This is a genomic window from Jiella endophytica, from assembly GCF_004519335.1.
Classification (GTDB): Bacteria; Pseudomonadota; Alphaproteobacteria; order Rhizobiales; family Rhizobiaceae; genus Jiella; species Jiella endophytica.
In genome coordinates, this window is sequence record NZ_SOZD01000003.1 from 280519 (window position 1) to 337440 (window position 56922).

The window sequence follows — 56922 nt, forward strand, 5'->3', positions numbered from 1 at the left end:
CCGCTTGCGCACCGCTCCGGCTGACATCTGCGCGGCTTGCGGCAGAGCTTCGCGGCACCGGCTGCATGCTCGCGACGGCGATCGCCTGCGGCCTTGCGAAGGGCCTTGCGCTGGAAGACGCCTGCGCTGCCGGCAAGGACCATGTGCGTGGTCTGCTGGCGCGTGTAAGAAAGGTATTCTGAAGTCCCGTGGAGGCGACTTCAATCATATCGACTACGCCAAGGCTTCGTCATCCCGGGCTTGACCCGGGATCCATTCCAAACCGGACGGACTGCCAAGGCTTTCGACCTCATTCGCATTGGGTGGTCCGCAGCGAATTTGCAGTTTTCACCGTAGAGGAATGGATCCCGGGTCAAGCCCGGGATGACGAGGCTTAAATGCCTCGCCCACATTCTGTAGCTCGCGGATCGGGCCGTGCCGATCCAGTCGAAGCAAGTTCTCGAAAGCCGGCGCGTCGACCGCTGACGTGGCTGGCGGTCGATCGCGACCGCCGCGGCGCCTCACACCGCCATCGCCTGCTTGATGGCAGGATAAAGCGCCTTGTAGCGGCGGTGGCCATCGCGATAGGCCTCGATCTTCTCCGTCACCGGCGCGAAGCTCCGCGCCACCGGCGGCAGAGTGATGACGCTTTTCGGGTCGGCTCCGGTCGCCGCGGTGATGCCGAGCCGGGCCGCACCGAAGGCGGCACCGAAATCGCCGGCCGCCGGCAGCGCGATCTCGGTCTCGAGCACGGTTGCCATCAGTTGCAGCCAGTAGGCCGAACGCGACCCCGCGCCGACGGCGATCAGCCGCTCGGGCTTCGGCGTATCGCCGGCGGCGTCCAGGCAGTCGCGCATCGAATAGGCGACGCCCTCGAGCACCGCGCGGGTCATCGCCTCGCGCGACGTGTCGCTCTCGATACCGGCCAGCACGCCGCGGATGTCGGCGTCATTGTGCGGCGTGCGCTCGCCGGAGAGATAGGGCAGGAACAGGAGCCGGCCGGGCTCGGCGATGGTCTCGCCCAGCGCCCCGGTGAGAGTGCCGGGCTCTTCCTTCAACAGCTTCGACAGCCAGTCCATGCAGCCGGCGGCCGAGAGCGTCACGCCCATCTGGTGCCAGAGGCCGGGGATCGCGTGGCAGAAGGTATGGAGCGCGGTCTCGGGCACCGGCGCGTATCCTGCGGTCGCGGTGAAGAGGACGCCGGAGGTGCCGAGGGACAGGAAGCCGGTGCCCGGCTGCGCGACGCCGACGCCGCAGGCGGAAGCCGCATTGTCGCCGCCGCCGCCGGCAACGACGACGCCGGGCTTCAGGCCGAATTTTTCGGCAAGGATCGGCCGCACTTCGCCCGAGGCCTGCGTGCCCTCGACGAGGCTCGGCATGTGGTCGCGCGAAAGCCCGGTGCGCTCCAGCATCCGGTCCGACCAGTCGCGCTTACCGGTATCCAGCCAGGAGGTGCCGGCGGCGTCCGACATCTCGGAGACGGCGTCGCCTGTCAGCCAGAGGCGCAGATAGTCCTTCGGCAGGAGCACGTGGCGCGTCTCGGCGAAGAGCTCGGGCTCGTTCTTCTGCATCCACAGGAGCTTCGGCGCGGTGAAGCCCGGAAAGACGATGTTGCCGGTGATCGCCCGCGATTCCGCGTCGTCCAGCGCCTTCGCCTCGGCATGGCTGCGGGTGTCGTTCCACAGGATGCAGGGCCGCAGCACGTGGCCGTCCTCGCCGAGCACCGTCGCGCCGTGCATGTGGCCGGAAAGGCCGATACCGGCGATGTCGCCGAAGGCTTCTGGCTGTTCGGTGCTCAGCTGCTGCAGCGCCACCTCGCAGGCGACGATCCAGCTCTGCGGGTTCTGCTCCGACCAGCCGAAATGCGGCCGCTCGACGGTGAGCGGCACCGAGACCGATGCGATCACCGCCTGATCCTCGGCGATCAGGAGCGCCTTGAGCGAGGAGGTGCCGAGGTCGAGGCCGAGATAGGTTGCCATTGTCGTGTTCGGTCCCTTCTGGGGCGGCGCACTGGCGTGCGGGCGCCGGAATTGCCTTCGCGCAAACGCATAGCACCGTTATGGCCGGCGCAAGAGCCGGGACACCTTCGAATGGTGTCCCCCGCCGCGCGGAGCAGGCCCTTATCGCACGCGGTCAACGTCAGTCTAGCGAATGACAGCGGGCTAGGATTATCCGGGAAACAGGCGGTTATAGGCCGGTGGCGACGCCTTCAGACGCCTTGCGACGCGTCGGGCGCCATGCTGCCTCGCTGGCCGGCGTTTCGAAAAAGCCGGCCAGCCGTGGCAAAGCTGCGACGGTCAGACGTAGCGGTTGACGACGCCTTCCAGCATCTCCTGCCTGCCGGACCTCGGCTGCGGGCTGAGCGAGAGCGCCTTGTCGGCGATCTGTTCAAGGGTCATTTCGCCGCCGAGCATCGCCTTGTTCTCGGCCTTGTCCCAGCCGGCATAGCGCGCTTCCAACGGCCCGGTCAGCGCCTTGTCGGCGAGCATCGCCTCAGCGGCGAGGAGACCCCTCGCACAGGCGTCCATCGAGGCGACATGGGCGATCAAAAGGTCGTCCGGGTCGATCGACTGGCGGCGGATCTTGGCGTCGAAATTCAGACCGCCCGTCGTGAAGCCGCCAGCCTTGAGCATCTCATGGAAGACCAGCGCCATTTCCTTCACGTCCATCGCAAACTGGTCGGTATCCCAGCCGAGCAGGTCGTCGCCCCGATTGATGTCGAGGGAGCCGAAGATATCGTTGGCGAAAGCGAGCTTCACCTCGTGCTCGAAGGAATGGCCGGCGAGGATCGCGTGGTTCTGCTCGATGTTGAGCTTCACGTCCTTCGTCAGATCGTATTTCTGCAGGAAGGCGTAGACCGTCGCGACGTCGTAGTCGTACTGGTGCTTGGTCGGCTCCTTCGGCTTCGGCTCGATCAGGATCGGGCCCGAGAAACCGATCTTGTGCTTGTAGTCGACGAGCATCGACATGAAGCGGCCGAGCTGGTCGATCTCGCGCTTCAGGTCGGTGTTGAGCAGTGTCTCGTAGCCCTCGCGACCGCCCCAGCAGACATAGTTGGCGCCGCCGAGACGATGGGTGGCGTCGATCGCCGCCTTCACCTGGCCGACCGCGTAGGTGAAGACGTCCGGATCCGGATTGGTCGCGGCGCCGGCCATGTAGCGGCGGTTGGAGAAGAGGTTGGCGGTGCCCCAGAGAAGGCGCACCTTGGCGCTTTCCATCTTCTCGGCGAAGATGTCGGTGATCACCTTCAGATTGTCGTTGGATTCCTGCAGCGACGCCCCTTCCGGCGCCACGTCGACGTCGTGGAAGGCGAAGAACGGCACGTCGAGGAGCCGGAACATCTCGAAGGCGACCTCGGCCTTCTGTTTGGCGAGTTCGAGGGCGTCGCCGCCATGCATCCACGGTCGGTTGAAGGTCTCGCCGCCGAACGGGTCGCCGCCCGGCCAGGTGAAGGAATGCCAATAGGCGACGGAGAAGCGGAGGTGATCCTCCATCCGCTTGCCCATCACCTTCCGGTCCTTGTCGTAGAAGCGGAAAGCCAGCGGATCGCGGCTTTCGGTGCCTTCGTAGACGACGGGGTTCTTGCGGTCGAAAAAGTCTGTCGCCGGCATCGGGCGGCCTCCCTCATTGCCTGAGACGGGGTCTCGTTGTCGGGCTCTGGCCTAGGCGAGCGCCGATGCAAAGGCAAGCGGGCAGTTCGGCCGGCGATGCGACGATCGTCGCATGCGCCGCGCCATCAGACCCGGCGCCGCGCGGGGAGCGCGGCGCCGGGTTATCCAGGCGCAATCTGCGCCTTCAGATCGGACGGGGACGCGGCCACCGGCCCCGAGCCCGGACGCCTGACGACGGCCGGGAACCCGTGCCTGCGGCCGGCCGTCAGCCTGGCTCGACGATCCGCCTCAGAACGGCGAATCGGGGAAATAATGCTCCTTGGCGTTCTCCGGGGTCACCAGCACCGAGTCGATGACGAAGCGGCCGGCCATCGGCGCCTTGGAGACGAAGCGATCGGCGGTCAGCCGGATCGCCGTCGCGATCATCGAGGGCGGATAGGTGACGTCGGCCGGCACCATTTTGTCGCCGGCCTGCACCTTCTCGATCATCTGCTTCATGCCGGCGCCGCCGAGCACCCACATATCGCCCTCGCGGCCGGCCTGCTTGATCGCCTCGATGACGCCGAGGGCCATGTCGTCGTCGGAGGCCCAGACGGCGTCGATCTCGGCGTATTTCGACAGGAAGTCCTGCATCACCTCGAAGGCCTTGTCGCGGTTCCAGTCGCCGTGCTCCATGCCCTCGATCTCGATATTCGAGCCCTCGATCGCCTTCTGGAAGGCCTCGACCCGCTCGTTGTCGATGGTCGTCGGGATGCCGCGCAGGACGACGATCTTGCCGCCGTCCGGCATCTTTTCCTTGAAATAGTCGCCGGCGACGCGGCCGAAGGCGGTGTTGTCGCCGGCAACGTAGAGATCCTGGATTCCCGGCTGCGACAGGCCGCGATCGACCACGGTGACGAATTTGCCGGCATCGGCGACGCGCTTGACCGGCCCGGTCAGCGGATCGGATTCGAAGGGCAGGACCACCAGGGCGTCGATGTTGCGGGTCGCCATCATGTCCTCGATGTCGGAAACCTGCTTGCCGGGATCGCCGGCCGTCGCCAGGACGAAGGTCAGGTCCGGATAGGCGGCCTTCAATTCGTCGATCGCCTGCTGGGCGTGGAAGTTGACACCGCCGGTCCAGCCGTGGGTCGCAGACGGGATCGACACGCCGATCGTCGCCTTGCCTTCCTGCGCAAGGGCGCCGCCCGGCAGCGCCAGCGCGGCGGCAAAGAGCGCCCCCGCCGCGATATTCATCAGTCTTTTCATTGCCTTCCTCCCGAAGTTGGCGCTTGTCATGCGCCTTTGCGGCCGCGCTGCAGAACGACGGCCAGAATGATGATGACGCCCTGGATCGCCCCGTTGAGATAGGGGCTGACGAGGTCGGTCAGATTGAGGATGTTGTCGATCAGGCTGAGGATGACGACGCCGACGACGGTGCCCCAGACACGGCCGAAGCCGCCCTTCAAGACGGTACCGCCGATGATCACCGCGGCGATCGCCTCGAGCTCCCAGAGGAGGCCCGTCGTCGAGGAGGCCGAGCCGAGGCGCGGCACATACATGATGGTGGCGACGCCCACCAGCATGCCCTGCAGCATGTAGGTGGCGAGCCGGACGCGATCGACGTGGATCGCCGAATAGCGCGCAACCTGCTCGTTGGAGCCGATCGCCGCGCAGTGCCGGCCGTAGGCGGTCTTGCGCATGACGATCTCGCCGGCGACGGCAACGAGGGCGAAGACGACGATCGGCCAGGCGATGCCGGCAACGCCGCCGTAATAGACCGGCCGGTAGACCTCGCGGAGATTGAAGTCGAGGGACAGCGTGCCGCCATTGGCGAGCCACACCACCAGCGAGCGGAAGATGCCGAGCGTGCCGAGGGTGACGATGAAGGCCTCGATACGCCCCTTGGTGATCAGGATGCCGTTGAGGAATCCGGCTCCAAGGCCCATGGCGAGGCAGGCGAGCATGCCGACGAGGATCGTCGCCCAGCCGCCGCCGAGCTGCGGGATCAGGGCGTTGAGGATGATGATCGTGACGCCGGCGAGGAAGGCCGACATCGACCCGACCGAGAGATCGAGCCCGCCGATGGTGATGACGAAGGTCGCGCCAACCGCGATGATGCCGATGAAGGCCGAGCGGGCAAGGACGTTGGTGACGTTGCCCGCCGACAGGAACTGATCGTTCAGCGACATGCCGAGAATGACGAGGGCGACCAGCGCCACCAGCGGCCCCAGCACATGAAAATCCACCCGGAGGCGCCGCCGTGCCGGCTGTTCTCTCGCCTCAACTGCCATGGGCCGCCTCCCTCGCCTCGCCATCCAGCCCCATCGCCCGACGGACGATCGCCTCTTCGGTGACCGCCTCCCCGGACACCTCGCCGGCGATGCGGCCCGATCGCATCACGATCACCCGGTGGCAGAGGCCGATCACCTCGGACATTTCCGACGAGATGACGATCACCGCCTGCCCCTCGCGCGCCAGCTGATGGACGAAGGCATAGATCTGCTGCTTGGTGCCGATGTCGATGCCGCGGGTCGGCTCGTCGAGGATGACGATCTCCGGTTCGACCAGCATGGTCTTGGCGAGGAGCAGCTTCTGCTGGTTGCCGCCGGAGAGGTTGCCGACCGGCATGGTCTTCGAGGCGGCGCGGATGTCGAAACGCCGGATCGCCGCATCGAGCGCCGCCTCCTCGGCCTTTTCGTCGACGAAGATGCCGGAAAACCGGTCGAGACCGAGCAGCGTCAGGTTCTCCCGAAGGCCGTATTTCAGCAGCAGCCCGCGTCCCTTGCGGTCCTCGGTGAGATAGGCAAGGCCATGGCGGACGGCTTCCTTGGGCGAGGCGATGCGCACCACCTTGCCGGAGCGGCGGATCGTGCCCCGGGCACTGCGCAGCCCCATGATGCCTTCCATCAATTCCGTACGCCCCGCCCCGACGAGACCGGCAAAGCCGAGGATCTCGCCGCGCCTCAGCTTGAAGGATGCGCTCTCGACATGACCCGGCACCTCGAAGTCCTCGACCGAGAGGACGACGTCGGCTGCGGTCTCCCCGGCCTTGGCCGGGAACAGATCGGAGAGTTCGCGTCCGACCATCAGCTCGGCCATGCGGTCCGGCGACATTTCATCGACCCCGGCATGGGCGACAAGCGAGCCGTCGCGCAGCACCGTCACCTCGTCGGCCACACGGGCGATCTCGTCCAGCTTGTGGGAGGTGTAGAGGATGGCGACACCGGCCGCCTTCAGCCGCTCGATCTGGGCAAACAGCACCTCGGCCTCGCGGCCGGTCAGGACCGCCGTCGGCTCGTCCATGATCAGGACGCGGGCGTTGCGGGCGAGCGCCTTGGCGATCTCCACCATCTGCTTCTGCGAAACCGAGAGGCGCGAGACCTCGAGACGCGTGTCGATCGGCGTCGCGAGCTCCTCGAGCAGGTTTCGCGCTCTTTCGCGCATGGCCTTGCGGTCGAGGAAAAAGCCGCGCCGCATCTCGCGGCCGAGAAAGATGTTGGCTTCGGCCGAGAGCTGCTCGGCGAGGTTGAATTCCTGATGGATGAGGACGATGCCGGCGCTTTCCGCAGCCTCGGAGTCGGCAAAATGCACCGGCTCGCCGAAGAACCGGATCTCGCCGCCGGAGACCGGCTGATAGCCGGCGAGGCACTTCATCAGGGTGGACTTGCCGGCGCCGTTCTCGCCGACGAGGGCGTGGACCCGGCCCGGCGTCAGCGTGAAGTCGGCGCCATGCAGCACCTCGACCGGCCCGAAGGATTTTCGCACCCCGCGCGCTTCGAGGATGGGGCCCGGCCCGCTCATGCAGGGCACTTCCTGGAGGCCTTTGAAGCGCTCGGTCGAAGGGCTGCTGAAGCGCTCGGTCGGAGACCATCGGAAGCGCTCGTGTCAAAAGCCGCAGAGGAAGAGTTCGGTCCCAAATCGGCTGGGGAAGCGCTCTTTTCACGAGTTACTGGGGAAGCGCTCGTTCCAGGAGCGGCAGAGGAAGAGAGCCGCACGTCCCTCCCACACGCGGCCGTCATTCTCGGGCCCCGTCCCGAGAATCCAGAGATCGTCGGACGCCGTCTTTCGCCAGCCCCCACGCCGCAGAAGGCCATCGCTCCGGCAGCCGCCCCTGGATTCTCGGGACGGGGCCCGAGAATGACGAAGCGGTGGCTTTCGCGGGTCGTCGTCAGGCTTCGTCGCAAGCTGCGGCACACCCCCCTCTGCCCTGCCGGGCATCTCCCCCTCAAGGGGGGAGATTGTTCGGCGTCTCTCCTAAACGTCGGACGCGAATCTTGCGAGACCAGTTCTTTCGCCGCAGCTGTCGGAGCCGCCGATCTCCCAGGCGACAGGCACGGTTCCTTCGACACCAGCTTGTTTGCCGCAGCCATCGAAGCTGCCGATCTCCCCCCTTGAGGGGGAGATCGGTGGGCGTCCATCCCCGACGACGGGTGCCATCTCGATGACGGCAGCTCTATACCTCCCTCACGCGAGCGGAAAGCGGAGATCAAAGCGTCACCCAAGCGCCGTCCTTTTTCGACGAGGCGACGCAGGCCTCGATGAAGGCGAGGCCGTCGACGCCGTCCTCAATGGTCGGCAGGGCGATGCCGTCCGGCGGCGGGCGCCCATCGGAGGCGGCGCGGATCAACTCGGCCGCCTCGGCATAGATCGTCGCAAAGCCTTCCAGATAGCCTTCCGGATGGCCGGGTGGAATGCGGCTGACCGCCGCCGCCGCGGCATTGGCGCCGGCGCCGCCGCGGGTGAGAAGGCGCTTGGCCTGCCCAAGCGGCGTGTACCAGAGCCGGTTCGGCTCTTCCTGCGCCCATTCGAGCCCGCCGCTCTCGCCATAGACCCGCAATGTCAGGCCGTTCTCGTTGCCGACGGCGACCTGGCTCGCCCAGAGCATGCCCTTCGCCCCGCCGGAAAAACGCAGCAGCATCGAGGCGTTGTCGTCGAGCTTGCGGCCGGAAACGAAGCTCGAAAGATCCGCCGAAAGTTTTTCGACCCTCAACCCGGTCACGTAGCAGGCGAGATTGTGGGCATGGGTGCCGATGTCGCCGATCGCCCCGCCCGCACCGGCCTTTGCCGGATCGACCCGCCAGCCGGCCTGTTTCGAGCCGGTGTCCTCGGCGCGCTCCGCCAGCCAGTCCTGGGCATATTCGGCGACGACGACGCGGATCTTGCCGAGATCGCCATTCGCCACCATCGCCCGCGCCTGGCGGATCATCGGATAGCCGGTATAGTTGTGGGTGAGGATGAAGACCTTGCCCGAGCGCTTCGCGATCTCGGCAAGCTCCTTCGCCTCGGCCAGCGTCGTCGTCATCGGCTTGTCGCAGATGACGTGGAAGCCGGCCTGAAGGAAGGTCTTCGCCACCGGAAAATGCATGTGGTTCGGCGTGACGATCGCCACAGCCTCGATGCCGTCGTCCCTTGCCTTTTCCTTCTCGGCCATCGCCTCGTAGGAGCCGTAGCTGCGCTCAGGATCGAGCCCGATCTCGCGCGCCGAGGCCAGCGCCTTTTCCGGCGTCGAGGAGAGTGCGCCGGCGACGAGCTCGAACTTGTCGTCGATGCGGCTGGCGATCCGATGAACCCCGCCGATGAAGGCGCCCTGCCCGCCGCCGACCATGCCGAGGCGAATGCGCCCGGAAAATCCCTCGCCGCGTCCTTCGATGGCCATCGCCGTCTCCCTTCAGTCCGAAATGCCAAGCATGCGCTTGTTCGCCGCCTCATCAGTTCCACCAGAGGCGAAATCGTCGAAGGCCTTTTCGGTGACGGTGATGATGTGATTGGCGATGAAGGGCGCGCCCTCGGCGGCGCCCTGCTCGGCGTCCTTGATGGCGCATTCCCATTCGAGGACCGCCCAGGAGTCGTAGTCGTATTCGGCAAGCTTCGAAAAGATCGCGGCGAAATCCACTTGCCCGTCGCCGAGGGATCGGAACCGCCCGGCCCGTTTCAGCCAGGGCTGGTAGCCGGAATAGACGCCCTGCCGGCCGGTCGGGTTGAACTCCGCGTCCTTGACGTGAAAGGCGCAGATCCGCTCGTGATAGATGTCGATGAAGTCGACATAGTCGAGCATCTGCAGGACGAAATGCGACGGGTCGTAGTTGATCTGGCAGCGTGGATGGTCGTCGCAGGCTTCGAGGAACATCTCGAAGGTCGCGCCGTCGAAGACGTCCTCGCCGGGATGGATCTCGTAGCCGACGTCGCAGCCGACTTCATCGAAGGCGTTCAGGATCGGCACCCAGCGCCTGGCGAGTTCTTCAAAAGCGGTGTCGATCAGGCCCGCCGGGCGCTGCGGCCAGGGATAGAGAAACGGCCAGGCGAGCGCGCCCGGGAAGGTCACATGGCTCGAAAAGCCGAAATGGCCCGACGCCTTCGCCGCCATCTTCAGCTGCCCCACCGCCCATTCCTGCCGGGCCTTCGGATTGCCGCGCACCTCGGGGGCCGCAAAGCCGTCGAAGGCCTCGTCGAAGGCTGGATGGACGGCGACGAGCTGGCCCTGGAGATGGGTGGAAAGGTCGGTGATCTCGACGCCGGCGTCGCGGCAGATGCCGGCGACCTCGTCGCAATAGGTTTTCGATTCCGCCGCCTTGGCCAGATCGAACAGCCGGGCGTCCCATGTCGGGATCTGCACGCCCTTGTAGCCGTGGCCGGCGGCCCAGCCGGCGATCAACTTCAGGTCGTTGAACGGCGCGGAATCGCCGGCAAACTGGGTGAGGAAGATCCCCGGTCCCTTCATCGTCTTCATGATGTCCTCCCAACCGCGCATCCATCGGATACGCCCTGCCCGGCCGCGCTTCTTCGTTGCAGTCCCGGCGGGAGGAATTTGGCACGAGCCGCGAATGATTTGAAGAGCCGTCGATCCGATCGTCGATCTCCGAGACGTTGCCCCTGCCGGTGGAAAACACGTCACGGCAACGCTTTGGCCATGGCCCATGGTTTGCCGGCCCCGATCGACTCGACTAGAACGAGGCGACAGGCAGACGGCGCCAGACGCGCCCGGCGGAGCGGAGACAAGCCTTGCCCATCGTCCAGCTCGACGAGCATCTGATCGACCAGATCGCCGCCGGCGAGGTGGTCGAACGGCCGGCGAGCGTCGTCAAGGAACTGGTCGAGAACGCCATCGACGCCGGCGCGACCCGCATTGAGATCGCGACAGCCGGCGGCGGCAAGACCCTCCTCAGGGTCACCGACGATGGCTGCGGCATTCCCGAAGGCGAGCTTCTCCTCGCCGTGCGCCGCCACTGCACCTCGAAGCTTTCAGGCGGCCTCGAGGAGATCGCCACCCTCGGTTTCCGGGGCGAGGCGCTGCCCTCGATCGGCTCCGTCGCCAGGCTGTCGCTGCGCTCGCGCGCCGCCGGCGCCGGCGAGGCCTTCGAGATCGCCGTCGATCACGGCCATTGCGACGGGCCACGGCCGACCGCGCTTTCCCGCGGCACCGTCGTCGAGGTGCGCGATCTCTTCCATTCGGTGCCGGCGCGGCTGAAGTTTCTCAAGAGCGAGCGGGCGGAATCCTCGGCGATCACCGACGTCGTCAGGCGGCTCGCCCTCGCCGAGCCGGAGGTGCGCTTCGAGATTTCCGGGCCGGACCGCACGGCGACGGTGTTCGAGGCGGCCCGCGACATGGCCGAGCGGATCGCCCAGGTGGTCGGCGGCGACTTCACCGGCAATGCCGTTGCGATCGACGCGGCCCGCGAGGATATCCGGCTGTCGGGCCTTGCCGGCCTGCCGACCTATTCGCGCGGCAATTCGCTGCAGCAGTTCCTCTTCGTCAACGGCCGACCGGTGCGCGACAAGATGCTGGTCTCGGCGCTCAGGGGCGGCTATGCCGACGTGATGGCCAAGGACCGCCACCCGGTCGCCGTCCTGTTCATCACCCTCGATCCCGCTCTTGTTGACGTCAATGTCCATCCGGCCAAGGCCGACGTCCGGTTTCGCGATCCCGGCCTCGTGCGCGGGCTGATCGTCGGGGCGCTGCGCCAGGCCTTTGCCGAGGCAGGGCTGCGCTCGTCCAGCGAGGGGACGGCGGGCATCCTCGCCCGCATGCGCGCCAAGGCCGGCGAGGTCACCCCGGCGCCGCGCCGCTTCGAGGGCTTTGCCCCCGGCGGCTTTGCGGCGCCCCGGCAGACGCCCTTCGACGCCGGTGCCTCGCCCTACCGGCCCCTGGCGCCTCGATCGGAGACCGCGACGCTGGAGCGCGGCACTGCCGCCTCCGACGCAGGCTTCAGGCCGAACGGCCTTGATGAGGACGCCGTGACCTATGAGGCCGGCGCGGCGAGCCCCGTTATCGCGACGAGCGGCGAGACGCAGCCGGCGGAAGACTTTCCCCTCGGCGCGGCGCGGGCGCAGCTCCACGGCAACTACATCGTCGCCGAGACCGACAAGGGCCTCGTCATCGTCGACCAGCACGCCGCCCACGAGCGGCTCGTCTACGAGGCATTGAAGGAGGCGCTGCACGGCAAGGCGCTGGCCTCGCAGATGCTGCTCATTCCGGAGATCGTCGATCTTTCGGCCGACGACGCCGAGCGGCTGGCGGAGAATGCCGCCGATCTCGCCGCCCTCGGCCTGCATCTCGAGCGCTTCGGCCCCGCCGCGATCGCCGTCAGGGAGACCCCGGCCATCCTCGGCCAGACCGACATCCAGAAGCTGGTGCGCGACCTTGCCGACGAGCTCGCCGAATTCGGCACGAAGGATTCGGTGAAGAGCCGGATCGACCATGTCGCCGCGACCATCGCCTGTCATGGCTCGGTGCGTTCCGGCCGCGTCCTCAAGCTCGACGAGATGAACGCGCTGCTGCGCGAGATGGAGCGCACGCCCTCGGCAAGCCAGTGCAACCACGGCCGGCCGACCTTCATCGAGCTCGGCCTTGCCGACATCGAGAAGCTGTTCGGCCGCCGGTAGCGGTTTGATTTTCCGCCGCGAAGGGCGTAGTGCCGCTTCGAATTTCGCGCCGCCGCCCGGCCGGCGGGAAGCCGCATCCGATCCGAGGACGACATGAACCGTTTCGAAAATTCCGGTGAGGCGAAGCTGCGCTACGGCACCCCCGACTTCCAGGTCATTCGGGCCGGGTCCTATGTGCGCTGCGCCGTCTCCGGCGAAGCGATCCCCCTCGATCTGTTGAAATATTGGAGCGTCGAGCGCCAAGAGCCCTATGCCGACGCGGCCACCGCCTTCAAGCGCGAGATCGAGATGCGCAAGGCCTGAAAGGCCGCGGCTTTGCCGTCTTTCGAAAAGGCGTCAGGTCCTCGGCGCCCACCGCCGCCGCTCGAAGGCGGCGAGGGTCTCGCGGATGATGCGCTCGGCCTGGGCGGGTGATGAAAATTCCAGCGCCACGTCGAGCACCGCGCAGTTTCCGGCAAATTCCCGCGCCGCCTCGCTGCCGGTCGCAAGCCTGACGGCGTCCTTCGCCGTCGTCGTCAGGATCAGGCCTTCGCGCGCCGCGGTCTCGGTGAGATCGTAGAGTTCGCTGTCGGTAAAGCCGTGATGGTCGGGAAAGTCCCGGGTCTCGGCGACTTCCGCCCCGAGCTCGGCGAGCGAGGCGTAGAACTTTTCAGGGTCGGCGATGCCGGCAAAGGCAAGCAGCCGCTCGCCGATCAGGATCTGCCGCGATTTCGGCACCAGCCGCGCCGAAAAGATCGGCCGGCCGGCCCGCGCCATCATCCGCAGCGGCCGGCTCGCCGCCTCCCCGTCGCCGATCACCAGCAGCGCGTCGGCATGGGCGATCTGGTCGGTGAGCGGCGCCCGCAGCGGCCCCGCCGGAATGACCCGGCCATTGCCGATGCCGCGCCGCGCGTCGAGGGCGATCAGCGCGAAGTCGATCTTCAGCCGCTGGCTCTGGAAGCCGTCATCCATGATGACGAAGTCGATGTCGTGCTCGGACGACAAGAGCGCCAGCGCCGCCGCCCGGTTCGCCGCGACGGCGGTCGGCGCCACCTTTGCCAGGAGCAGCGGCTCGTCGCCGACCTCGCGCACACCGTGGCGGTCAGGATCGACGATCATCGCCCTTCGCGCCCGGCGGCCATGACCGCGTGAGACGAAGCCCGGTCGGCGCCCCGCCGCCAGCGCCGCCTGGCCGAGCGCCAGCGCCGTCGGCGTCTTGCCCCCACCGCCGGCGGTGAAATTGCCGATGCAGAGCACCGGCAGGTCGAAGGCGGTCCGCTCGCCGCGCGAAAGGTTGCGCCCCGCCGCAGCGCCGTAGAGCCCGGCCAAGGGAGCGAGCATGCGCGAGGGCACCGAAGGCTCCTGCCACCAGAAGGACGGGGCCCGCGCTTTCACCCTGGCTCCCGTCACCGGCCATTGCCGGCGCGGTTGCGCCGTTCCAGACTGACCGACAGGCGCAGCGGATGCAGGAAGGGATCGAGCGCCGCATGGGTGCGCTCCAGCGCGCCCCGCATCTCGCCGACCGACTTCAGCGCCGCCCGCGACATCGCCATGCGCTGGATCGGATCGACCAGCAGTCCGTCGATCTGGGCGGCGAGGCTGTCGGTGTCGCGGACGATGCGGGCCCCGCCGTTCCGCAGCAGCCGCTGATAGGTGTCGCGGAAATTCTGCACGAAGCGGCCGGTCAGGATGCCGGTCGCCAGCATCGCCGCCTCGATCGGGTTCTGGCCGCCCTGGCCGGTGATCGACTTGCCGACGAAGGTGATGTCGGTGAGCCGCAGATAGACGCCGAGTTCACCCATCGTGTCGCCGAGATAGATGTCGGTGCCGGCGTCGGGTAGCTCGCCGAGGCTGCGGCGCTTCACGACCAGGCCCTTGTCGCCGAGCGTCCTGGCGATGGCGTCGCCGCGATCGGGATGGCGCGGCACGATGATGGTGACGAGCCCCTCGTGCCGCCATTTCAGCTGGGCGTGCACCGCCGCGACGATCTCCTCCTCGCCGGGATGGGTCGAGATCGCCGCAAATCGCGGACGCCCGCCGAGCGCCGCCGAAAGCGCATCGAGCGCCTCGGCATCGACCGGGAGCGGCTCGGCGTCTGCCTTGAGATTGCCCGCCACCGTCACCGCCGGCGCGCCGAGCAGGCGGTACCGCTCGCCGTCGACGTCGGACTGAGCGACGACATGGGCGAAGGTTTCAAACAGCGCCTCGGCGAGGCGCGGCTTCGACTTCCAGCGCTGGTAGGAGCGGTCGGACAGCCGGGCATTGACGAGGATCTGCGGGATGCGCCGGGTCGCCAGTTCGTGGATGGTCAGCGGCCAGATCTCGCTTTCCGCAACGATCGCCAGATCCGGCTGCCAGTGCTTCAGAAACCGCCGGACCGCCGGCTTCACGTCGAGCGGGACATATTGGTGGATGACGCAATCGGCGAGCCGATCCTCGACGAGCTTTGCCGAGCTCATGGTGCCGGTGGTCATTACCACTGCGATGCCGTCCTCGGCGATCGCCCGCACCAGCGGCATCACCGCGAGGCTCTCGCCGACGCTCGCCGCATGCACCCAGACGAGGGGACCTGCCTCCGGCCGCGGCCGGCCGGCAAAGCCGTAGCGTTCCTTGAGGCGCTGCCTGTCCTCCTTGCCGCGGGAGACCCGCCAACCGACATAGGGCCGCAGAAACGGATAGGCGAAGACCCCGGCGAGACGGTAGGCGACGAAGGCGCCTCTGGTCATCAGGTCGCTCACGACAGCGTCCCGACCAGCCGCTCGGCGGCCCGGTTGGCCGCCTCGATCGCCGCCGTCACCTCGGCGCGCTTCTCCTCAAGCAGCGCGGCGTCGGCATCGGCCGGCACGAACACCGGCTCGCCCATCACCACGGCGATGCGGCCGAAGGGCAGCGGCACGCGGGCCTTGTCCCAGGCCCCGGCGACGACACGGTGCCGGCTGGTGACCGCCGCTGCCGGGATGATCGGCCGGCCGGAGATCTTCGCCAGCGTCACGATGCCGAGCCCCGCCTCGCGGGCGGTGCCTTTCGGGACGTCGGCGATCATGCAGATGCCGGTTCTCATGCCGAGCAGCCGACGCATGGCAACGAGGGCTCTGGCGCCGCCCTTCTTCTTGGTGCGCTTGTCGATGCCGCGGCCGCCGGAGCCGCGCACGGTCGAGATGCCGAAGGCCTCGACCACATGGGCGTTGATCTCGGCGTCGGCGCTGCGCGACAGGAGTGCGGCATAGGGCAGGTCCCGCGGCCTGAAGAACGGCGCCAGCAGGTGCTGGCCATGCCACAGCCCGACGATCGCCGGATGGCGCTCGTGCAGGATGCGGTAGAAGTCCGAGGAACCGGCGACCGGCCGCTGCGTGGCATGGACGAAGCGCAAAAGCCCGTAGACGGTGTTGCCGATCGCCGCGACGGCGGCCGGCGAGCGCATCAGCCCCCGCCAGAAGCCGCGCTTCTTGCCGCGACGCTTCTTCGGCCGGACAACCGGGGCGGAATCGGTGCGCGCGATCGGTCCGCTTGCGGAAAACTCCTCGTCCGACACGGTACGCGACACGTCGACCCTTTCGTATTCGTTCACGTCTGCGGGTCGAGCAACCTGTGCATATGCACGATGAAATAGCGCATCGCGGCGTTGTCGACGGTTTGCTGCGCCTTGCCGCGCCAGGCGGCGAGCGCCGAGGCGTAATCAGGGAAAATTCCGACGATATCAAGGCTTTCGAGATCCTTGAACTGGACGCCGGAGACGTCGGAGAGTTCGCCTCCGAAGACCAGGTGAAGCAGCTGCTTGGGTTTTTCTTCCTGCATGACGGGTGTCCTGTCTAGCGTCCGGGGTGAGGTTCCACGTCGCGGTCAGGCGGCGAGATGCCTCGCGATATCGCGCAAACGCGGCGCGACGCCAAGGGGGCCGGCCACCATGATGCCACGCGCCGACGCCTCGACGCCATAGCGCCAGGGCTCGCCCTCGACGTCGCAGAAGATGCCGCCGGCCCGTTCGAGGATGAGATCGGCGGCGGCGACGTCCCAGTCGTTCGCCCGCGGCCGCACCAGCGTTCCGTCGAGGCGGCCGCTGGCGACGAGGGCGAGGCGATAGGCGAGCGAGGGAACCGCCGGCACCGCGTCGACCGAGCCGCGATCGGCGGGAGCGAGCTTTTGGCGGATCGAATCGGGAAGCGACAGGCGCATCGCATCCGCCTCCCCGACAATGCCGACCGAGCACGTCTCGCCATTGAGGAGCGCAGGGCCGTCGGCTGTCGCCACGAAGATCTCGCCGCGGGCCGGCACGTCGATGACGCCGGCGACGGGAACGCCCGCCTCGAGCACGGCGACGGAGACGCACCAGACGTCCTCGCCGCGCAGGAAGGCCCGCGTCCCGTCGATCGGATCGACGACGAAGACCCGCTCGCAGCTATCGGCAGTGCGTTCCGAGGCGTCCATTTCCTCCGAGATCCAGCCATAGCCGGGCCGCGCGCCGATGAGCGTTTCCTTCAGGGCGCGGTCGGCGGCATAGTCGGCCTCGCTGACCGGCGAGTTGCCATGCTTGTACCAGACCTTCGGATCGGCCCGGAAATAGCCGAGCGCGACCTCGCCTGCCCGCCGCGCCGCTTCGAGCAGCAGCGAAAGGTCGTCCGAAAGGCTGGCCTGAGGGGCGTTTCCCAAATCAGTGCCCCGCGACGGTCATCCGCTCGACGCGCAGCGTCGGCGCAACGAGCGAGAAGCGGGTGTCGAGATCGTCGGCAAGGGTCAGCCCGAGCAGCATCTCCTTCAGATTGCCGGCGACGGTGAACTCGGAGACAGGGCGGGTGAGTTCACCGTTCTCGATCAGGAAGCCGGTGGCGCCGCGGCTGTAGTCACCGGTGACGAGATTGACGCCCTGACCGATCAGCTCGTGGACATAGATGCCGTTGCCGGTCTCGGCGATGAGTTCTTCGGGCGTCAGCCGGCCGGGGCTGACCGAGACGTTGCTCGCCGAGGGCGAGACACCGCCGGAGGAGCGGGCAGCCCGGCCGTTGGTCGAAAGGCCGAGCTCGTTCGCGGTGGCGGTATCGAGCAGCCAGGTCTTGAGGACGCCGTTCTCGACCAGCGCCATCGCCTCGCCGCGCACGCCCTCGCCGTCGAAGGCGCGCGAGCCGGCGCGCCGCGGCAAAAGCGGCTCGTCGAGGATGGTGACGCTCTCCGGCAGCACGAGTTCGCCCATCTTGTCCATCAGGAAGCTGGTCTTGCGGGCGATCGCCGCGCCGTTGATGGCGCTGACGAGGCTGCCGATGAGGCCGCGGGCGACCCGCGGATCGAAGACGATCGGATAGCTGCCGGTCGGCACCTTGCCGGCGTTCAGCCGGCGCACGGTGCGCTCGCCGGCCCTGCGACCGATCGCCTCCGGGGCGTCGAGATCGCCGTAATGGATGCGCGAATCGAAGTCGTAGTCGCGCTCCATCGCCGTGCCCTCGCCGGCGATGACGCTAACCGAGCGGCCAAAGCCGGAGCGCATCTTCGACCCGGCAAAACCGCCGGAGGTTACCAGGACGAGGCCGCTCGCCCCGGCCGAGACCGACGCGCCGCCGGAATTCGTCACGCCGGACACCGCCCTTGCGGCCTCCTCGAGGGCGAGCGCCTCCTCGACCATCGTCTCGCTGGCGAGCGTCGTTGGGTCGTAGAGGTCGAGATCCGGCCCGTCGTCCGGCGCCAGCCGCTCCTTCGGCGCCAGCGAGGCGTAGCGATCCTCGGGTGACACCTTTGCCATCGCCACCGCGCGCTCGGCGAGACGATCCATATCGGCATTGACGTCGGCCGACACGGTTGCGACCCTCCGTCCGACGAAGACGCGCAGCGCCAGATCCTCGCTCTCGGAACTCTCGGTGTCCTCGACCTTGCCGAGCCTGACATCCACCGAGCGCCCGAGCGAGCGGACAACCGCCGCGTCGGCGGCGTCTGCCCCGGCCTTTTTCGCTGCCGCGATCAGTCGTCCGGCAGTCTCGGTCAGCCGCCTCGTGTCATCGTTCATCGTTTCGCCTAAAGCTCTTTTTCGTGAGACTATTTATTGTGCAGCGCATATAACGCAAGTCACCCGCAGTCGCCGCCGAACCCCGAGCCGGCAGCAATGGGCGAGTGCCCCTGAGATAGGAACGAGTGCCCGGCAGTGGAACACGGATCGAACGCCATTTTCCTGGAGGTGATCCTGCTGCTCGGCGGCGGAATCGTCGCCGGCACCCTGTTCAAGCGGATCGGCCTCGGCACGGTGCTCGGCTATCTCGCGGCCGGCATCGTGCTCGGACCGGTGCTCCGGCTGATCGGCGAAGGCAAGGAAATTCTTTCGGTCGGCGAACTCGGCGTCGTCTTCCTGCTGTTCGTCATCGGCCTCGAGCTCAAGATCGACCGGCTCTGGGCGATGCGGCGGCAGATCTTCGGCATCGGCCTCGCCCAGGTGATGGTGAGCGGCATCCTGCTCGCCCTGATCGGGCGATTCGCCGTCGGCCTCAGCCTTTCCGCGGCGATCGTCGTCGGCTTCGGCCTGGCGCTGTCGTCGACCGCCTTCGGCATGCAGCTCCTCGACGAGGCCGGTGAAACCAACACCAAGCAGGGCCAGGCGGCCTTTTCGGTGCTGCTCTTCCAGGATCTCGCCGTGGTGCCGCTGCTGGCGGTGCTGCCGTTCCTCTCGCCAGGCGGCGAGGATACCCGGATCGATCCGCAGCAGGTCGTCCTGTCGCTCGCCGCCGTCGCCGCCCTGGTCGTCGTCGGCCGCTTCCTGCTCAACCCGCTGTTCCGGGTGATGGCTTCGGCAGGGGCGCGGGAGGTGATGCTCGGCGCGGCGCTGTTCGTGGTGCTCGGCTCGGCGATGCTGATGCAGTTGGCCGGCTTCTCGATGGCGATGGGCGCCTTCATCGCCGGCATCTTCCTCGCCGACTCCTCCTACCGCCACGAGCTCGAGGCCAATATCGAGCCGTTCCGCGGCCTGCTTCTCGGCCTGTTCTTCATCGGCGTCGGCCTGTCGATCGACCTGAAGGTGCTGGAAAATTCCTGGCCGATCATCCTCGCCGTCGCGCCGATGATGATGATCGTCAAGGCCGGGCTGATCTACGGCGTCTGCCGGCTGTTCGGCGAGAGCCGCGGCCTGTCGCTGCGGGTGGCGGCGCTGCTCTCCCAGGCCGGCGAGTTCGGCTTCGTCCTGTTCTCGGCGGCGGCGGCGGAGAGCATCTTTCCCGGCGAGACCTCCTCGGTCCTCGTCGCCATCGTCACCCTGTCCATGGTGCTGACGCCGCTCGCCACCTGGCTCGGCCGGGTGATCGACCGTTCGGACGCCGAGGAGGTGATGGACGAGGACTTCGACGGCGCCGGATCGGAAGTGCTCTTGGTCGGCTTCTCGCGCTTCGGCCAGATCGTCGCCCAGGTGCTTCTGTCGAGCGGCATCGACGTCACCATCCTCGACAGTTCCGTCGACAGGATCCGCACGGCCGAGCGCTTCGGTTTCCGCATCTATTTCGGCTCGGGCGTGCGCAAGGACGTCCTGGAAGCCGCCGGCATCCGCAAGGCGGGCCTCGTCGCGGTCTGCACCAACAAGCGCGAGACGACCGATCGGGTGGTCGACATGATCCGTTCGGAATTTCCCAATGTGCGGCTCTTCGTGCGCTCCTACGATCGCACCCACGCTTTGTCGCTGAGGGCCCGCGGCGTCGACTACGAGATCCGCGAGACGGTGGAATCCGCCCTCTCCTTCGGCGGCGCGACGATCGGCGCCCTCGGCGTCGAGGAGGAACTGGCGAGCCGCATCGTCGAGGACGTCCGCAACCGCGACAATGCCCGGCTGAAGCTGCAGGAGGCCGAGGGCATCTATGCCGGCAGCGACATGATGACGACCCACGTGGTGACCCCCGAGCCGCTGGTGAAGCCGCGGCCGGCGCTGCATGCGGTGGAGAAGATGCCGGACGGCGAGGATACCGGCGCGGTGATCGACGAGGACGCGCCGAAGCGGCGCCGTCGCGGCCGGCTGTTTGCCGGTCGTCGGCGGCGGCCGGACCGGGTCGCCTCGCGCTGAGGCAGCATCGGCAAGACACATATCTGCCAGAAGCGCATTGCCGCCCTCGCCAGAACGGGACACGCCCGCCGCGGCTTCAGGCCGGGCGGGCGTTCCCTTGATTTCGGCGATCATCGACCCGCAGCCACTCCCCTCCAGGCGACGGCTGCCGGCTTCGCGCCGTCTTACTTGTAGACCGGAGCCGGCTCGGAATAGACCGTGTCCTGCGCGGTGTAGAGCGGCGCGGGCTCCTTGCCCTTGCCGAAGCCGGCACCGCCGAACTCGTAGCGCAGGCCGGCGCGGACCGTGTGGATGTTGAAGCCGTGGTCCTTGCCCTGGACGCCATCGGCGCCGGCGGCGCGATCGGCGTCGTCATAGCCATAGGCGTCGCCCTTGGCGATGCGGGTATACTTGTAGCCGGCGTCGAACTTCAGCTGGTCGGTGATGTCGACGCTGGCGCCGGCCATCAGCGAGGAGGCGAAGCGCCAGGACGACTCGCCCGGATGGGTGCCGTGATAGATCTCGGTCTCGGTGCCGCAGAGGCCGCCGCCGCAGGAGATCTCGTTCTCCATGTCGTCATATTTGACGTGGGCGAAGCCAAGGCCCGCGCCGATATAGGGGGTGATGCGGCCATAGGTGCCGATGTCGACATAGGCATTGGCCATCGCCGTCCAGACCGAGGCGTGGCTGGAGTCGTCGTAGCGGCAGTTGTTGTTGACCGGATCGAGGCCGTAGCCGATCTCGACCAGATAGCCGCAGCGGCTGGAGCCTTCGACGCCGGTGCGGAAATAGTCGACCGTCAGATCGGTGCGGAAGTGGTCGGTGACGCGGTAGCCGACACCGATGCCGAAATTCGCCGAGCCCTTCAGCGAGATGTCGTCGTAGAATTCGGTGTTGTCGACGCCGTCATTGCCGAAGCCGACATTGTAGAAGTCGTAGTGGCCGTCGGTCTTGGACTTGAAGTTATAGCCGATGTCGCCGCGCAGATACCAACCGGAAGTCTGGACGACCGCCGGCGCCGGCGGCGCCACATAGACGGGTTCCTCGATGATGTCGGCGGCGTTGGCCGGAACGACCATCGACCATGCACCGATGGCGGCGACGGTCGTCATAAGCATCTTCTTCATTGTTAACGTCTCCGTTGAGGTCGGTGCGAATGGCGTCACCGGATTGGGTGACCTCGCGAAGACGGTAAACGGGAGTGGTTAACGGAAGGTTTAAAAACATAAATTGTTTACTATAGCCGGCACCGAATAGATCGCCGTTGCGGGCGTTGCGGCAGTCCTGCCCAGTAAAACCGGGACAACGATTGCTGCGAACCAACAGTTTCAGGCGAAACGCGGCGCCGTCATCGCGGCGCTCGCGGTGCGTCAGGCGGCCGCTTCGGTGAGCGCACCGACGATGTCGTCGACGACGGCGTTAACCAATGTGGCGTCGTCGCCCTCGGCCATCACCCGGATCAGCGGCTCGGTGCCGGAGGGGCGGATCACCAGCCGCCCGGCATTGCCGAGCCTGTCGCGACCGGTGGCGATGGCGTCCTGCACGAGATTCTTCTGCAGCGGCTCGCCGCTGCGGAAGCGGACGTTCTTCAGAACCTGCGGAACCGGCTCGAAGCGCCTGCAGACCTCGGAGACCGGGCCGCCCCTGCGCCGCACGACGGCGAGGATCTGCAGCGCCGAGACGAGGCCGTCGCCGGTGGTGGCGAAGTCCGACAGGATGATGTGGCCGGACTGCTCGCCGCCGACATTGTAGCCGTGCTGGCGCATGTGCTCGACGACGTAGCGGTCGCCGACCTTGGTGCGGGCGAGTTGCAGCTTCTTGGCTTCGAGGAAGCGCTCGAGGCCGAGATTGGACATGATGGTGGCGACGATGCCGCCGGCGGCGAGCCGGCCGTCGTCCGCCCAGCTCTCGGCGATCACCGCCATCAGCTGGTCGCCGTCGACGATGTCGCCCTTCTCGTCGACGATGAGCACCCGGTCGGCGTCGCCGTCGAGGGCAATGCCGATATCCGCCCTCACCTCCCGCACCTTGGCGATCAGCGCGTCCGGCGCGGTGGAGCCGCAGTCGCTGTTGATGTTGAGGCCGTCCGGCTCGACGCCGATCTTGACGATCTCGGCACCGAGCTCCCACAGCACCTCCGGCGCGACGCGGTAGCCGGCGCCGTTGGCGCAGTCGATGGCGATCCGCATGCCTTCGAGGGACAGTTCGCGCGGCAGGGTCCGCTTGGCGAATTCGATGTAGCGGTAGATGTCGCCGTCGACGCGCTTCGCCCGGCCGATCTCGGCGCCGGTCGGCATGCGCCCCGAGAGGTCCTCGTCGATGAGGGCGGCGATCGCCGCCTCGATGTCGTCGGAGAGCTTGTAGCCGTCCGGGCCGAACAGCTTGATGCCGTTGTCCTGAAACGGATTGTGCGAGGCGGAGATCATCACGCCGATGTCGGCCCTGAGCGACCGTGTCAGCATGGCGACCGCCGGCGTCGGCATCGGGCCGAGCAGGAAGACGTCGACGCCGGCGGCGGTGAAGCCCGCGACCATGGCGTTCTCGATCATGTAGCTGGAGCGGCGGGTGTCCTTGCCGATGACGACGCGGTGACGGTGCTTGCCGCGCCTGAAGACGATGCCGGCCGCCATGCCGACCTTCATCGCCACTTCGGCGGTCATCGGATGACGGTTGGCGGTGCCGCGGATGCCGTCGGTGCCGAAGTAGCTCTTGGCCATCAGTTCCCCAATCGTTCGATCGTTGCGTGCCGGGGGCGCGGCTGCCCGCGGGGTATCCGTCGCGGGCGAAATGCCGTCAGGCTCTGTCATCCATGCCGCCACGCGCCGCCCTGATCAACCGCAGACGCCGGCGATCCTCACGGCAAGGTTAAATCGGCAGGCAAAGAAAAGGCGACCCGAGGGCCGCCATTTCCTGTCTGCCACCCAGCCTTTCGGTCAGGTCGGCTGCGGCTCGAGGCCGTCGCCGCGGGCCGGCCGCTGAGAGCCGGCCTTCGGCACCGCCGAGCCGCGCGAGGGCGGCGTGTCGTCGCCCATGTCCCGCGTCAGCGGCCGCCCGGCCAGGAGGTCATGGACCTCGTCGCCCGACAGGGTTTCGTATTCGAGCAACGCCTTGGCGAGGAGATGCAGCTCGTCGATGTGATCGGTGAGGATCTTGCGCGCCTTGTTCTCGGCGGTCTCGATGATCTGCCGGACCTCGGAATCGATCAGCCGCGCCGTCTCCTCCGACATGTTCTGCTGCTGCGCCACCGAATGGCCGAGGAAGACCTCGTCCTGGTTCTGCTTGTAGCGCAGCCGGCCGAGCTTGTCGCTCATGCCGTATTCCATGACCATCGCCCGCGACATGTTGGTCGCCTGCTGGATGTCGTTGGAGGCGCCGGTGGTGACGTTGTCGTGGCCGTAGATGATCTCCTCGGCGGCGCGGCCGCCGAAGATCATCGCGAGGCGCGCCTCCATCTCGTTCTTGCGCATGCCGTAGCGGTCGCGCTCCGGCAGGTTCATCGTCACGCCGAGGGCGCGGCCGCGCGGGATGATCGTCACCTTGTGCAGCGGATCGTTGAACGGTTCGTGGATGCCGACAAGGGCGTGGCCGGCCTCGTGATAGGCCGTCAGCTTCTTCTCTTCCTCGGTCATGGCCATCGACCGGCGCTCGGCGCCCATCATGACCTTGTCCTTGGCGTCCTCGAATTCGAGCATGGTCACGAGACGCTTGGAACGCCGCGCCGCCATCAGGGCAGCCTCGTTGACGAGGTTGGCGAGATCGGCGCCGGAAAAGCCGGGCGTGCCGCGGGCGATCGTCTTCAGATCGACATTCGGCGCCAGAGGAACGTTGCGGACATGGACCTTAAGGATCTTCTCGCGGCCGGTGAAGTCCGGATTCGGCACCACGACCTGGCGGTCGAAGCGGCCGGGACGCAAGAGCGCCGGGTCGAGCACGTCGGGCCGGTTGGTCGCGGCGATGAGGATGATGCCCTCATTGGCCTCGAAGCCGTCCATCTCGACCAGCAGCTGGTTCAGCGTCTGCTCGCGCTCGTCATTGCCGCCGCCAAGGCCCGCGCCGCGATGGCGACCGACGGCGTCGATCTCGTCGATGAAGATGATGCAAGGCGAGTTCTTCTTCGCCTGCTCGAACATGTCGCGGACACGCGACGCACCGACGCCGACGAACATCTCGACGAAGTCAGAGCCCGAAATGGTGAAGAACGGCACATTGGCCTCGCCGGCGACCGAGCGGGCGAGCAGCGTCTTGCCGGTGCCCGGAGGGCCGACGAGCAGCACGCCGCGCGGGATCTTGCCGCCGAGGCGCTGGAACTTCTGCGGCTCGCGCAGGAACTCGACGATCTCCTCGAGGTCTTCCTTGGCCTCGTCGACACCGGCGACGTCGGCGAAGGTGACGCGGCCATGGGCCTCGGTGAGAAGCTTCGCCTTGGACTTGCCGAAGCCCATCGCCTTGCCGCCGGCACCGCCCTGCATCTGCCGCATCAGGAAGATCCAGACGGCGAGGATCAGCAGGATCGGACCGAAGGAGAGCAGCATCGACCAGATCGGATTGGTGTTGTCGCCCGGCGGGCTGGCGTTGATCTGGACGTTCTTGCCCTCGAGGCGCGAGACCAGCTGCGGGTCTTCCGGCGCGTAGGTCTGGAAGCTCGTCGAGCTGTCGCCGTACTTGCCGGTGATCCGCTGACCCTGGATGTTGACCGACTGGATGCGGCCGCTGTCGACGTCCGACAGGAAGAGCGAATAGGGAATTTCGCGCGAATTGCTGCTTTGGGTGCCGTTCGAAAACAGCTGGAAGAGCGCGATCAAGAGCAGGGCGATGATCGCCCACAGCGCGAAGTTTCGAAAGTTCTGGTTCATCACTGTTCCTGAGTCGGCGGATGCGCCCGGATCGCGAGCCCTGCGAAGATAAGTGTTAGCTGCCCCCTTGCCAACACATTGGCCGGAATTTGCGGCAAAAAGCGGGGCGTCGCTCCGATCATGGTGAGGGAGGTGTTAGGCCTCTTCGTCAAAGAGGTCGCGCCAGAGGCGACGCCGCGTCAGGAAACGCAGCGGGAGCGGCGCGATGCCGGGTGCGAGCCGCGCCCTCGCCGCGTGTGCCGCGGCACGTGGTCGCCCCGCCCCGTCGACGACGACCGGCAGGCAGCGGATGCGCCTGCCGCCGAGCCCGAGCGAGCCGAGCGCGACGATGCGCGCGCCCGCGAACCCAGTCCAGGATCCTGCATCAACGACGGCACGGCCGTCGGAGAGAACCGGCGCTGCCATTTCCGGCGCGAAGCCCCGGCGCAAGGGCTCGGCCAAAGCCAGCGGCAAAGCCGGGATGCCGGTTCGGCCGAACTCGCGCATCAAGACGATCTCCCGCCCCTCGATGGCGACGAGGGCGCCGCCCAGCGACCGCGTTCCCCTCGCCCCCTCATTGCCTGAGCGGTCCGCCCCGATGGCCGCAGCGCGCAACCAGCCGAGGAGATCGCGGATCTGCGCGCGAGACGGCGGCTCGGCACGTCCCGAGACTGCGACGATGGCGCGCGACAGGAGATGGCCGGCACAGCGATCGGAAATGTCGGAAAGCGCCGTGTGATCGAGGACGACCGCGCCGCCGCCGTCGCAGCGCAACCGGCCGGTGGTTTCCAGATCCGCAAGGAGACCCGCGAGCGCCCCCTCACCCCGCCGGCGCGCCTCCTTGCAGCGGGCAAGATCGCGGGCGGCCTTCGCTCGGAGTTTCGCATCCTCGCCAAGGGCAAGGCGGATGCGCGCGCGGTCATAGGCTGGGTCGCGGTTGCTCGGGTCGTCGACGGGGGCGATGCCCTCCGCAGCGACAACCGTCGCCAGCATCTCGCGCGGCAGATCGAGAAAGGGCCGGCCGAGGAGGACGTCGGGACCCAGCCAGCGCAGCGGCCGCATGCCGGCCCGGCCGAAGAGATCGGCGCCGTTCTCTCTGCGGATCAGATGGGTTTCGACATCGTCGTCATGGTGATGGCCGGTGAGGACCAGGCCGAGATCGTGGCGCCGCGCATGGCTGACGAGCAGCTCGTAGCGGGCCTCGCGGGCGCTGGCGGACAGGTTGCCGGCGCCGTCCCAGCCGGGCCAGACGAGCGTCTCATGGGGCAAGCCGCAGCGGCTGGCGAGTTCGGCGACGAATGCGGCTTCGGCGGCAGATTCCGGCCGCAGGCGATGGTCGACGGTGGCGACGCGGATCTCCGGCGCGGCCTGGCCGGCGGAGCGCTTCCAAGCAGAAGCGGCAATGAGAAGCGCGAGGGAGTCGGGACCGCCGGAAACGGCGAGAAGAATGCCGCCGATGGGGGAAAGGCGGCGATCGGCCGATGCGTAGAGGGCCGCGATGGCGTCGGCGAGGCGGGTCTTCGAGGCGTCATCGCGCCCCGTCTTCTGCCGGGGGCGGGCCGCCGGCGCATTTCCGGTTCCTGCCGACGGGCGGCTCAGCAGTTTGCCGCCTTCTCTTCGTCCTTCAGCTTGCGCCGGACGTTGTCGCTCATCTGCGGATAGCGGCGGGCGACCTCCTTGTAGGTCACGCAGGCCGTGTCGCGATTGTTGAGCTTGGCGAGCGACATGCCGAGCTTCAGCATCATGTCGGGCGCCTTGGCGTTCTTCGGATGCGACTTCTGCGCATCGAGGAAGACTTCGGCGGCGTCGGCATATTTCTTCTGCTGGAAAAGGCTCTCGCCGAGCCAGTATTCGGCGTCCGGCGCATCCTTGGCGCTCGGATAGGTCTGGGAATACTGGCGGAAGGACTGCTCGGCCTTCTGATAGTCGCCGGCGAGGAGGTAGTTGTAGGCAAGATCATACATCTCGCGCGGGCCGTTCGCCTCGATGCTGGCGACGGTCGAGGAGTCGGCCGCGGACTGCGAAGCGCCTGCCGTCGCCCCCCCCGTAGTCGCCCCTTGCGAGGACGAGCCGTCGAGTCCCGACGTGTCGAGACCGCCGGAGAGGAGATTGCCGATATTGTCGTCGCTGCTCGCCGCAGCGCTCGAGGTGTCGCCGGTCGCGGGGGCAGAGGTGCCGGCATCGCCGCGCTGCTGGCCGGAGGACGATGATGCAGGAGCAGAGCCACCGCCTTCCAGCTGCTGGAACCGGAACTCGGAATCCTCGCGGTACTTGCGCATGTCCTCCTGGGCCTGCAGGAGCTGGAAGCTCAGCTCCTCGACCCGGCCGTTCAGCCGCCGGACCTCTTCCTCGAGCTGGTTGAGCCGCACCACCATGTCGCTCGCCTGGGCGAGCCTCACCGGCCGGCCCTCGTCGGCCCGCTGCGGCGTTCCCGCCGCTTGCACCGGAATCCCGGTCTCAGCGGCGGACCGATCCGATCCGCCGAAGACGCCCGGCAGGTCGAAGGCCGAGGCCCCCGCCGGCATCAACAGAGCCAGCATGGCCGCAGCCGCCATGCCGCGGCGGAGCATCGTCACTTTCGTCACCATTCGTTCCCCTCGCCCGAACCACCTGGTGGTTCGATCCCGACATCTGATGCCACCTCGATCTCGATCGGGGCTCAGATGTCAAATTCAATCCACTGGGCGCGCCTGAAGATCGGACGCGCCGTTGCTTTCCCCGGAGATCGTCATCGAGGGAGAAGGGCAATGTGGCGCGGCCGGAATTCTCAGACAAGTTTGGAACGAGCGAGTTCGGCCAAAGTTTGACGGCCCGCCCACCGTCCCGCGGCGAGCGGAACGGCGAACGGGCCGTTGAACCTGTCAGGCGCCGCGGGAGGTGCCGCGGCGATGCTCGCCGGTCAGCTCGACGGGCCGCCGAGGACGGTGACGGCGCGGCGGTTCTGCGACCAGCAGGAGATGTCGTCGCAGACGGCGACCGGCCGCTCCTTGCCGTAGGAGATGGTGCGCATCCGGCTCGCCGGAACGCCGAGCTGCGTGAGGTAGTCGCGGGTGGCGGCGGCGCGGCGGGCACCGAGGGCGAGGTTGTACTCGCGGGTGCCGCGCTCGTCGGCGTGACCCTCGATGGTGATCGCATACTGCCGGTTCTGGTTCAGCCACTGCGCCTGGCGCTGCAGAGTCTGCTGGCTCGGGGCGTTGATGCTGGAAGAGTCGGTGTCGAAGAAGATCCGATCGCCGACATTGACCGTGAAGTCCTGGGGCGAGCCGGGGGTGACGTTACCAACGCCGGCGCCGCCGAGGCCGAGGCCGGCGGCGCTGTCGGGCAGGCCGTCCTTCTTGCTCGCGCAGCCGGCGATGAGGAGGCCGGCCAGGAGGGCGAAGGCGATGCGGCCATTGCTGTGAGAGACCATGCTCAGCATGGCGAACTCCTTCAAATCAGGGGTTTTTTCGTAACCGACGGCTTACCACGTCCAAGCTTAACGGCCGGTAAAATCGATTGTTTTCCGCCGTCGCGGCAGCCTTTTGGCAAAGAGTGCGGAAAGCTGACGATTTGCCTCCCCGCGAACACGTTTCCCTAGCGGCTGATGCGTTCGTGCAACATCCGAGAGGTTTATGCCGCGAGGCTTGCGTCGGGCTGGGACGGGTGCGATCGCCTGCGAGAGAAAAGCGCCGGGGCGGATGCCGCCCCGGCGTCTGGCAGGAAGAGAGAGAGGGTCGATCAGTCGAGCAGCGGCGACCAGGCCGGATCCGACGCATAGCCCGGCGTCGGAATGGTCTGCTCGTTATAGCCGGTGAGGTCGATCGAGTGGAGCTGCGGACCGCCGGCGCCCTTCTGGTCGCTGAAATACATCAGTACGCGGCCGTTCGGCGCCCAGGTCGGGCCTTCGTTGTGGAAGCCCGAGGTGAGGATCCGCTCGCCGGAACCATCGGGGCGCATGACGCCGATCTGGAACTGGCCGCCGGTCTGCTTGGTGAAGGCGATGAGATCGCCGCGCGGCGACCAGACCGGCGTCGAATAGGTGCCGTCGCCGAAGGAGATGCGCTGCTGGTTCGAGCCGTCGCCATTCATCGTGTAGAGCTGCTGGCGGCCGCCGCGGTCGGATTCGAAGACGATGCGGGTGCCGTCCGGCGAGAAGGACGGCGAGGTGTCGATGGCCGTCGTCGCGGTCAGCCGCGTCGTCGCCCGCGAGCGAAGGTCCATCGCATAGATGTTGGCATTGCCGTTCTGCTGCAGGCTCATGATCACCTTCTGCCCGTCCGGCGAGAAGCGCGGCGAGAAGGTCATGCCCGGGAAGTTGCCGACGATCTCCCGCTGGCCGGTCTCGAGCTGCAGGAGATAGACCCGCGGCTCGCCGTTGCCGAAGGACATGTAGGTAATTTCCTGGCGGTTCGGCGAAAACCGCGGGGTGAGGACGAGGTCGCGGCCGTCGGTCAGATAGCGCACATTGGCGCCGTCCTGGTCCATGATGGCGAGGCGCTTGACACGGTTGGCCTTGTCGCCGCTCTCGGCGACGAAGACGACGCGGCTGTCGAAATAGCCCTTCTCGCCGGTGATCCGCTCGTAGATCGCATCGGCGATGATGTGGCCGACGCGGCGCCAGTTGTCCGGATTGGTGTAGAACTGCTGGCCGTCCATCTGCTGCCCGGCAACGGTGTCCCACAGGCGGAACTCGACCCGCAGCCGGCCGTCCGCCTCCGGCGAGACGCGGCCGACGACGAGCGCCTGGGCGTTGATCACCGTCCAGTCCTGGAAGTTCGGGCTGACATCCGGCCCGAGCCCCTTCTGGATGAAGGCCGCCTTGGCGATCGGTGCGAACAGGCCGGAGCGCTTCAGATCGGCCGAGACGACGTCGGAGATCTTCTGGCCGAGGCCGTCATTCGACTGGAAGTCGGCGATGGCGATCGGCAGCGGCTGGACGTTGCCCTGCGTGATGTCGAGTTCGACGACGGCGGCGGCGGGCGTCGCGGCGGCAACCGCGCCGGCAAGCACCAGGACGGCCGCGCAAAGGCGCATGACGATGGTAGGCATGAGTGGAATTTCCCCTCTTGAGCAGCCGTGTCTCACCGCCCCGAGGGCGGCCGTGCTGATGATTCTCGGATCGGCCGAACGCTGCGAACGATCGGCCGCCTTCCCCCGGACCGGGCTCCGCGCCGGCCCCTCCGGCCGGCCTGACGGAACCTTCAGGGTCCGGGTGTTCTGGTTCCGCCCCGCCCTGCCGGACCTTTCCCAGTCGCCCTTACTAGGTCACTTTCGGGAATTTTCATGGCAACGGGGCGTATTCGGTGCCGGTCAGAGCATCTGGCTCGGATCGAAATTGAGCAGAACTTCCGACCAGGTGTCGTATTTCTCCGCCGGCAGCGTATAGGGCGCGCAGCGGATCACCGCGCGCAGCGCCGCCTCGGCCGCGGCCCGCGCGATGCCGGACCCGCCGCCGTCGACGATCTCGGGCCGGCCTTCCAGCCCGCCGGAGGGATCGAGCCGCATGCGGATCGTCACCCGCAAGGAGCCGGCCTCGGAAACGCCGGCCGGCGGCGACCAGCACTGGCTGACCTGGCCACGCAGCGCGTCGAGCTCGCTCTGGGAGAGCTTGCCGCCTGTCTTGCGTTCGCCGCCGAGGGACGCCTGCTGCTGCGTGCGCTTGGCACCGCCGCCGGCGGATTTTTCCTTGTTGAGCAGCGCGGCGATCTTGTCCGGATCGAACTCGCTGTCCTCCTGCGCCTGCCGCGTCGGCTTGTCGGCCGGCTTTTCCGGCTTCTTCGTCTCGGTCGGGCGAGGCTTCGGCGGGGTCGGGCGCGCCTGCGGCACCGGCCCGGCGTCCGGAAGCGAGGCGACCGCCTCGGGTTTCGGCGCCGGCTTTTCCGGCTGTTGCTGCTCGGGCTGCGGCTGCGGCTCGGCGGTGGCGATCGCCTCCTCGATCGGGTCGGCCTCCTGCGGCGCCGGTTCGGCCGGGGCGGGCTCGGACGGCGCGGCCGTCTCCTGCGGCTGCGGTGCGGGCTCGGGTCGCGGCGTCGGCACGGCGTCCGGCACCGGCGTCTCCTCGGGCGCCGGCTCGGGCGAAGGCGGCGGCTCGGAGGCGGCAGGGGCGGCGGTCTGCTCGACGGCCTTTTCGCGCTCGGTCGGCGTCGGCGGGGATTCGAGATCGACGGAGTTCTCGCCGACATTCTGCGCGTCGTCGTTCACCGCCGGCTGCTTCGTCGGATCCGGGGACGGCGTCTCGGTGACCGGCGCGTCCTTCTTGCCGACCAGCGACTGCGAATATTCCTCGATCGGGACGAGCTCGACCGGCAGCGAGTCGACATTCGCCACCTGCAGCGGCTCTGGCGCGCCCAGCGACCACAGTCCCCAGGTGAGGACCGCGACATGCAGAATGGTGGAGACGACGACGCCGGATCTCATCTTGGGCTCGCGCGGCTCACGCCTTGTTGTCCTGATCGGTGACGAGACCGATGTTCTTGAAGCCGGCGGCGTTGATGCGGCCCATCACCTGCATCACCGTGCCGTAGTCGGCCGACCGGTCGCCCTTCACGAAGATCCGCTCCTGGTAGCCGGTCTTGGCGATCTGCTCGAGCTTCGGCACCACTTCCTCGACGGCGATCTCGGTGTCGTTGATGTAGACCTCGCCCTTGGAATTGACCGAGATGGTGATCGGCTGGGTCTCGGAGTTCAGCGCCTTGGCCTGGGTCTTCGGCAGTTCGATCGGCACGCCGACGGTCAGCATGGGCGCCGCCACCATGAAGATGATGAGCAGCACCAGCATCACGTCGACCATCGGCGTGACGTTGATCTCGCTCATCGGGGCACGGCGCGAACGGCCGCGACGCGAGCGCCTGGCGCCGGAACTGCCGACCGACATTCCCATGGCTCAATTCCCTTCCAGCGGCTCTCAAGCGAACCTGGCTCGTGTCACATCCGGCGGCGCGGCAGGCGCTTTCGCGGCTCAGCGAGGCTGCGTCAGCTTCTCGTCGATCTGCCGCGACAGGATGGCGGAAAACTCGTCGGCGAAGGCTTCGAGCCGCATGCCGAGCTTGCCGGCATCGGCCGACAGCTTGTTGTAGGCGACGACGGCGGGGATCGCCGCGACGAGGCCGATCGCCGTCGCCAGCAGCGCTTCGGCAATGCCCGGCGCGACGACCGCAAGGCTCGTCTGCTGCGAGCCGGCGATCGCCTGAAACGACGTCATGATGCCGATCACCGTGCCGAACAGGCCGACGAAGGGCGCAGCCGAGCCGACCGTGGCGAGGAAGCCGAGACGCGATTCCAGATTGTCCATCTCGCGGGCCAGCGTCACGTCCATCGCCTTCTCGATGCGCGCCTGCAGGCCGATCGGCGAGCGCGCGCCCTTCTCGAAGGACTTCTTCCACTCGCGCATGGCGGCGACGAACAGCGCGCCCATGCCGTTGGTGCGGCGCTCCGACAGCGTGTGATAGAGCTCTTCCAGCGACTGGCCGGACCAGAAGTGGCTCTCGAAGCGGTTGAGCTGGCGGCGGAAGGCGCCGTAGCGCATGGTCTTGTCGATGATGATCGCCCACGACCAGATCGAGGCGGCCAGCAGCCCGATCATCACCAGCTTGACGACGAAGCCCGCCTGCCAGAACAGGTCCCAGAGGGAAACCGAACCTGCGGCCGACAGCGCTTCCTGAGCGATTTGCCCGTCCATATTGCGATCAAGCCCCTCAAACAGAGCGCCCACCGGCGGCAGAACGTCCCGTTCAGCCCGGCGCTCGAAAATTCCACTCGTCGTCCGCTGCATGCGGCGGCCGGCTGCTCGCCGGCGGTCGAGAGCCGCCGGACGAAATGCCGATGACGGATGTCCCGATCCCCATACGGCCCCCTCCTGCAACAGCCATCGAACTGCGCGAACCGTATCCCCTCACCCGCTTTCACAACGGATTCCGGTGAAAGCATGGCGAAATCGACTCAAATCCGCCGTTTCGAGTTCTGGACCATCTATGGTTAACAGGCGGTTACGACGGCGGTTTCGTCAGCGCGCGGGCGCCTCGGGCGTCGTCGCCGGCGCCAGCACCTCGAGCACCCGCGGCGGCATCCGCAGCAGCTTGCCTTCCGGCGAGATCACCGCGACGGTGACGTTCGCCTCGATCAGCAGATCCTCGCCGCGCCAGATCTTCTGGTCGAGCAGGATGCGGGCGCCGCCGAGCCGGCCGATGCCGGTCGTCACCGTCAGGATCTCGTCGATCCGCGCCGGGCGCAGGAAGTCGAGCTCCATGCGCCTCACCGCGAAGGCCATCGGCGCGCCGAACTCACCGGACATCAGCTCGCGGTGGCCGATCCCCTTGAGGCGCAGCATGTCGGACCGCCCGCGTTCGAGGAAATGCAGGTAGCGGGCATGATAGACGACGCCGGAAAAGTCGGTGTCCTCGAAATAGACCCTGACGTCGAGACGGTGGCCGTTCCCGACCAGCCTTCCGGCGAGATCCGCGGTCATTTCCGCGCCGGCCCGCTTTTACGCTGTGTGATCATGGCCTTGGTCCAAGGCCGGCAATTCCCGGCGGAAATTAGGTGAAATCGTGTCATCGGCTTGTCACCTACGGTCAGGCAGAACGGCGCATCCGAAAACCTTCAAGCTTTGGGAGGCACCATGCCGCGCCACATCCTCGCCGCGCTCCTTGCAACGACAGTTCTTTCCGCGGCCGGGGCCGCCACGGCCGATCCGGTGTTCAATCGCATCGCATCCTTTCCGGTCGCGAGCAACCTCCCCGAGGGCGCCGACCAGAACACCGAGACCTCCTCGGAGATCATCACCGTCAGCCAGGACGGCAACACGCTGATCTATTCCGACAGCCCGGCCGGCGGCATCGGCATGATCGACATCACCGACCCCAAGTCGCCGCAGCCCGGCGGCTTCATCGCCATGCAGGGCGAGCCGACCTCGGTCGCCGTCGCCGGCCCCGACGTCCTCGTCGGCGTCAACACCTCCGAGAGCTTCACCAAGCCCTCCGGCCGCCTCGCGGTCGTCAGCGTCACCGACAAGAAGGAGATCGCCTCCTGCGATCTCGGCGGCCAGCCGGATTCGGTGGCGGTCTCCAAGGACGGCAAGTTCGCCGCCGTCGCCATCGAGAACGAGCGCGACGAGGACCTCAATGACGGCGCGCTGCCGCAGCTGCCGGCCGGCTACGTCACCGTCTTCGACCTGAAGGATGGCGCGCCGGACTGCGGCACGATGAAGAGGGTCGAGATGACCGGCCTTTCCGACATCGGCGGCGACGATCCGGAGCCGGAATTCGTCGACTTCAATTCGAAGAACGAGATCGCCGTCACGCTGCAGGAAAACAACGCCATCGTCATCGTCGACGCGGCCAGCGGCAAGGTGACGAACCACTTTTCCGCAGGCGCCGTCGATCTGAAGAACATCGACGCCGAGGACAATGGCGAGATCAAGCTGACCGATAGCCAGGACGGCCGCTTGCGCGAGCCAGACGCCGTGCAGTGGATCGACGACGACCGGCTGATCACCGCCAATGAAGGCGACTACAAGGGCGGCTCGCGCTCCTTCACCGTCTGGAACAAGGACGGCACCGTCGTCTACGAGAGCGGCCCGGCCTACGAATACGAGCTGGTCCGCGCCGGCCACTATCCGGACAAGCGCTCCGATGCCAAGGGCATCGAGCCGGAAGGCCTTGAGGTCGCGAAGTTCGGCGACAAGACCTACGCCTTCGTCCTCTCCGAGCGCGGCTCGACCATCGGCGTCTACGACGTCTCCGAGGGCGATCCGAAATTCGTGCAGCTGCTCCCCTCGGGCATTGCGCCGGAAGGCGCCGTCGCAATCCCCTCGCGCAATCTCCTCGCTTCGGCCAACGAGGCCGACCTCGTCGAGGACGGCGCCGCGCGCAGCCATGTGATGCTCTACGAGCTCGCCGAGGGCACGCCCGCCTATCCGATGATCGTTTCGGAGGATCAGGACGGCCTGCCGGTCGGCTGGGGCGCCCTCTCCGGCCTCGCGGCCGATCCCGAGGACGCCTCGAAGCTCTATGCGGTGTCGGATTCCTTCTACAAGAACCAGCCGCGCATCTTCAAAATCGACGTCTCGTCGAAGCCGGCAAAGATCATCGGCGCGATGACCGTGACGACGGACGGCGCGGCGGCCAAGAAGCTCGACCTCGAAGGCATCACCGCCGATGGGAAGGGCGGCTTCTGGCTGGCGAGCGAGGGCAATCCGGAGAAGGAAATCCCCCACCAGATCCTGCATGTCGACAGCGAGGGCAAGATCCTCGAACAGATCCCGATGCCGAAGGAGTTGACCGACCAGTCGACCCGCTTCGGCGCCGAGGGGATCACCATGGACGGCGGCCGGCTCTGGATCGCCATCCAGCGCGAGTGGAAGGACGACGAGAAGGGTTTCGTGAAGCTCCTCGCCTACAAGCCTGGCGACAAGAGCTGGAGCGCCGTGCGCTATCCGCTCGACGAGGCCGACAAGGGCTGGGTCGGCCTGTCAGAGATCACCGCCCATGACGGCGCGCTCTACATCCTCGAGCGCGACAACCAGATCGGCACCAATGCCAAGGAGAAGAAGCTTTTCAAGGTCTCGCTCGCCGGCGTCACGCCAGGCGCCATCGGCTCGGACCTGCCGACCGTGACGAAGAAGGAGGTCCACGACTTCCTGCCGGACCTGAAGGCGACCGGCGGCTATGTCGTCGACAAGATCGAGGGCTTTACCTTCGCCAAGGACGGCACCGCCTATGCCGTCACCGACAATGACGGCGTCGACGACTCTTCCGGCGAGACGCTGTTCTTCAAGGTCGACCTCGACCCGTCGATGTGATCGGGGCCGCGCGCGCCCGTCTCTTTCTCGAACGATGAACCCAGCGGGCCAGTCTTCCGGCCCGCTGTCGTTTCGGGCGGGGGCGGCGAAGTCCCTGCCCCACTTTTTCCGCCGCCAGCGTCAGTTGTTCGGATGGCTGCTCGTGCGCGGTTTGACCCGTGCCGGCTTGCGCGTCGTCAGTTCCGGCTCGATGCGGCCGACCGGCGGGGCAAATTGCGGCCCGTCATAGGACTTGCACTTGCCGGTCTTGCCGTCCGGAACGACGCAGGTCGCGTTGAGCATGCCCCAGACGAAGTCCATCGGCAGCGAACGCATCACCGTCGTGCCCTCGGCGAAGAACCAGTCCGGCTCCGGCGCGCCGTTGACCGTCTGGTTGAGGCCGAAGAGGTTGAGGTCCGTACGGCTGCCGATCCCCGGAACGCCGGGATTGCCGTCGGCGTCCGGCCCGGCCTGGGAATGGCAGGTGAGGCAGGAGGCCGAATTGACGAAGCCGCCCTCGGTGATCGACTGGCCGGCATGGGTCGGCATGCCGGTCTCGGTGACGAAGCTGGTCTGGCTGGCCTTCAGGCGATAGCTCTTCCAGGCCGGATCTTCGGCAGACGGCACCCGCGGATCCTCCGGCCCGCGACCGGTGGCGATGCCGGCCGCGGCGAAGAGCTCCTCGAGCGCCGGGGAGATCGCCTCGCCGGTCTCCTCGACGGTGTAGGGCGTGCCCGTCCGAAAGACGATGTCGTTGGAGGAATCCTTGGAATTCTCGGTCTTCGGCGGGATGAAGTTCCAGCCGAAGAAGGCGCCGCCGACATTGATGCCGCGGGCCCGGTAGCCGAAGGCATCGTTGCAGCCGGTATAGTCGCAGCGGCCGAGATTCTTCACGTGCTCGAAGGCGTACCAGTGCCAGTTCGGCAGCGCCTTGGAGGCCGCCGTCACCGAGACGAGATAATAGAACTGCGGCTCCTCGTTGCCCGGCGCGATGGTCTCGTCGATCCGCATCGTGACATAGGGATGCTCGGGATCGTTGGGCGGATCGAGGCGCCCGCCCTGGCCGTCCTTCTCGCTGATGAGCCCGGCCTTCAGCATCTCGGCCTGGCTGAGGAAGTCGACCTTGAACATCACGGCGTCGGTCGGATAGTCGACGGTCAGCGCCGGATTGGCGAAGGGCGCGTGCTCGGAGATCCAGTTCTGCATCGCCGTGAAGCGGGCGCCGAGGCTCTCCTTGTTGTAGAGATTTTCCTGGAAGGTGTAGCGAACGAAGGGCCGGTTGCGGAAGATGATCTCGGCCTCCTCCTGGCGCAGCACCCGCGCCGGGTCGAGGGTCTTGAGGAAGTCGTGGCTGTGGCTCGGATTGGGCTTGGCGACGGTCAGCGGCGGCGGCTCGGTCCAGTCGGTCGGGAAGAACGGGCAGCCCTGCGGCGGCGAGCCCGTCGTCGGCCCGCTCTGCGGCTCGATCGTCCGCGGGTCGCAACAATCACTCGAGCTCTGGCCCGGCAGGCAGATCGGCTTCGGATTGGCCACCCAGATCGTCTGGTCGGTGCCCCAGGTCCAGAAGGATTGCCGGATCGCCGAGACGAGCGAGGTCCAGGCGAAGGCATCGGGGCAGTCGATCGCCGGATTGCCGATCGCGTCGGGCCAGCGGACCCTGCCCTCGACGAAAGACGGCAGGCAGCCCGGGCGGTCGCGGACGTCGGCCCGGAAATAGCTGATCTGCTCGATCTGGTTGGGTGCCGGCTTGTCCTGCGCGTTTGCCGTATTGGCGCCGAGCGCCAAGATCAGCGTCGTCAGTAATGCGTATGATTTCATTGTTCCCTCCCTATGACGCAAAGGAAGGATTAGCATTTCTACTTTCGGTTTAACAGACCGATGCCGCCGCTGGAGGTCGTTGGTCTGGCTTATTTCGCCCAGGAGAGCAGGGCGCATCTTTCGCCGCGACACTGGTTCTTCGACGCTTCGCCGATAGATGGGGCTGCTGCGACGAGCGAATGCGAAATGACGGGGCCAGATGCGCGCACTCATCCAGCAATATTACGAGCGGATCAGCGCGAGCTACTGGTTCATTCCCTCCATCATGGCGATCGCCGCGGCGATCCTCGCCTTCATCCTGATCGAGCTCGACAGCCGCGTCCCGGCGGATGCGCTGGGCAACAGCCCCTTCCTCTATGCGACCCAGCCGGACGGCGCCCGGGCGATCCTGTCGGCGATCGGCGGCTCGATGATCGGCGTTGCCGGCACGGTGTTCTCGGTGACGATGGCGGCGGTGGTCTTCGCCTCCGGCAGCTTCGGACCGCGGCTTCTGACCAACTTCATGAACGACCGCGGCAACCAGGTCACCCTCGGCGTCTTCGTCGCGACCTTCGTCTATTCGATGCTGGTGCTGAGAAGCGTGCGGGACGGCGGCGAGGAGAGCGTCTACGGCCAGATGTTCGTGCCGAATCTGGCGATCTTCGGGGCGATCGTGCTTGCCATCTTCTCGATCGGCGTCCTCATCTATTTCATCCACCACGTCCCGTCGAACATCCACATTTCCAACGTGATCGCCGGCATCGGCCAGGGGTTGCTGAAGCGGATCGAGGCGGAATTTTCGGCCGAGGCGGTGCGCAGCGACCAGGCAGAGGAAGCGATCCGCTGGCAGGTGCCCGCCTGCTTCCGCGATGACCCCGATGCCGGCAAAATCGTTGATGACGGCCCGCCGCCCTATGCCGAGATCGGCTCGGACCGGGTCGGCTATCTGCAGATCGTCGATCGGGAATCGCTGATCGACGCGGCGCGCAAGGACGAGGTGGTGGTGAGGCTCACCTGCCGTCCCGGCGTCTTCGTCCACCAGGGCAGGACGCTATTCCAGGCCTGGCCGGCCGAGCGGGTGGACGAGGCGACCGGCGAACGGCTGCTCTCGGCGCTGGCGGCCGGCAACAGCCGCAGTCCCCGCCAGGACATCAATTTCCTCTTCGACGAACTCGTCGAGATCGCCGGCCGGGCGCTGTCGCCGGGGGTCAACGATCCCTATACGGCGATCACCTGCCTCGACTGGCTGAAGGCGGCGATGGCGGCGATCGCCGCGCGGCATCCGGGCGATCCCTTCGTCGTCGATGGCGACGGCAAGCTCAGGGCAATCATCGATGCCGGGGGCTTTCCGGAATATCTCGAGATCGCCTTCGGTCATCTTCGCCAATATGCCGCGTCGGACATGATCGCCGGGGAGCATTTCATCAATTCCCTCGGCGAGATCCTGCCCGCCTGCCGGACATCGGCGCAGCGCGAGGCGGTGCGCCGGCAGGCGACGCGCTTCGTCGAACTCTCGCGCGAGGTGCTCTCCGGCGCCTCGCTGGCGACCATCGAGACCGCCGCCGCGCGGATCCTGCCGGAGAGGTGAACCCGGTCCCGGCTGGCCTTGCGTCACGCCGCGGTCTTGCCTTCGGCACAGCCCGGGCCGCAACGGGCGCCGGCCGGCCGCGGCTTCAGGCCGATCAGGAACGTCGCGGCAAGCCCGCCCCCGGCAAAGAGCGCAATGGCGGCAGTATAGATGTCGGCCGTCGCGGGAAGGCCGATCGCCCCGGCGAGATAGCCGGCGACGATCGCCGGCAGGCTGAAGGACAGGTAGCTCTCGACATAGAGCGCGGCGAGCAGCTCGGCCCGCTGATGCGGCTCGGCGAGCGGCATGATCGTGCCGATGACGCCAAGAAAGCTCGCGCCGAAGCCGACGCCGGCGACGATCGTCCCGACGGCAAGCCAGGCGACGGCGCCGAGATGAATGCCGACGAGGAGCAGCGCCATTCCGGCGATCAGCGTCGGCGCGCCGATGACGAGGACCCTGCGCATCGGCAACTGCCGCAAAACGAGATTGGCCACGGCGCCGCTCAGCATCACCGCCGCCACCACGGCGCCGCCGAAGAGCGGCGACGATATGCCGGTCACCCGGACGAGCAGCGAAGGCATCAGCGACAGGAAGAATCCTCCAAGGATCCACAGCGACATGTTGAGCGGTGTCAGCACCGCCATGGCGCGCAGAGCCTGTGGCGGAATGACGATTTTGGGACGCAGCGAAGCAAGCAGCCCGGGGCGAAGGATCGCCGTCTCCCGCACCCCGGCGAGCGACGCGAGCTCGACGATGCCGATGACGAGCAAAAGGCCGTAGACGAGATGCAGCGGGAACGGCCCGTAGGCGACGAGCGCGCCGGTCGCAAGCGATCCCAGCGCCATGCCGAAAAGCGGCGAGACGGCGGTGGCGAGCGGGCCGCGTTTCGGATCGGTGTCGACTAGCGCAGCGCCGAGGGCGCTGGTCGCCGCACCCGTCGCAAAGCCCTGCAGGAACCTTGCCGCGATCAGCATGCCGGCGCCGTCCGCAAACAGGAAGATCACCAGGGCGAGGCTCTGCAGGACGATCGCGGCGGCAACGGCCGGGCGGCGGCCGAGATGGTCGGAAAGCGCGCCGACGATCAGAAGCGCGGCGAGCAGGCTGAAGGCATAGACCGCGAAGATCACCGTGATGGTCAGCGGCGAGATCGCGAAGACCTCCTGATAGAGCCGGTAGAGCGGCGTCGGCGCCGCCGAGGCGGCAAAGAAGGTCATCAGCGTCAGTGCGTAGAGCCGGAAGGCTCCCGGCTGCGAGGCGGGAACGGGCTCCGCGGCTGAAACGGGACTGGACATCGGGGGACAGGCTCCCTTAATGCAACATGTTTGCGTTTGCGCCGATATAGACGCAATCTTGCGCTAATGCAAATATTTTGCGTTAAGGCTCGCCGTGATCGTGACCGCCGGTGACGATCGAGGCCCGCCGTCCGAAGCATGTCGCAAGGGGTGAGTTCGCATGTCGTCGTCGCAGGCCGGCAGTCGTCCGGGAGGCCGCAGCGCCAGGGTTCAGGCGGCGGTGCATGCCGCGGTCAAATCGTTGCAGGCCGAGGCCGGGCGCGGCGAACTGACCGTGCCGGCGGTGGCCGAGCGGGCGAAAGTGACGCCCTCGACGATCTACCGGCGCTGGGGCGATCTCGCCTCGCTGCTGGCCGACGTCGCCGTCGAGCGGATCCGGCCGGACGGCCCGCCGGCGGAGACCGGCTCGGCCAAGGGCGACCTTTCCGCCTGGGCGGAGCAATATGCCGAGGAAATGTCGTCCTCCGTCGGCCAGGAGCTGATGCGCGACATCCTCGCCGCCCGCAGCCAAGCCGACAATCCGGCGCGCTGCTGCAATCTCGTGCGCGCCCAGATCGATATCATCGGCGAACGCGCGAAAGCCTGCAACGAGGTGTTCCCGGACACGGAAACGGTACTCGACGTCGTCGTCGCGCCGATCGTCTACCGCTCTCTCTTCGTCGATCCGCCGAGCGCCGAGCACGTCCAGGCGCTGGTCGAGAGGCTTTGGGCGGAGCGCTGACGGCCGCAGGCTTTTCACTGTGGATCGATCCCTGCCCAGGCCCTACAAGATCGACCGCGCGGCGATCCTTTCCGATAAGAGGTCTGGTAGTGTCGCCGAGACCGAAGTCTGATCCGATGGTGCCCCGAATGAAGCCTCTTCTCGTCCTTGCCGCCCTCGCCGCCCTGTCCGGCTGCACCTCCACAAGCTCGACCGCCTCGACCGCGGTCCAGAAGCCCTCGACCGCCGAGGCCGAATGCGCGCGGTTCGGCTATACCCCCGGCACCCAGCCCTATTCCGAATGCGTCACCGACCTCAGGCAGCAGGCGAGGACCCTCGCCGCCGCCCGTTCCTGACGCGGTGGCGATGCGAGGTCAGGGATGCATGCGGGCGCCCTTGGCCGCCTTGTCGACATCCTTCTTCGGGCCGAACAGCGCGATGCCGACGAGGTTGGGCATCTCCGCCGGCTCGGCGCGAAACGCCTCGCGGTTGGCAGCGTCATGCCCGGTCGCGAACATCGCCTCGACGTAGGCCGCGCGGACGAGATTGCGCTGGACCGCCTGGCCGAGCGCCCGCTGCAGCACCTCCCTGCCCGCTTCCAGCACCATCACCGGCTGGCCGAGCAGCGCGGCATGGCGCCGGCCGGCCGCATCCTCGTAAGACTCGCCCATCGCCTCGGGCGCCTCGCCGGCAATGCCCGAGGCGAGAAACGCCGTGACGTTCAGCTTCTGCCACATCGCCAGATCCTCCCGCACGAGGATCGCCACCTTGGTTTCGAAGATCATATCCGTCGCCTCTTCGCCGGTTGCGTGTCGGCGAATGGCTAGCGCGTCGCGGACGTCCGGTCTGGAACGTTCGTGCAGGCGGCGCGATAGGCGCCGGGCGTGAGGGCGAAGGCCCGGCGGAACCAGCGGCCGAGATGGCTCTGGTCGGCAAAGCCGCAGGCCGCGGCAACGGAAGCAGGTGTCTCGCCGCCGGCCAGCAGGCGCTTCGCCTCGGCAAGGCGGATCCGCACCAGATAGGCATGCGGCGAAGCGCCATAGGCGGCGCGAAAGGCCCGGGCGAGCTGGAAGCGGTTCGCAGCGCCGGCCGCCTCCGCGAGGTCGTCGATGCCGATCTCCGCCGCCATCTCGTCATGCAGCCGCTCGCGCGCACGTTTGGCGATCCCCGGCGACGGCAGCGGCTCCGCCGGCCGGGTGCCGAGCCCGAGATGCGAGCGGAGCCGGCCGACCACCGCGTCGAGGCAGGCATCGCGGGCGAGCTGCGGCACGGATCCGGAGATCGCCGCGCAGGCCGCCCTGATCGCGGCGGCGAGCAGCGGGTCGTCCGAGACCGTCTCGCGGAAACCGCCCTCGCCGCGGCTCGCATCGTCGAAGCCGCGACGCATCACTGCCTGCGGCACGTAGAGCATCTCATAGGCAAAGCCCCCGGCGGTGATCGCCTGGCCGTCATGCATCTCGCCGGGCTCCATGAGGATGATCCGGTCGCGGGTGCTCTGGCGGCGGGCGCCGCGGCAGAAGAAATCCTGCACGCCGTCGTCGGTGACCCCGACCAGCCATTCGTCGTGATGGTGCATGTCGTAGGCATGGCCGAAGAAGCGGGCCGAGATCGCCTCGACGCCGCTCGAAGGATCGCGGCTTAAACGGATGCGGTCCGTGCCGGACATCGGCGTCAGCCCTCGCCGCCCTCTTCGAAGAGCGTCGTCTGCGCGCCCTGATAGGCCGACGGCACGGCGAGGCCGAGATGCCGGAAGGCGTGCTGGGTGAGGAGCCTGCCGCGCGGCGTGCGCTGCACGAAACCCTGCTGCAGGAGATAGGGCTCGACGATGTCCTCGATGGCATCGCGCGGCTCCGAAAGCGCCGCGGCGATGGTCTCGATGCCGACGGGCCCGCCACCGAAATTCAGCGCGATCAGCTCCAGATAGCGGCGGTCGAGTTGGTCGAGGCCGATGCCGTCGACCTCGAGCCGCGTCAGCGCCGCGTCGGCGGCGCGCCGGTCGACGACCTTTGCGCCCTCGGCATGGGCGAAGTCCCGGACCCGCCGCAGCAGCCGGCCGGCGATGCGCGGCGTGCCCCTCGCCCGCATCGCGATCTCTCTCGCGCCGTCCTCCGACATCGGCAGCGCCATCAGCCGCGCGCCGCGGGTGACGATGTGCTCGAGCTCGGCGACGGTGTAGAAGTTCAGCCGCACCGGTATGCCGAAGCGGTCGCGAAGCGGCGTCGTCAGCAGGCCGAGCCGGGTGGTTGCCGCGACGAGGGTGAATTTCGACAGGTCGATCTTCACCGAGCGCGCCGCCGGCCCCTCGCCGATGATCAGGTCGAGCTGGAAATCCTCCATCGCCGGATAAAGGATCTCCTCGACGGCGGGAGACAGGCGGTGGATCTCGTCGATGAAGAGGACGTCGCGCTCCTCCAGATTGGTGAGCAGCGCGGCGAGATCGCCGGCCTTGGCGATTACCGGGCCGGAGGTCGAGCGGAAATTGACGCCGAGCTCCTTCGCCATGATCTGGGCCAGCGTCGTCTTGCCGAGGCCCGGCGGTCCGACGAAGAGCACATGGTCGAGCGCCTCGCCGCGGGCCTTCGCCGCCTCGATGAAGACCTTCAGATTGGCGCGCGCCGCCGCCTGGCCGACGAAATCGTCGAGCCGCTGCGGCCGCAGCGTCGCGTCGATGTCCTCGCCACGCTTGTCCGGCGAGATGAGGCGGTCCGGCTCGCTCACGGCTCTACCTTCTTCAAGCTCATGCGAGAAGTTCCATGCTGGTGATGTGCTTCGCCGCCCTTCGATCGAAGGTTACGGTCCGATGGCAGCCCGCCTTTTCGCATGCGCGGGCGATCAGCCGGTCCGCGACCCCCTCTTCCACCGCGACGTTGTCGGCAAATAACGTCACAAGGAACTTGTGATCCTCGAATTTGACCCCCTCCACCGAGAGAAGCCGGGAGAAAGTGTTTCCGATCCTGGCTGCATCGATTTTCGCGACCCGCTGAAGAAACCATACCGCCTCAATCAGGACGATCATCGGCACGAAGGCCTGATCCGCCTTCGTACGTTCCGTAAAAAAGCGGGTGGCTATAGGATGCTGTTTCGGGTCATCGGCGAGAACGAAGCGGAGGAGGACGTTCGTATCAACGCCGATCATCGTCACCCTCGCGCCGCTCACGCATGATGCGCTCGTCGTCTTCAGCGAGGGAGCCACCAATCGCCGCATCCATTTCTTCGTCGGTCAGCGCCCGTCCAAGAGGATTGCCGAGAATGCCAGCCAATTCAGTGATGTCCGCTTGTCTTGACGAGAGAACAGCCTTCCCGTCGACGATCTCCCATTCCACAAGAGATCCATCGTGAAGGCCGAGCGAGTCACGGATAGACTTGGGAACCGTCGTTTGGCCCTTCGACGTGATACGGCCGATCAGGCTCATCTTCCTTACCTCAGCTTCACTCCTTACTGACGAAGATAGTAAGGAAGGGCGTAGGCGTCCATTCAATTCCGGCTGAGCGCCTTCAGCCCCAGCCGGATCAGCTTTGCTCCGTCGGCGCCCTCGCCCGCCTCGCCGACGGCGGCGGCAATCGCGTTGGCCGCCTGGTCGCGCGAATAGCCAAGATTGGTCAGCGCCGAGACCGCGTCGGCGACAGGCGCCGAAGCCGTGCCGCCGCCGATGTCGCGCTTCAGGCCGAAGCTCGCCTCGGCGCCCGGGCCGGAAAAGGCCGGCGCGCGATCCTTCAGTTCGGCGACGATGCGCGCCGCGACCTTCGGCCCGACGCCGGGCGCCCTCGCCACCATCGCCTTGTCCTGCAGCGCGACGGCATTGGCGAGATCGCCCGAGGACAAGGTGCCGACGACGGCGAGCGCCACCTTCGAGCCGACGCCCTGGACGGTCTGCAAAAGCCGGAACCATTCGCGCTCGGCGGAGGTGGCAAAGCCGTAGAGGCGGATCATGTCCTCGCGCACCACCGTTTCGATGAACAGGATCACCGCCTCGCCGGCACCGCCGATCGAGGCCAGCGTGCGGGCGCCGCAGAAGGCGACATAGCCGACGCCATGGACGTCGACCGTGACGTGGTCCTCGCCGATCTCGTCGATCGTACCCTTGAGTTTGCCGATCATTCCTGTCCGCACCCCGTGCCAGGGCCGTCCACGATCCGCGAAAGCCCGGCCTGCGCCTGCTGGCGCCCAGTCCTCTCGCGGTAAGGAACCGCCGTGAACATGTCAAGAACAGATCAGGTTGAAGGTACGCGTCCCACAGGAAGCCGCCAAGCCTCGACACGTCGTGTCCAGCGGCCCGGGGCTGCCGGCGACACAGGGCCGCTGGAGCGCCCGGACATGCGATCGCCGCGGACCGGTCGGGCCCGCGGCGAGGATTGCGGGACCAATGCCCCCGCTCTCAGATCGGATCAGTCGCAGACGGTGACGTTGCCGATGCGCACGCAGCCGCCATAGCGCCGACGCCGGCGGTAGACGCCGCAAAGCCGCGGATTTTGGCGGCGGAACCAGCGATAGCGGCAGTCGTAACGGGCACTGCGGCGATAATAACGGCGGCGTCCGCGGTAGTACCGGCGGTGCTGTCGACGATGGTGCCGGCGGCTGCTGCGATGGTGGCGATGGCCGTGGTATTGAGCGACTTCGTAGCTGCCGTCCTCGCCGTCGATCCGGTCGAGCAGATCTTCGCCGGCGCCTTCCGCCGCCTCTGCCTCGGAACCGAAGGGCGAAGCTGCGACGGCAGCCGCACAGGCCACTGCGCCGAAACCGAGGAGCAAGCGTCTCCGTGCCGGGTCAGGCTCGGCCGCCTTGGCTGGGCCGCCAAACGGCCAGGACAATCTGAACAGCGACATCGTTCTTCTCCATTTGAGCTGCCCCTTGCGCGTTTCCGGCGGCTCCCACGGTCTTCGCCGCGGTTCTGGCTGATGCCGCCCGCCAAGCCCGCCGCCGACGTCACCAGAGAGACGACGACCACGGCAGGCCTGCAGACGGCATCGTATGCCGCAAGGGCAGGCTGGTCGACCTTCGTCAGATCACATCGACGTTTGTCGGAGATTTTCGACGCCAGAAACGGCTTTCTGCGAGGCCATTTGTGGAAGCGATTGCCGGGGCCGCCAATGGCTTCGGGTCGAGCGTTCGCAAGGCTCGCAGGGCAGCGCGCCATCCGGCAGTCGAGTGCCGCGAAAGCCGGTAGGACGGACCGGTCAGGCCGCTTTCTCAGATGGATTGAGCTTCGGGCCACGGGATCTGCCCAGCAGCGCGCGACCTTCGGGATAATCAAGGGGCGTCGTGGCGACAGACGCTCGCCGTTCCGCCGCGAGCAAGTCGCAGCAGCGGAAGAAAGTTGATGCTTCGACAGCGCCTGAAGGCTCAGAACAACCGGCCGCCCTTCGGCACGGCGTGGCCCGGCCCGAGCAGCACCACCTCGCCGTTCTCGTCGGGGATGCCGAGGGTCAGCACTTCCGACCGGATCGGGCCGATCTGGCGGGGCGGAAAGTTGACGACGGCGATCACCTGCCGGCCGACGAGCTCTTCCGGCTTGTAGTGGACGGTGATCTGGGCGGAGGACTTCTTCACCCCGATCGTCTCGCCGAAGTCGATCATCAGCTTGATGGCGGGCTTGCGCGCCTCGGGAAACGGCGCCGCCTCGACGATCGTCCCGACGCGAATGTCGACCTTCATGAAGTCGTCGAAGGTGATCTGCGACGCGGGTTCGGTGGTGGTCATGGCGATTGTCCTGTGCGTTCTTGCGGGCGGTTTACGTCCAATGCGGCGCCTTTCGGCGCCCCCCTCTGCCCTGCCGGGCATCTCCCCCTCAAGGGGGGAGATTGGGCCCGCATCGATGGCTGCGCCAATTGCGAGCGATGGGCCTGGCAGATCGGTCGGCGGGCGGGCGCAGAACGGTCCGGCTGCGATCTCCCCCCTTGAGGGGGAGATGGGCGGCAGCCCAGAGGGGGGTGATGCTGCGCCGCAACCGTGAATACTGCCGACCGGATGGCCGCGAAGGGAAAAAAGCACACCTGTCCCGCAAGAGTCGCAAAGGGCCCCGCGCCCCTCACCCCTTCGCCAGTTCCTCCGCCCGGTCCCTCGCCGCGCGCATCGCCTCTTCCATCAGGAGAGCCAGCCGGTCCTCGCCCATCAGCACGTCGAGCGCCGCCTGGGTGGTGCCGTTCGGCGAGGTGACGTTCTTCCTCAGCTGCGACGGCGCGTCGTCGGAGCGGATCATCAGTTCGCCCGCACCGGCCACCGTGTGGCGGGCAAGGCGCATCGCGAGGTCGGCCGGCAGCCCCAGCGCCTCGCCGGCCTTCGCCATGCATTCGGCGAGGTGGAAGACATAGGCCGGCCCCGAGCCGGACACCGCGGTCACCGCGTCGATCAGCGCTTCCTCGCCGACCCATTCCACCGGTCCGCTCGCCTCGAGCAGCTGGCCGGCGGCATCGCGATCCTTCTCGCCGGTCCGCTCGTTGCCATAGGCGCCGGTGATGCCCCGGCCGATCAGCGCCGGCGTGTTGGGCATGGCGCGCACCACCGGATGGGGGCCGAGCAGATCCTCGATCGCCGCGACCGTGGTTCCGGCGGCGATGGATACGACGAGGGTTTCGGGCCGCATCGCCGCTTTCAGCGGCGGCACGGCCGCCGTCATCATCTGCGGCTTCACCGCCAGGACGACGATGTCGAAGTCGCCCTCGGGCACCGCGGTGCGATGGCCGACGCCCTTGTCGATCAGCGGCTGCAGCGCCGGCCCGACCGCCGGGTCGACGACCGTCACGCTGGCCGGCGAAAGGCCCTTTTCGAGCCAGCCGCCGAGCAGCGCCGACCCCATGTTGCCGCCGCCGAGAAGCAGGATGCGGGCATCGATCATCGGCACTCACTCCGGAAGACTGGAAGACGACAGCGACGGCACTCTAGCCGTCAGGGGCGCAGCTGCAAGCCATGCCGACGCGCCGGGCGAACACCGATCGGCTTCGCCTCCCCACGGGCGCCGACCGCTCGGGCCAGCGGGATCGAGGCTCGCAGCCGAATGTCAGGCCTCGCCGACGGTCTCGAACATCGAGGCGCTCAGCGCCTCTTCCGCCGACTTGTCGGCCCAGATGACGAACTGGAACGCCTGGTAGAAGCGCTCGCAGCTTTCCAGCGCCATGGCGAGCATGCGCTCGGCCTGGCCGCTGGTCGCGTCGAGCCCGTTCGACAGGAGCAGCGAATGACGGAACATCACCGCACCTTCCTTGCGCCAGAGGTCGAAATGCCCGACCACCAGCTTCTCGTTGATGCGCGCGAGCAGGGTCTGAATCTCGGCCTGCCGATGCGGCGGGACCTTGAGGTCGAAGGCGCAGGCGAGATGCAGCGCCTCCATGTCGTCGATCCAGGAGAACGACACCGAATAGTCGGTCCACACGCCGGCGACCGCAACCGCCAGCTCGTCTTCGCAGGAGCGCTCGAACGCCCATTCGCGCGACGTCGCCACCCATTCGATCACATCGACAGGGTTCGACTGTCGCAAGACTGCCATATCGTCGAATTGCATGCTGATTCCTCGTCAGAATGAATGGGCGGGCAGCCGCCCGCCGCGGCCGCTGCCCGCAGGGGTCATCCGTTCGCCGCCGCCGACGAATCACCCTTGAGAATCAGCATACAGACGGGGAGTCTTCACGCTAAGAGCGTTAACCGTTTTTTCATGTTGATGAGATCCGGCGCTTTCCGAATCGGACAAGGACAGCCGCTTAAGCGACTCTGCGATCAGGATTTTCGCATCGGAAAAATCGCATTGCCGACGCCGGGGAAACTGTCGATAGCCTGTGGATAATGCCTTCAGGCGCCGGTGCTGCCCGCCATCTTGGCTTCGAGATCGGCGAGCCGCTTCTTCAGCGCCTCGTTTTCCATGCGCGCCTTCATCGCCATTTCGCGCACCGCCTCGAATTCCTCGCGCTGGACGAGGTCCATCTGGTTGAGCAGGCGTTCGCCCTGGGTGCGGAACAGCGTCTCGACCTCCCGGCGCACGCCCTGGGCCGTCCCGGCCGCATCGGTCATCACGCGGGCGAATTCGTCGAGAAGACGGTTGGGGGCTCGGTTCGGCATGGTCGTCTCCGGTTTCGGGATGTTTCATCGCAGGTAGAGGCGCGCCGCCGGTTAGACAATAGCGCAGGCCCGGCAATCGCCGCTCGTCAGTGCCCGGCAGGGCGGCTTTTCGGCGCCGTCCGAGGCGGGCTGGCATCGCCCCGGTCTTCAAAGCGTCGCGGGTTGCGCTTATGAGGGCCTCGCGCGGCACCCGCTTTTCAGGCGGGGCCGCGCCGACGAACACGGACGACGAGGCCCGCTTCGACCATGCTCTCCCTCCAGACACTCGGCGTGCTGGCCTATCCGAACATCGACCCGGTGTTCCTGCAGATCGGCCCGATCGCGCTCCACTGGTACGGCCTTGCCTATGTCGCCGGCATCCTCTGCGGCTGGCTCTATGGCCGCCATCTCGTCGCCAACACCCGTCTCTGGCCGAACGGCGTCTCGCCGATCACCAAGCTGCAGATCGACGACATGATCCTCTATCTCGTCCTCGGCATCGTGCTCGGCGGGCGCATCGGCTATGTCGTCTTCTACGATCCGCTGCAGTATCTCGCCGATCCGCTGACGGTGTTTTCGGTGTGGGACGGCGGCATGGCCTTTCACGGCGGTCTCGTCGGCGTGACGGTGGCGCTGATCCTGTTCTGCCGCAACACCGGCGTGCCGTTCTTCAGCCTGATCGACGTCGTCGCCGCCTCGGTGCCCTTCGGCCTGTTCTTCGGCCGGATCGCCAATTTCGTGAACAGCGAGCTCTGGGGCTCGCCGTCAGACGTTCCCTGGGCGATGGTGTTTCCGACCGGCGGCCCCGAGCCGCGCCATCCGAGCCAGCTCTACGAGGCTGCGCTCGAGGGCGTGCTTCTCTGGATCATCCTCAGGATCGCCACCCACGGCTTCAAGACGCTCGGCAGGCCGCGGCTCACCGCCGGCCTTTTCATCTTCTTCTACGGCGTCGCGCGGATCCTCGTCGAGGCCTTCTGGCGCATTCCCGACGCGCAGCTCGGCTATCTCCTCGGCGGCTGGCTGACCATGGGCATGGTGCTCTCCTTCCCGATGCTGCTCGTCGGGCTCTGGGCAATTGCGACGGCAAAGCCGGTGACCTACGAGCCGGCCGAGGGCGCCGGCGAGATCGCCGGGAGCCGGGACTCGGCGCGCCCTTGAACGCCCTTGCCGAGAAGATCACAGAAATCATCCGGCGCGGGGGACCGATCGGCATCGACCGGTTCTGGAACGTCGCGCTGTTCGATCCCGGCGCCGGCTATTACGCGACGAAGAACCCCTTCGGGCGGGCCGGCGACTTCGTCACCGCGCCGGAGGTCAGCCAGATGTTCGGCGAACTGATTGGCGCCTGGGTCGCTTCGGCCTGGGCCGCGCTCGGCAGTCCGAAACCGTTCAGGCTGATCGAGATCGGCCCCGGCCGGGGCACGCTGATGGCCGACATGCTGCGCACGCTCCGACGCGCCGCGCCGGGCTGCCTTGCAGCAGCGAGCATCCACCTCGTCGAGACCAGCGAGACCCTTGCCGCGATCCAGGCCGAGACGCTGTCGCGCTTCGACCTGCCGATCCGCCGCCATCGCAGGGTCGAGGAGGTCGGCGGCGGTCCGGCGATCATCGTCGCCAACGAACTCTTCGACGCCCTCGCCATCCGCCAGTTCGTCTTCGACGGCACGGCCTTCGCTGAGCGCTGCGTCGGCCTTGGCGAGGACGGGCGGCTGCAGTTCACCCTCGCCCCCCGGCTCGACAGGCAGCCGCAGGCCGCCGCACTGCCCGGCCCGCCAGAGCCGGGTGCGGTGCTGGAAGTCTCGCCGGAGCGCGACGCGCTTGCCGCCGCCCTTGCCACGCGTCTCGCCACAGAAGGCGGCGCCGGCCTCTTCATCGACTACGGCCACGGGGAAAGCGGCTATGGCGACACGCTGCAGGCGATCCACGCCCACGCCTTCGCCGATCCGCTCGAAAGGCCGGGCGAGGCCGACATCACCAGCCATGTGGACTTTGCCCGTCTCGGCCACATCTTCGCAGCGCGCGGACTCGCCGTCTCGAAGGTGACCGAACAGGGCGACCTCCTCCTTTCCCTCGGGCTGCTCGAACGCGCCGGCGCACTCGGTGCGCCGATGGATGCGGACAGCCGGCGCCGGATCGAGCAGCAGGTGGCCCGTCTCGCAGGGCGGAGCGACGGTGAAATGGGCAGTCTCTTCAAGGCTCTGGCCGCTGCGTCATCGCCGCTTCCGCTGCCGCCCTTCACCCCGCAACAGCCGGATTGACTTCCCATGCCCGCTCGCCCACCATCCGCGCCCATGGCCGATCACACCACCCGCGCTCCGGCGCTCAAGGACGAGGACGTGATCCGCGCGGCGGAGCTCACCGGCGACGCCATATCCCATGGCTTCTTCACCCGCCGCGGCGGCGTCTCGACCGGCCTCTACGAAGGCCTCAATGTCGGCATCGGATCCAAGGACGATGTGGCCGACGTCAGTGAAAACCGCGCCAGGGCAATGGCCACGCTCGGCCTTCGCGAGGGAGCGCTGGCGACCCCCTGGCAGGTGCATTCCGCCGAGGCGATCGTCGTCGATCGTCCGTTTGAAGGCGAACGGCCGAAAGCCGACGGCATCGTCACCACCCGGCCGGGCTTTGCCATCGGCGTCGTCACCGCCGACTGCGGCCCCGTCCTCTTTGCCGACCAGAAGAACGGCGTCGTCGGCGCCGCGCATTCCGGCTGGCGCGGAGCGCTCGGCGGCGTCCTCGAGGCGACCGTCGCGGCGATGGAGACGGTCGGCGCCAGGCGCTCGTCGATCACCGCCATCCTCGGCCCGACGATCACCCAGCCGAATTACGAGGTCGGCCTCGACATGGTGGCGGCCTTCGTCGAGGGCGACGCCAGCAGGGAGCACTTCTTTGCGCCGGGAAAGGGATCGGACAAGCGGCAGTTCGACCTCCCCGGCTTCATCGTCCACGTTCTCCAGGAGGCGGGTGTGAAGGCGGGCTTCGTTGGCCGATGCACCTATGGCGAGCCGGACATGTTCTACTCCTTCCGCCGCACCACCCATCGCGGCGAGCCCGATTACGGCCGGCAGCTCGCGGCGATCTGTCTGCGGGATTGAACGATGCTGCATTTCGAACGATGCGAATTCGACACGCGCCGCGAGCGCGTCCTCGCCGAGATGGCGAACCGCAAACTCGACGCCATGCTGATCTTCTCCCAGGAGTCGATGTACTGGCTGACCGGCTATGACACCTTCGGCTTCTGCTTCTTCCAGTGCCTTGCCCTGAAGGCCAATGGCGAGATGCAGCTGCTGACCCGCTCGGCGGATCTCAGGCAGGCGCGGCACACCTCGATCCTCGAGGCGATCGTCATCTGGCGCGACCGCGGCAATGCCGACCCGGTGATCGAGCTGCGCAACATGCTCGACGACATGGGGCTGCTCGGCACCCGCATCGGCGTCGAATGGCTGACCCACGGGCTGACCGGGACGGCGGGGCGCGCCGTCAACGAGCGCCTCGGCTCCTTCGCGACGTTGCGGGACGCCTCCGACCTCGTGCCGATGCTGCGGGCGGTGAAGAGCGACGCCGAGATTTCCCATGTCCGCGAGGCGGCGCTTCTGGCCGACGAGGCCTTCGAGGAAGCGCTGCCGCTGATCGGCGCCGGCGCCGACGAGGCCGACATCCTGGCGGCGCTGCAGGGCCACGTGCTGAAGCGCGGCGGCGACTATCCCGCCAATCCGTTCATCGTCGGCTCCGGCCGAGACGCCCTCCTCTGCCGCTACAAGTCCGGCCGCCGCAGGCTCGACGCGAGCGACCAGGTGACGCTCGAATGGGCGGGGGTGAAGGCGCAGTATCACGCCGCCCTGATGCGCACGGTGATCGTCGGCGAGCCGACGGAGCGCCACCAGGAACTCTATGCCGCGGCAAGAGAGGCGCTCGCCGCCGTCGAGGAGGTGATGCGGCCCGAACATACCTTCGGCGACGTCTTCGACGCCCATTCCGCGGTGATGGAGGAGCACGAGCTGGTCCGCCACCGCTTGAGCGCCTGCGGCTATTCGCTCGGTGCGCGCTACGCCCCGTCCTGGATGGACACGCCGATGTTCCATGTCGGCAATCCGGCGGTGATCCAGCCGAACATGACGCTGTTCGCCCACATGATCATCATGGATTCCGACACCGGAACGGCGATGACCCTCGGGCGCACCTATCTCACCACCGAGACGGAGCCTGAACCCCTGTCGCGGCTGCCGCTCGACCTGCAGGTCGTGGGCTGAGAACACCCACAAGGCGAAGGTGCCGCCGCAACGCAGCAAATCGCACAGATTTTAACGATTTCTTCCGATCGGAGCGGCAGGATGCCGGTTGCTTCGATGCCGAGACACGGCCGGAAGGAGATCGCCCGTGGCAACGAAAATCGTCAGATGCGGCCCGCTTCTCGCAGCAGGTCTCGGCGCGGCCGTTTCCGGCTGCACAGGCACCGACCTCTCGATCGCCATGGGGCCGAACGGCCCCATCCCGCCGGAAAATGTCGGCTCCATCTCCACCCTCGGCGCGCCCCCCGTCTCGGCAACGCAGATGGCCTCCGCGGCGCCGCTGACGCCGAGCCCAGCCGGCGCCGTCTCCTCCGAACCGCTGCCGCCCTCCTATGGCAATTACGGCAATCAGAGCGGCTATGGCGATCAGGGCGGCGTCAGCGGCAGCCCGCTCGCGCCGCCCTCGCTGCAGCAGGACTCCGGCCGGCGCTCCGGCAACATGCGCTGGGTCGAGGGACCGCAGCCCGTCGGGACGAACGGCGACGGGGGCCCGGCTCCCGCCCGCACCGAAATGGCCTCGCTGCCCGATCCTGTCTCGGCAAAACAGGCGCCCGTCGAGCCGCAGATGTACGAGCCGCGCGCCCCGGAACCGCCCCGCGAGGAGCAGGCGGCGCTCGGCCCCGCATCCGATCAGGGGCCCTTGCGGCCCGCCTCGATGCGCGGCGAGAATGCCGCAAGGCCCGCCCGCGGCGAAGTCCAGTTCCTGCCCGTCGTCGGAGCGCCGCAGCGCGACGCCGAGCTTCTCGCCCGGGCGCTTTCGGAGGAATCCCAGCGCGCCGGCATGACCATCCGCCCGGCCAGCGGCCCGGTCGCGCCGATCCGGCTGAAGGGTTATTTCTCCGCCTTTTCGAGCGGCAACGAGACGGTTCTCGTCTATGTCTGGGACGTTCTCGACGCCAACGACCAGCGCGTCCATCGCATCCAGGGCCAGGAGACCGTTGCCGGCACCGACGGCGATCCCTGGACGAAGATCGATCTCGAAACGCTGCGCAAGGTGGCGCGCGACACGATGGGCAAGGCGGCCGAACTACAGGTCGGCTGATGCGCCAGCATGTCGCACTCGGGGTCTCAGCCCGGGTCGCGTCAGCGATCCCTTCACCTTGTTGCGGCGGCGCACAAGACTCGGCTTGAAGTTTTGCGCAAGGCTGCTAGAGCACCCATCGCAGATCGGACGGTGACGGAACGGAGACGGCTCCGCGCCATTTTCGACCTGACATCCGCGCCTGCCGCTCGATCGGCAGCCCGGCGCGGCTATATCGTGTTCGGCGGCGTCCCGACCGCAGGGCGGGAGGGAGTTTCGCGGCAAACTCGACCAGCCTGCCTGTGGTCTGGCCCGGAAGGAATGGCAGCTTGCGCAACAACGACATCTCCGCCAACCGATCCAACGGCCGGAGGGCGATGAAGCTCTTCAGCGGCAATTCCAACCGGGCGCTGGCCGAATCGATCGGCGACTATCTGGAACTGCCGCTCGGCCAGGCGATGGTGCGGCGTTTCGCCGACCAGGAGATCTTCGTCGAGATCCAGGAAAACGTCCGCGGCGAGGATGTCTTCGTCATCCAGTCAACGTCGTTCCCGGCGAACGACCACCTCATGGAACTGCTGATCATCATCGATGCGATGCGCCGGGCCTCGGCGCGGCGCATTACCGCGGTGCTTCCGTATTTCGGCTATGCCCGCCAGGACCGCAAAGCCGGCGGCCGCACGCCGATCTCGGCCAAGCTCGTCGCCAACCTCATCACCGAGGCCGGCGCCGACCGGGTGATGACCCTCGATCTTCATGCCGGCCAGATCCAGGGCTTCTTCGACATCCCCACCGACAACCTCTTTGCCGTGCCGCTGCTCGCCCGCGACATCAAGGAACATCAGGATCTCGAAAACCTGATGGTCGTCTCGCCGGACGTCGGCGGCGTGGTCCGCGCACGGGCGCTCGCCAAGCGTCTCGACGCGCCGCTCGCCATCGTCGACAAGCGCCGCGACCGGCCGGGCGAGTCGGAGGTGATGAACATCATCGGCGACGTCACCGGCCGCAACTGCATCCTCATCGACGACATCATCGATTCCGGCGGCACGCTCTGCAACGCCGCCGACGCACTGATGAAAGCCGGCGCAACCAGCGCCTCCGCCTACATCACCCACGGCGTGCTTTCCGGCGGCGCCGTCTCGAGGATCGGCGCTTCCAGCCTCAAGGAACTGGTGATCACCGACTCGATCCAGCCGACCAAGGCGATCGAGGGCGCGAGAAACATCCGCGTCGTCACCACGGCGAACCTCCTCGGCGAGGCGATCGCCCGCACCGCCTCCGAGGAATCGGTCTCCAGCCTCTTCGACTGACCCCGCCAGTCCCGAAGCTGTCGGCTCCCTGCATACACCTCGCCGAGGCGTGGCATGGATGCACCGCAGCATGGGTAAAAATCCCTTCGCTCTCCTTACGAAATCTTGCGCGCGCCGTCCTGCCCGAACTAGCTACGGGCCGGGATTGCAGTGCCGAGCGCTCCCTCCGGCCGGCAACACGCCATGGCCCGCGCTTTGGGACCGACACGGCACATTGGTGCGAAACGCTGGAAAATTAAGCTCTCGTTAACCCTGTCCGGTGTCCAACGAGGCTTCCAATTTTCGCAACTGCGAAGACGAGCGGACCATGCAGACGAGCAAAGACCTGCAGAAACGCCCCGTTTCCGGCGACAGGACAGGGCATCGCGGCTCCGGCGGACGCGCCGGCGCGCTGATGGCGGCCGTCATACTGCTGGCTCTCCTCCCCGGCATGCGCCTTGCCGATGCCGGCGATCTCGACAGCGACACCCAGTCCTTCGCCGTCGCCTCCGTGGCGCGACAGAACGCCCTCGCCTTGCGCCTTGCGAGCGGGCAGAACGACAATCTCAAGGTCCATCTCGAAAGCCTGCGCAGCGACGCCTGCGGCCCAACATCGGTCAGGCTGTCCTTCGGCCAGACCGACGCGATGGACGACTGGGAAAAGCTGCTCGACGATGCCGGCGAGGCAGCCCGGTCGAAGACGCTGCAGTCGTCGTCCAAGGCGGACGAATGCGCCAATGCCGCAAGGGCCTGGACCGGCGGTTCGGTGACCCTCGCCAACGACGCGCTGGACGGCGACGGCCGCTATTTCGAGCGCTTCGAAAGCAATCTGTCCGCCGGCCTCGACGCGCGGCTGGCCGCGGACCTTGCCGTCGGCATGGCGATCGGCGGCTCCAACGGCGACACGATCGAATCCGACGGCG

General features: G+C 67.4%; 52 protein-coding genes (2 of these 52 cut by a window edge). 15 read left to right on the forward strand and 37 right to left on the reverse strand.

Features of this window, described 5'->3' with window-relative positions; all coding sequences use genetic code 11:
- Positions 1–182 carry the final stretch of a bifunctional hydroxymethylpyrimidine kinase/phosphomethylpyrimidine kinase gene (thiD, locus tag E3C22_RS11260; RefSeq protein WP_134762119.1) on the forward strand. It extends 619 nt beyond the left edge of the window, so 182 of the gene's 801 nt are visible here — the last part of the coding sequence; its start codon lies off the left edge, out of view; its stop codon occupies positions 180–182.
- 318 nt (positions 183–500) lie between these two features.
- Here thiD and xylB read toward each other — a convergent pair whose 3' ends face one another.
- The 7 genes from xylB to E3C22_RS11295 form a co-directional block, all read right to left on the reverse strand.
- On the reverse strand, positions 501–1958 hold the full coding sequence (gene xylB / locus E3C22_RS11265) for a xylulokinase (RefSeq protein WP_134762120.1): 1458 nt from the start codon (positions 1956–1958) through the stop codon (positions 501–503).
- 318 nt (positions 1959–2276) lie between these two features.
- Positions 2277–3590 carry a xylose isomerase gene (gene xylA, locus E3C22_RS11270; RefSeq protein ID WP_134762121.1) on the reverse strand — a complete coding sequence of 438 codons (1314 nt, stop codon included), beginning with the start codon at positions 3588–3590 and terminating at the stop codon, positions 2277–2279.
- Positions 3591–3878: 288 nt separating this feature from the next.
- Positions 3879–4838: an ABC transporter substrate-binding protein gene (locus E3C22_RS11275; protein WP_134762122.1), complete on the reverse strand. Its 960-nt coding sequence runs from the start codon at positions 4836–4838 to the stop codon at positions 3879–3881.
- A 26-nt stretch (positions 4839–4864) separates the two neighbouring features.
- Positions 4865–5863 carry an ABC transporter permease gene (locus E3C22_RS11280; RefSeq protein ID WP_134762123.1) on the reverse strand — a complete coding sequence of 333 codons (999 nt, stop codon included), beginning with the start codon at positions 5861–5863 and terminating at the stop codon, positions 4865–4867.
- Positions 5853–7373 (reverse strand): sugar ABC transporter ATP-binding protein, encoded by a 1521-nt coding sequence (locus E3C22_RS11285; protein ID WP_134762124.1) that lies wholly within the window; start codon positions 7371–7373, stop codon positions 5853–5855. Before E3C22_RS11285 ends, E3C22_RS11280 begins: the two co-directional genes overlap by 11 nt.
- A 685-nt stretch (positions 7374–8058) precedes the next feature.
- Entirely contained in the window at positions 8059–9228 is a 1170-nt protein-coding gene (locus tag E3C22_RS11290) for a Gfo/Idh/MocA family protein (protein ID WP_134762125.1), read from the reverse strand.
- Between the two features lie 12 nt (positions 9229–9240).
- On the reverse strand, positions 9241–10299 hold the full coding sequence (locus tag E3C22_RS11295; protein ID WP_206026942.1) for a sugar phosphate isomerase/epimerase family protein: 1059 nt from the start codon (positions 10297–10299) through the stop codon (positions 9241–9243).
- A gap of 272 nt (positions 10300–10571) precedes the next feature.
- On the opposite strand from E3C22_RS11295, the gene mutL reads away from it, so the two are divergent.
- Positions 10572–12452 (forward strand): DNA mismatch repair endonuclease MutL, encoded by a 1881-nt coding sequence (gene mutL / locus E3C22_RS11300; protein WP_134762126.1) that lies wholly within the window; start codon positions 10572–10574, stop codon positions 12450–12452.
- Between the two features lie 93 nt (positions 12453–12545).
- Entirely contained in the window at positions 12546–12755 is a 210-nt protein-coding gene (locus tag E3C22_RS11305) for a DUF2093 domain-containing protein (protein ID WP_134762127.1), read from the forward strand.
- Positions 12756–12788: 33 nt separating this feature from the next.
- On the opposite strand, the gene lpxK is transcribed toward E3C22_RS11305, so the two are convergent.
- The 6 genes from lpxK to E3C22_RS11335 all read right to left on the reverse strand — a co-directional run bounded on the left by lpxK (position 12789) and on the right by E3C22_RS11335 (position 18420).
- Entirely contained in the window at positions 12789–13772 is a 984-nt protein-coding gene (gene lpxK, locus E3C22_RS11310) for a tetraacyldisaccharide 4'-kinase (RefSeq protein ID WP_425364976.1), read from the reverse strand.
- Between the two features lie 65 nt (positions 13773–13837).
- Positions 13838–15169, reverse strand: a complete 1332-nt coding sequence (gene waaA, locus E3C22_RS11315) for a lipid IV(A) 3-deoxy-D-manno-octulosonic acid transferase (RefSeq protein WP_425364971.1) — start codon at positions 15167–15169, stop codon at positions 13838–13840.
- The gene (locus E3C22_RS11320) at positions 15166–15999 is read right to left on the reverse strand and encodes a lysophospholipid acyltransferase family protein (RefSeq protein ID WP_245514930.1); all 834 of its coding nucleotides are present in this window, start codon (positions 15997–15999) and stop codon (positions 15166–15168) included. Before E3C22_RS11320 ends, waaA begins: the two co-directional genes overlap by 4 nt.
- Entirely contained in the window at positions 15996–16226 is a 231-nt protein-coding gene (locus E3C22_RS11325; RefSeq protein ID WP_134762129.1) for a DUF4170 domain-containing protein, read from the reverse strand. Before E3C22_RS11325 ends, E3C22_RS11320 begins: the two co-directional genes overlap by 4 nt.
- A 45-nt stretch (positions 16227–16271) precedes the next feature.
- A complete protein-coding gene (locus E3C22_RS11330) occupies positions 16272–17078 on the reverse strand; it encodes an inositol monophosphatase family protein (protein WP_134762130.1) in 807 nt (268 codons plus the stop codon).
- 1 nt (position 17079) lies between these two features.
- Complete coding sequence (locus E3C22_RS11335; RefSeq protein ID WP_134762131.1) at positions 17080–18420, reverse strand: TldD/PmbA family protein; 1341 nt, start codon at positions 18418–18420, stop codon at positions 17080–17082.
- Between the two features lie 135 nt (positions 18421–18555).
- Between E3C22_RS11335 and E3C22_RS11340 the strand changes: the two genes are divergently transcribed.
- The gene (locus E3C22_RS11340; protein ID WP_134762132.1) at positions 18556–20448 is read left to right on the forward strand and encodes a monovalent cation:proton antiporter-2 (CPA2) family protein; all 1893 of its coding nucleotides are present in this window, start codon (positions 18556–18558) and stop codon (positions 20446–20448) included.
- Between the two features lie 164 nt (positions 20449–20612).
- On the opposite strand, the gene E3C22_RS11345 is transcribed toward E3C22_RS11340, so the two are convergent.
- The 11 genes from E3C22_RS11345 to E3C22_RS11395 all read right to left on the reverse strand — a co-directional run bounded on the left by E3C22_RS11345 (position 20613) and on the right by E3C22_RS11395 (position 33702).
- Positions 20613–21554 (reverse strand): outer membrane protein, encoded by a 942-nt coding sequence (locus E3C22_RS11345; protein ID WP_245514932.1) that lies wholly within the window; start codon positions 21552–21554, stop codon positions 20613–20615.
- Positions 21555–21797: 243 nt separating this feature from the next.
- Positions 21798–23144 carry a phosphoglucosamine mutase gene (gene glmM / locus E3C22_RS11350; RefSeq protein WP_134762133.1) on the reverse strand — a complete coding sequence of 449 codons (1347 nt, stop codon included), beginning with the start codon at positions 23142–23144 and terminating at the stop codon, positions 21798–21800.
- Positions 23145–23360: 216 nt separating this feature from the next.
- On the reverse strand, positions 23361–25280 hold the full coding sequence (ftsH, locus tag E3C22_RS11355) for an ATP-dependent zinc metalloprotease FtsH (protein WP_134762134.1): 1920 nt from the start codon (positions 25278–25280) through the stop codon (positions 23361–23363).
- Positions 25281–25415: 135 nt separating this feature from the next.
- Positions 25416–26951 (reverse strand): tRNA lysidine(34) synthetase TilS, encoded by a 1536-nt coding sequence (tilS, locus tag E3C22_RS11360; RefSeq protein WP_134762135.1) that lies wholly within the window; start codon positions 26949–26951, stop codon positions 25416–25418.
- Positions 26855–27847 (reverse strand): tol-pal system protein YbgF, encoded by a 993-nt coding sequence (gene ybgF / locus E3C22_RS11365; protein ID WP_134762136.1) that lies wholly within the window; start codon positions 27845–27847, stop codon positions 26855–26857. Before ybgF ends, tilS begins: the two co-directional genes overlap by 97 nt.
- A gap of 311 nt (positions 27848–28158) precedes the next feature.
- Positions 28159–28677 (reverse strand): peptidoglycan-associated lipoprotein Pal, encoded by a 519-nt coding sequence (gene pal, locus E3C22_RS11370; protein ID WP_134762137.1) that lies wholly within the window; start codon positions 28675–28677, stop codon positions 28159–28161.
- 299 nt (positions 28678–28976) lie between these two features.
- Positions 28977–30287, reverse strand: a complete 1311-nt coding sequence (tolB, locus tag E3C22_RS11375) for a Tol-Pal system beta propeller repeat protein TolB (protein WP_134762138.1) — start codon at positions 30285–30287, stop codon at positions 28977–28979.
- Positions 30288–30548: 261 nt separating this feature from the next.
- Positions 30549–31655: a hypothetical protein gene (locus tag E3C22_RS11380; RefSeq protein WP_134762139.1), complete on the reverse strand. Its 1107-nt coding sequence runs from the start codon at positions 31653–31655 to the stop codon at positions 30549–30551.
- Positions 31656–31671: 16 nt separating this feature from the next.
- Complete coding sequence (tolR, locus tag E3C22_RS11385) at positions 31672–32118, reverse strand: protein TolR (RefSeq protein WP_134762140.1); 447 nt, start codon at positions 32116–32118, stop codon at positions 31672–31674.
- Positions 32119–32196: 78 nt separating this feature from the next.
- Positions 32197–32916, reverse strand: a complete 720-nt coding sequence (tolQ, locus tag E3C22_RS11390) for a protein TolQ (RefSeq protein WP_167591762.1) — start codon at positions 32914–32916, stop codon at positions 32197–32199.
- 324 nt (positions 32917–33240) lie between these two features.
- Positions 33241–33702: a YbgC/FadM family acyl-CoA thioesterase gene (locus tag E3C22_RS11395; RefSeq protein ID WP_134762141.1), complete on the reverse strand. Its 462-nt coding sequence runs from the start codon at positions 33700–33702 to the stop codon at positions 33241–33243.
- Between the two features lie 153 nt (positions 33703–33855).
- On the opposite strand from E3C22_RS11395, the gene E3C22_RS11400 reads away from it, so the two are divergent.
- Positions 33856–36036 carry an esterase-like activity of phytase family protein gene (locus E3C22_RS11400; RefSeq protein ID WP_134762142.1) on the forward strand — a complete coding sequence of 727 codons (2181 nt, stop codon included), beginning with the start codon at positions 33856–33858 and terminating at the stop codon, positions 36034–36036.
- A gap of 120 nt (positions 36037–36156) precedes the next feature.
- Here E3C22_RS11400 and E3C22_RS11405 read toward each other — a convergent pair whose 3' ends face one another.
- Complete coding sequence (locus tag E3C22_RS11405; RefSeq protein ID WP_134762143.1) at positions 36157–37833, reverse strand: hypothetical protein; 1677 nt, start codon at positions 37831–37833, stop codon at positions 36157–36159.
- A gap of 199 nt (positions 37834–38032) precedes the next feature.
- Between E3C22_RS11405 and E3C22_RS11410 the strand changes: the two genes are divergently transcribed.
- Positions 38033–39400 carry a DUF2254 domain-containing protein gene (locus E3C22_RS11410; RefSeq protein WP_134762144.1) on the forward strand — a complete coding sequence of 456 codons (1368 nt, stop codon included), beginning with the start codon at positions 38033–38035 and terminating at the stop codon, positions 39398–39400.
- A gap of 23 nt (positions 39401–39423) precedes the next feature.
- Here the strand turns inward: E3C22_RS11410 and E3C22_RS11415 are convergent, their stop codons facing one another.
- Positions 39424–40674 (reverse strand): MFS transporter, encoded by a 1251-nt coding sequence (locus tag E3C22_RS11415; RefSeq protein ID WP_134762145.1) that lies wholly within the window; start codon positions 40672–40674, stop codon positions 39424–39426.
- Between the two features lie 160 nt (positions 40675–40834).
- Here E3C22_RS11415 and E3C22_RS11420 point away from each other — a divergent pair, with 160 nt between their 5' ends.
- Positions 40835–41395 (forward strand): TetR/AcrR family transcriptional regulator, encoded by a 561-nt coding sequence (locus E3C22_RS11420; RefSeq protein ID WP_134762146.1) that lies wholly within the window; start codon positions 40835–40837, stop codon positions 41393–41395.
- A gap of 128 nt (positions 41396–41523) precedes the next feature.
- The gene (locus E3C22_RS11425; RefSeq protein WP_134762147.1) at positions 41524–41730 is read left to right on the forward strand and encodes a hypothetical protein; all 207 of its coding nucleotides are present in this window, start codon (positions 41524–41526) and stop codon (positions 41728–41730) included.
- Between the two features lie 18 nt (positions 41731–41748).
- Here E3C22_RS11425 and E3C22_RS11430 read toward each other — a convergent pair whose 3' ends face one another.
- From E3C22_RS11430 to E3C22_RS11480, 11 genes are all read right to left on the reverse strand, one after another.
- Positions 41749–42159, reverse strand: coding sequence for a DUF2000 domain-containing protein (locus E3C22_RS11430; RefSeq protein WP_134762148.1), 411 nt, complete (start codon positions 42157–42159; stop codon positions 41749–41751).
- Between the two features lie 38 nt (positions 42160–42197).
- On the reverse strand, positions 42198–43040 hold the full coding sequence (locus E3C22_RS11435; RefSeq protein ID WP_134762149.1) for a helix-turn-helix transcriptional regulator: 843 nt from the start codon (positions 43038–43040) through the stop codon (positions 42198–42200).
- Between the two features lie 5 nt (positions 43041–43045).
- A complete protein-coding gene (gene ruvB / locus E3C22_RS11440) occupies positions 43046–44092 on the reverse strand; it encodes a Holliday junction branch migration DNA helicase RuvB (RefSeq protein WP_134762150.1) in 1047 nt (348 codons plus the stop codon).
- A 19-nt stretch (positions 44093–44111) separates the two neighbouring features.
- On the reverse strand, positions 44112–44510 hold the full coding sequence (locus tag E3C22_RS11445) for a type II toxin-antitoxin system VapC family toxin (protein ID WP_167591737.1): 399 nt from the start codon (positions 44508–44510) through the stop codon (positions 44112–44114).
- On the reverse strand, positions 44497–44787 hold the full coding sequence (locus E3C22_RS11450; protein WP_134762152.1) for an AbrB/MazE/SpoVT family DNA-binding domain-containing protein: 291 nt from the start codon (positions 44785–44787) through the stop codon (positions 44497–44499). Before E3C22_RS11450 ends, E3C22_RS11445 begins: the two co-directional genes overlap by 14 nt.
- 62 nt (positions 44788–44849) lie before the next feature.
- Positions 44850–45473 carry a Holliday junction branch migration protein RuvA gene (ruvA, locus tag E3C22_RS11455; protein ID WP_134762153.1) on the reverse strand — a complete coding sequence of 208 codons (624 nt, stop codon included), beginning with the start codon at positions 45471–45473 and terminating at the stop codon, positions 44850–44852.
- Between the two features lie 287 nt (positions 45474–45760).
- Positions 45761–46198, reverse strand: coding sequence for a hypothetical protein (locus E3C22_RS11460; RefSeq protein WP_134762154.1), 438 nt, complete (start codon positions 46196–46198; stop codon positions 45761–45763).
- 517 nt (positions 46199–46715) lie between these two features.
- Positions 46716–47072: a tRNA-binding protein gene (locus E3C22_RS11465; protein ID WP_134762155.1), complete on the reverse strand. Its 357-nt coding sequence runs from the start codon at positions 47070–47072 to the stop codon at positions 46716–46718.
- 328 nt (positions 47073–47400) lie between these two features.
- Positions 47401–48207, reverse strand: a complete 807-nt coding sequence (gene proC, locus E3C22_RS11470) for a pyrroline-5-carboxylate reductase (protein ID WP_134762156.1) — start codon at positions 48205–48207, stop codon at positions 47401–47403.
- Positions 48208–48369: 162 nt separating this feature from the next.
- Positions 48370–48870: a type III secretion system chaperone family protein gene (locus E3C22_RS11475; protein WP_134762157.1), complete on the reverse strand. Its 501-nt coding sequence runs from the start codon at positions 48868–48870 to the stop codon at positions 48370–48372.
- 284 nt (positions 48871–49154) lie between these two features.
- Positions 49155–49421, reverse strand: a complete 267-nt coding sequence (locus tag E3C22_RS11480) for an accessory factor UbiK family protein (RefSeq protein ID WP_134762158.1) — start codon at positions 49419–49421, stop codon at positions 49155–49157.
- Positions 49422–49667: 246 nt separating this feature from the next.
- On the opposite strand from E3C22_RS11480, the gene lgt reads away from it, so the two are divergent.
- The 7 genes from lgt to E3C22_RS11515 form a co-directional block, all read left to right on the forward strand.
- Entirely contained in the window at positions 49668–50558 is an 891-nt protein-coding gene (lgt, locus tag E3C22_RS11485; RefSeq protein WP_134762159.1) for a prolipoprotein diacylglyceryl transferase, read from the forward strand.
- Positions 50555–51658 (forward strand): class I SAM-dependent methyltransferase, encoded by a 1104-nt coding sequence (locus E3C22_RS11490; protein ID WP_134762160.1) that lies wholly within the window; start codon positions 50555–50557, stop codon positions 51656–51658. Before lgt ends, E3C22_RS11490 begins: the two co-directional genes overlap by 4 nt.
- 33 nt (positions 51659–51691) lie before the next feature.
- The gene (pgeF, locus tag E3C22_RS11495; protein WP_134762161.1) at positions 51692–52495 is read left to right on the forward strand and encodes a peptidoglycan editing factor PgeF; all 804 of its coding nucleotides are present in this window, start codon (positions 51692–51694) and stop codon (positions 52493–52495) included.
- Positions 52496–52498: 3 nt separating this feature from the next.
- Entirely contained in the window at positions 52499–53650 is a 1152-nt protein-coding gene (locus E3C22_RS11500) for a M24 family metallopeptidase (RefSeq protein ID WP_134762162.1), read from the forward strand.
- A 127-nt stretch (positions 53651–53777) separates the two neighbouring features.
- Entirely contained in the window at positions 53778–54731 is a 954-nt protein-coding gene (locus tag E3C22_RS11505; RefSeq protein WP_134762163.1) for a hypothetical protein, read from the forward strand.
- A 356-nt stretch (positions 54732–55087) separates the two neighbouring features.
- Positions 55088–56020: a ribose-phosphate pyrophosphokinase gene (locus E3C22_RS11510; protein WP_134762164.1), complete on the forward strand. Its 933-nt coding sequence runs from the start codon at positions 55088–55090 to the stop codon at positions 56018–56020.
- 307 nt (positions 56021–56327) lie between these two features.
- A protein-coding gene (locus E3C22_RS11515) for an autotransporter outer membrane beta-barrel domain-containing protein (RefSeq protein ID WP_134762165.1) crosses the window boundary here: on the forward strand, positions 56328–56922 show its start. It continues 641 nt past the right edge of the window; the window shows 595 of its 1236 coding nt (coding positions 1–595); it begins with the start codon at positions 56328–56330; its stop codon lies beyond the right edge, outside the window.

Excerpts from the sequence above, each read along its gene's own strand:
- E3C22_RS11500 (WP_134762162.1), top strand. The coding sequence starts at position 52,499 with ATGCTGCATTTCGAACGATGCGAATTCGACACGCGCCGCGAGCGCGTC.
- E3C22_RS11435 (WP_134762149.1), bottom strand. The coding sequence starts at position 43,040 with ATGTCCGGCACGGACCGCATCCGTTTAAGCCGCGATCCTTCGAGCGGC.
- E3C22_RS11480 (WP_134762158.1), bottom strand. The coding sequence starts at position 49,421 with ATGCCGAACCGAGCCCCCAACCGTCTTCTCGACGAATTCGCCCGCGTG.
- E3C22_RS11280 (WP_134762123.1), bottom strand. The coding sequence starts at position 5,863 with ATGGCAGTTGAGGCGAGAGAACAGCCGGCACGGCGGCGCCTCCGGGTG.
- E3C22_RS11445 (WP_167591737.1), bottom strand. The coding sequence starts at position 44,510 with ATGATCGGCGTTGATACGAACGTCCTCCTCCGCTTCGTTCTCGCCGAT.
- E3C22_RS11295 (WP_206026942.1), bottom strand. The coding sequence starts at position 10,299 with ATGAAGACGATGAAGGGACCGGGGATCTTCCTCACCCAGTTTGCCGGC.
- ftsH (WP_134762134.1), bottom strand. The coding sequence starts at position 25,280 with ATGAACCAGAACTTTCGAAACTTCGCGCTGTGGGCGATCATCGCCCTG.
- lgt (WP_134762159.1), top strand. The coding sequence starts at position 49,668 with ATGCTCTCCCTCCAGACACTCGGCGTGCTGGCCTATCCGAACATCGAC.
- lpxK (WP_425364976.1), bottom strand. The coding sequence starts at position 13,772 with ATGCTCGCTCCCTTGGCCGGGCTCTACGGCGCTGCGGCGGGGCGCAAC.
- E3C22_RS11325 (WP_134762129.1), bottom strand. The coding sequence starts at position 16,226 with ATGCAGGAAGAAAAACCCAAGCAGCTGCTTCACCTGGTCTTCGGAGGC.
- E3C22_RS11275 (WP_134762122.1), bottom strand. The coding sequence starts at position 4,838 with ATGAAAAGACTGATGAATATCGCGGCGGGGGCGCTCTTTGCCGCCGCG.
- E3C22_RS11285 (WP_134762124.1), bottom strand. The coding sequence starts at position 7,373 with ATGAGCGGGCCGGGCCCCATCCTCGAAGCGCGCGGGGTGCGAAAATCC.
- ybgF (WP_134762136.1), bottom strand. The coding sequence starts at position 27,847 with ATGGTGACGAAAGTGACGATGCTCCGCCGCGGCATGGCGGCTGCGGCC.
- E3C22_RS11465 (WP_134762155.1), bottom strand. The coding sequence starts at position 47,072 with ATGACCACCACCGAACCCGCGTCGCAGATCACCTTCGACGACTTCATG.
- E3C22_RS11475 (WP_134762157.1), bottom strand. The coding sequence starts at position 48,870 with ATGCAATTCGACGATATGGCAGTCTTGCGACAGTCGAACCCTGTCGAT.
- E3C22_RS11345 (WP_245514932.1), bottom strand. The coding sequence starts at position 21,554 with ATGAAGAAGATGCTTATGACGACCGTCGCCGCCATCGGTGCATGGTCG.
- E3C22_RS11510 (WP_134762164.1), top strand. The coding sequence starts at position 55,088 with ATGAAGCTCTTCAGCGGCAATTCCAACCGGGCGCTGGCCGAATCGATC.
- xylB (WP_134762120.1), bottom strand. The coding sequence starts at position 1,958 with ATGGCAACCTATCTCGGCCTCGACCTCGGCACCTCCTCGCTCAAGGCG.
- pal (WP_134762137.1), bottom strand. The coding sequence starts at position 28,677 with ATGCTGAGCATGGTCTCTCACAGCAATGGCCGCATCGCCTTCGCCCTC.
- E3C22_RS11450 (WP_134762152.1), bottom strand. The coding sequence starts at position 44,787 with ATGAGCCTGATCGGCCGTATCACGTCGAAGGGCCAAACGACGGTTCCC.
- E3C22_RS11400 (WP_134762142.1), top strand. The coding sequence starts at position 33,856 with ATGCCGCGCCACATCCTCGCCGCGCTCCTTGCAACGACAGTTCTTTCC.
- pgeF (WP_134762161.1), top strand. The coding sequence starts at position 51,692 with ATGGCCGATCACACCACCCGCGCTCCGGCGCTCAAGGACGAGGACGTG.
- E3C22_RS11415 (WP_134762145.1), bottom strand. The coding sequence starts at position 40,674 with ATGTCCAGTCCCGTTTCAGCCGCGGAGCCCGTTCCCGCCTCGCAGCCG.
- xylA (WP_134762121.1), bottom strand. The coding sequence starts at position 3,590 with ATGCCGGCGACAGACTTTTTCGACCGCAAGAACCCCGTCGTCTACGAA.
- tolQ (WP_167591762.1), bottom strand. The coding sequence starts at position 32,916 with ATGGACGGGCAAATCGCTCAGGAAGCGCTGTCGGCCGCAGGTTCGGTT.
- E3C22_RS11425 (WP_134762147.1), top strand. The coding sequence starts at position 41,524 with ATGAAGCCTCTTCTCGTCCTTGCCGCCCTCGCCGCCCTGTCCGGCTGC.
- E3C22_RS11395 (WP_134762141.1), bottom strand. The coding sequence starts at position 33,702 with ATGACCGCGGATCTCGCCGGAAGGCTGGTCGGGAACGGCCACCGTCTC.
- tolR (WP_134762140.1), bottom strand. The coding sequence starts at position 32,118 with ATGGGAATGTCGGTCGGCAGTTCCGGCGCCAGGCGCTCGCGTCGCGGC.
- ruvA (WP_134762153.1), bottom strand. The coding sequence starts at position 45,473 with ATGATCGGCAAACTCAAGGGTACGATCGACGAGATCGGCGAGGACCAC.
- E3C22_RS11305 (WP_134762127.1), top strand. The coding sequence starts at position 12,546 with ATGAACCGTTTCGAAAATTCCGGTGAGGCGAAGCTGCGCTACGGCACC.
- glmM (WP_134762133.1), bottom strand. The coding sequence starts at position 23,144 with ATGGCCAAGAGCTACTTCGGCACCGACGGCATCCGCGGCACCGCCAAC.
- E3C22_RS11410 (WP_134762144.1), top strand. The coding sequence starts at position 38,033 with ATGCGCGCACTCATCCAGCAATATTACGAGCGGATCAGCGCGAGCTAC.
- E3C22_RS11380 (WP_134762139.1), bottom strand. The coding sequence starts at position 31,655 with ATGAGATCCGGCGTCGTCGTCTCCACCATTCTGCATGTCGCGGTCCTC.
- E3C22_RS11430 (WP_134762148.1), bottom strand. The coding sequence starts at position 42,159 with ATGATCTTCGAAACCAAGGTGGCGATCCTCGTGCGGGAGGATCTGGCG.
- E3C22_RS11290 (WP_134762125.1), bottom strand. The coding sequence starts at position 9,228 with ATGGCCATCGAAGGACGCGGCGAGGGATTTTCCGGGCGCATTCGCCTC.
- E3C22_RS11460 (WP_134762154.1), bottom strand. The coding sequence starts at position 46,198 with ATGTCGCTGTTCAGATTGTCCTGGCCGTTTGGCGGCCCAGCCAAGGCG.
- E3C22_RS11335 (WP_134762131.1), bottom strand. The coding sequence starts at position 18,420 with ATGAACGATGACACGAGGCGGCTGACCGAGACTGCCGGACGACTGATC.
- tolB (WP_134762138.1), bottom strand. The coding sequence starts at position 30,287 with ATGCCTACCATCGTCATGCGCCTTTGCGCGGCCGTCCTGGTGCTTGCC.
- E3C22_RS11405 (WP_134762143.1), bottom strand. The coding sequence starts at position 37,833 with ATGAAATCATACGCATTACTGACGACGCTGATCTTGGCGCTCGGCGCC.
- E3C22_RS11420 (WP_134762146.1), top strand. The coding sequence starts at position 40,835 with ATGTCGTCGTCGCAGGCCGGCAGTCGTCCGGGAGGCCGCAGCGCCAGG.
- proC (WP_134762156.1), bottom strand. The coding sequence starts at position 48,207 with ATGATCGATGCCCGCATCCTGCTTCTCGGCGGCGGCAACATGGGGTCG.